At 70.0% G+C, this 56,938-nt stretch carries 49 protein-coding genes; 28 read left to right on the top strand and 21 right to left on the bottom strand.

All coding sequences use genetic code 11. The annotated features are described in order from the left end of the window. The coding region (locus Aph01nite_RS28550; protein ID WP_204044109.1) for a glycoside hydrolase family 62 protein at nucleotides 1–963 on the top strand (963 nt) is incomplete at its 5' end. 15 nt (nucleotides 964–978) lie between these two features. Here the strand turns inward: Aph01nite_RS28550 and Aph01nite_RS28555 are convergent. The 3 genes from Aph01nite_RS28555 to Aph01nite_RS28565 form a co-directional block, all read right to left on the bottom strand. Beyond that, nucleotides 979–1,137, bottom strand: a complete 159-nt coding sequence (locus Aph01nite_RS28555; RefSeq protein ID WP_204044110.1) for a hypothetical protein — start codon at nucleotides 1,135–1,137, stop codon at nucleotides 979–981. A 127-nt stretch (nucleotides 1,138–1,264) separates the two neighbouring features. Then, nucleotides 1,265–2,320 carry an ADP-ribosylglycohydrolase family protein gene (locus Aph01nite_RS28560; protein ID WP_204044111.1) on the bottom strand — a complete coding sequence of 352 codons (1,056 nt, stop codon included), beginning with the start codon at nucleotides 2,318–2,320 and terminating at the stop codon, nucleotides 1,265–1,267. Nucleotides 2,321–2,346: 26 nt separating this feature from the next. Next, a complete protein-coding gene (locus Aph01nite_RS28565; protein WP_204044112.1) occupies nucleotides 2,347–2,892 on the bottom strand; it encodes a TetR/AcrR family transcriptional regulator in 546 nt (181 codons plus the stop codon). A gap of 98 nt (nucleotides 2,893–2,990) precedes the next feature. Between Aph01nite_RS28565 and Aph01nite_RS28570 the strand changes: the two genes are divergently transcribed. Further along, the gene (locus Aph01nite_RS28570; protein ID WP_204044113.1) at nucleotides 2,991–3,830 is read left to right on the top strand and encodes an oxidoreductase; all 840 of its coding nucleotides are present in this window, start codon (nucleotides 2,991–2,993) and stop codon (nucleotides 3,828–3,830) included. A 323-nt stretch (nucleotides 3,831–4,153) separates the two neighbouring features. Further along, nucleotides 4,154–5,116, top strand: a complete 963-nt coding sequence (locus Aph01nite_RS28575) for an alpha/beta hydrolase (protein ID WP_204044114.1) — start codon at nucleotides 4,154–4,156, stop codon at nucleotides 5,114–5,116. 266 nt (nucleotides 5,117–5,382) lie between these two features. Here the strand turns inward: Aph01nite_RS28575 and fumC are convergent, their stop codons facing one another. Further along, on the bottom strand, nucleotides 5,383–6,882 hold the full coding sequence (gene fumC, locus Aph01nite_RS28580) for a class II fumarate hydratase (protein WP_204044115.1): 1,500 nt from the start codon (nucleotides 6,880–6,882) through the stop codon (nucleotides 5,383–5,385). Next, nucleotides 6,879–8,600, bottom strand: a complete 1,722-nt coding sequence (locus Aph01nite_RS28585; protein WP_239162049.1) for an NAD-dependent malic enzyme — start codon at nucleotides 8,598–8,600, stop codon at nucleotides 6,879–6,881. The genes fumC and Aph01nite_RS28585 overlap by 4 nt, the downstream gene beginning before the upstream one ends. A gap of 121 nt (nucleotides 8,601–8,721) precedes the next feature. Here Aph01nite_RS28585 and Aph01nite_RS28590 point away from each other — a divergent pair, with 121 nt between their 5' ends. Beyond that, a complete protein-coding gene (locus Aph01nite_RS28590; protein ID WP_204044116.1) occupies nucleotides 8,722–9,207 on the top strand; it encodes an MSMEG_6728 family protein in 486 nt (161 codons plus the stop codon). Here Aph01nite_RS28590 and Aph01nite_RS28595 read toward each other — a convergent pair. Beyond that, nucleotides 9,191–9,802, bottom strand: a complete 612-nt coding sequence (locus tag Aph01nite_RS28595) for a pyridoxamine 5'-phosphate oxidase family protein (RefSeq protein ID WP_204044117.1) — start codon at nucleotides 9,800–9,802, stop codon at nucleotides 9,191–9,193. The genes Aph01nite_RS28590 and Aph01nite_RS28595 overlap by 17 nt on opposite strands. A gap of 149 nt (nucleotides 9,803–9,951) precedes the next feature. Here Aph01nite_RS28595 and Aph01nite_RS28600 point away from each other — a divergent pair, with 149 nt between their 5' ends. Then, a complete protein-coding gene (locus Aph01nite_RS28600; RefSeq protein ID WP_204044118.1) occupies nucleotides 9,952–10,620 on the top strand; it encodes a YoaK family protein in 669 nt (222 codons plus the stop codon). On the opposite strand, the gene Aph01nite_RS28605 is transcribed toward Aph01nite_RS28600, so the two are convergent. Beyond that, complete coding sequence (locus Aph01nite_RS28605; RefSeq protein ID WP_204044119.1) at nucleotides 10,617–12,440, bottom strand: sigma-70 family RNA polymerase sigma factor; 1,824 nt, start codon at nucleotides 12,438–12,440, stop codon at nucleotides 10,617–10,619. The genes Aph01nite_RS28600 and Aph01nite_RS28605 overlap by 4 nt on opposite strands. A 207-nt stretch (nucleotides 12,441–12,647) precedes the next feature. Here Aph01nite_RS28605 and Aph01nite_RS42275 point away from each other — a divergent pair, with 207 nt between their 5' ends. From Aph01nite_RS42275 to Aph01nite_RS28635, 6 genes are all read left to right on the top strand, one after another. Beyond that, nucleotides 12,648–12,782, top strand: coding sequence for a hypothetical protein (locus tag Aph01nite_RS42275; RefSeq protein ID WP_275419306.1), 135 nt, complete (start codon nucleotides 12,648–12,650; stop codon nucleotides 12,780–12,782). Nucleotides 12,783–12,864: 82 nt separating this feature from the next. Further along, nucleotides 12,865–13,446: a DUF305 domain-containing protein gene (locus Aph01nite_RS28610; RefSeq protein WP_204044120.1), complete on the top strand. Its 582-nt coding sequence runs from the start codon at nucleotides 12,865–12,867 to the stop codon at nucleotides 13,444–13,446. After that, on the top strand, nucleotides 13,443–15,011 hold the full coding sequence (locus tag Aph01nite_RS28615; protein ID WP_204044121.1) for a ferredoxin reductase family protein: 1,569 nt from the start codon (nucleotides 13,443–13,445) through the stop codon (nucleotides 15,009–15,011). The genes Aph01nite_RS28610 and Aph01nite_RS28615 overlap by 4 nt, the downstream gene beginning before the upstream one ends. Before the next feature lie 215 nt (nucleotides 15,012–15,226). Beyond that, nucleotides 15,227–16,303, top strand: a complete 1,077-nt coding sequence (locus tag Aph01nite_RS28620) for a glycoside hydrolase family 19 protein (protein WP_239162050.1) — start codon at nucleotides 15,227–15,229, stop codon at nucleotides 16,301–16,303. A gap of 176 nt (nucleotides 16,304–16,479) precedes the next feature. Further along, a complete protein-coding gene (locus Aph01nite_RS28625) occupies nucleotides 16,480–17,337 on the top strand; it encodes a lytic polysaccharide monooxygenase auxiliary activity family 9 protein (RefSeq protein ID WP_239162051.1) in 858 nt (285 codons plus the stop codon). 66 nt (nucleotides 17,338–17,403) lie between these two features. Beyond that, nucleotides 17,404–17,943 carry a DUF305 domain-containing protein gene (locus Aph01nite_RS28635; protein ID WP_204044122.1) on the top strand — a complete coding sequence of 180 codons (540 nt, stop codon included), beginning with the start codon at nucleotides 17,404–17,406 and terminating at the stop codon, nucleotides 17,941–17,943. A gap of 6 nt (nucleotides 17,944–17,949) precedes the next feature. Here the strand turns inward: Aph01nite_RS28635 and Aph01nite_RS28640 are convergent, their stop codons facing one another. Continuing rightward, nucleotides 17,950–18,453 (bottom strand): VOC family protein, encoded by a 504-nt coding sequence (locus Aph01nite_RS28640; RefSeq protein ID WP_204044123.1) that lies wholly within the window; start codon nucleotides 18,451–18,453, stop codon nucleotides 17,950–17,952. Nucleotides 18,454–18,586: 133 nt separating this feature from the next. On the opposite strand from Aph01nite_RS28640, the gene Aph01nite_RS28645 reads away from it, so the two are divergent. Next, nucleotides 18,587–18,802 carry a hypothetical protein gene (locus tag Aph01nite_RS28645; protein WP_204044124.1) on the top strand — a complete coding sequence of 72 codons (216 nt, stop codon included), beginning with the start codon at nucleotides 18,587–18,589 and terminating at the stop codon, nucleotides 18,800–18,802. An 82-nt stretch (nucleotides 18,803–18,884) separates the two neighbouring features. Then, entirely contained in the window at nucleotides 18,885–22,457 is a 3,573-nt protein-coding gene (locus Aph01nite_RS28650; RefSeq protein ID WP_204044125.1) for an NACHT domain-containing protein, read from the top strand. Here the strand turns inward: Aph01nite_RS28650 and Aph01nite_RS28655 are convergent. Further along, complete coding sequence (locus tag Aph01nite_RS28655; protein WP_204044151.1) at nucleotides 22,454–23,620, bottom strand: ROK family transcriptional regulator; 1,167 nt, start codon at nucleotides 23,618–23,620, stop codon at nucleotides 22,454–22,456. The genes Aph01nite_RS28650 and Aph01nite_RS28655 overlap by 4 nt on opposite strands. 117 nt (nucleotides 23,621–23,737) lie before the next feature. On the opposite strand from Aph01nite_RS28655, the gene xylA reads away from it, so the two are divergent. The 5 genes from xylA to Aph01nite_RS28680 all read left to right on the top strand — a co-directional run bounded on the left by xylA (nucleotide 23,738) and on the right by Aph01nite_RS28680 (nucleotide 29,351). After that, a complete protein-coding gene (gene xylA, locus Aph01nite_RS28660) occupies nucleotides 23,738–24,880 on the top strand; it encodes a xylose isomerase (protein ID WP_204044126.1) in 1,143 nt (380 codons plus the stop codon). Continuing rightward, nucleotides 24,877–26,241, top strand: a complete 1,365-nt coding sequence (gene xylB / locus Aph01nite_RS28665) for a xylulokinase (protein ID WP_204044127.1) — start codon at nucleotides 24,877–24,879, stop codon at nucleotides 26,239–26,241. Before xylA ends, xylB begins: the two co-directional genes overlap by 4 nt. 141 nt (nucleotides 26,242–26,382) lie before the next feature. Further along, nucleotides 26,383–26,997, top strand: a complete 615-nt coding sequence (locus tag Aph01nite_RS28670) for a DUF998 domain-containing protein (protein WP_204044128.1) — start codon at nucleotides 26,383–26,385, stop codon at nucleotides 26,995–26,997. A gap of 90 nt (nucleotides 26,998–27,087) precedes the next feature. Next, nucleotides 27,088–28,962: a sensor histidine kinase gene (locus Aph01nite_RS28675; RefSeq protein WP_204044129.1), complete on the top strand. Its 1,875-nt coding sequence runs from the start codon at nucleotides 27,088–27,090 to the stop codon at nucleotides 28,960–28,962. After that, nucleotides 28,959–29,351: a DUF742 domain-containing protein gene (locus Aph01nite_RS28680; RefSeq protein WP_204044130.1), complete on the top strand. Its 393-nt coding sequence runs from the start codon at nucleotides 28,959–28,961 to the stop codon at nucleotides 29,349–29,351. The genes Aph01nite_RS28675 and Aph01nite_RS28680 overlap by 4 nt, the downstream gene beginning before the upstream one ends. Nucleotides 29,352–29,384: 33 nt before the next feature. Here Aph01nite_RS28680 and Aph01nite_RS28685 read toward each other — a convergent pair whose 3' ends face one another. After that, complete coding sequence (locus Aph01nite_RS28685) at nucleotides 29,385–30,659, bottom strand: sulfotransferase family protein (protein WP_204044131.1); 1,275 nt, start codon at nucleotides 30,657–30,659, stop codon at nucleotides 29,385–29,387. A gap of 153 nt (nucleotides 30,660–30,812) precedes the next feature. On the opposite strand from Aph01nite_RS28685, the gene Aph01nite_RS28690 reads away from it, so the two are divergent. Beyond that, complete coding sequence (locus Aph01nite_RS28690; protein ID WP_239162052.1) at nucleotides 30,813–31,400, top strand: GNAT family N-acetyltransferase; 588 nt, start codon at nucleotides 30,813–30,815, stop codon at nucleotides 31,398–31,400. Between the two features lie 32 nt (nucleotides 31,401–31,432). Here Aph01nite_RS28690 and Aph01nite_RS28695 read toward each other — a convergent pair whose 3' ends face one another. Genes Aph01nite_RS28695 through Aph01nite_RS28710 form a run of 4 tightly spaced genes read right to left on the bottom strand, consistent with a single transcriptional unit; the run spans nucleotide 31,433 to nucleotide 35,193 of the window. Next, complete coding sequence (locus Aph01nite_RS28695; protein WP_204044132.1) at nucleotides 31,433–32,008, bottom strand: GTP-binding protein; 576 nt, start codon at nucleotides 32,006–32,008, stop codon at nucleotides 31,433–31,435. Then, the gene (locus Aph01nite_RS28700) at nucleotides 31,989–32,357 is read right to left on the bottom strand and encodes a DUF742 domain-containing protein (protein WP_204044133.1); all 369 of its coding nucleotides are present in this window, start codon (nucleotides 32,355–32,357) and stop codon (nucleotides 31,989–31,991) included. The genes Aph01nite_RS28695 and Aph01nite_RS28700 overlap by 20 nt, the downstream gene beginning before the upstream one ends. After that, the gene (locus Aph01nite_RS28705; RefSeq protein WP_204044134.1) at nucleotides 32,354–32,758 is read right to left on the bottom strand and encodes a roadblock/LC7 domain-containing protein; all 405 of its coding nucleotides are present in this window, start codon (nucleotides 32,756–32,758) and stop codon (nucleotides 32,354–32,356) included. The genes Aph01nite_RS28700 and Aph01nite_RS28705 overlap by 4 nt, the downstream gene beginning before the upstream one ends. Then, entirely contained in the window at nucleotides 32,755–35,193 is a 2,439-nt protein-coding gene (locus tag Aph01nite_RS28710) for a sensor histidine kinase (RefSeq protein WP_204044135.1), read from the bottom strand. Before Aph01nite_RS28710 ends, Aph01nite_RS28705 begins: the two co-directional genes overlap by 4 nt. Nucleotides 35,194–35,379: 186 nt before the next feature. Between Aph01nite_RS28710 and Aph01nite_RS28715 the strand changes: the two genes are divergently transcribed. The 3 genes from Aph01nite_RS28715 (at nucleotide 35,380) to Aph01nite_RS28725 (ending at nucleotide 38,356) form a co-directional block, all read left to right on the top strand. Further along, nucleotides 35,380–36,177 carry an SDR family NAD(P)-dependent oxidoreductase gene (locus Aph01nite_RS28715; RefSeq protein WP_204044136.1) on the top strand — a complete coding sequence of 266 codons (798 nt, stop codon included), beginning with the start codon at nucleotides 35,380–35,382 and terminating at the stop codon, nucleotides 36,175–36,177. 342 nt (nucleotides 36,178–36,519) lie between these two features. Beyond that, complete coding sequence (locus Aph01nite_RS28720) at nucleotides 36,520–37,575, top strand: acyltransferase family protein (RefSeq protein ID WP_239162054.1); 1,056 nt, start codon at nucleotides 36,520–36,522, stop codon at nucleotides 37,573–37,575. A 133-nt stretch (nucleotides 37,576–37,708) separates the two neighbouring features. Beyond that, nucleotides 37,709–38,356, top strand: a complete 648-nt coding sequence (locus Aph01nite_RS28725) for a hypothetical protein (protein ID WP_204044137.1) — start codon at nucleotides 37,709–37,711, stop codon at nucleotides 38,354–38,356. Here Aph01nite_RS28725 and Aph01nite_RS28730 read toward each other — a convergent pair. Beyond that, nucleotides 38,353–40,419, bottom strand: coding sequence for a glycosyltransferase family protein (locus Aph01nite_RS28730; protein WP_204044138.1), 2,067 nt, complete (start codon nucleotides 40,417–40,419; stop codon nucleotides 38,353–38,355). The two genes, Aph01nite_RS28725 and Aph01nite_RS28730, sit on opposite strands and share 4 nt — an antisense overlap. Nucleotides 40,420–40,495: 76 nt before the next feature. Further along, on the bottom strand, nucleotides 40,496–41,635 hold the full coding sequence (gene wecB, locus Aph01nite_RS28735; protein ID WP_239162055.1) for a non-hydrolyzing UDP-N-acetylglucosamine 2-epimerase: 1,140 nt from the start codon (nucleotides 41,633–41,635) through the stop codon (nucleotides 40,496–40,498). Nucleotides 41,636–41,772: 137 nt separating this feature from the next. Between wecB and Aph01nite_RS28740 the strand changes: the two genes are divergently transcribed. The 5 genes from Aph01nite_RS28740 (at nucleotide 41,773) to Aph01nite_RS28760 (ending at nucleotide 48,417) form a co-directional block, all read left to right on the top strand. After that, the gene (locus Aph01nite_RS28740) at nucleotides 41,773–43,356 is read left to right on the top strand and encodes a glycosyltransferase family 4 protein (RefSeq protein ID WP_239162056.1); all 1,584 of its coding nucleotides are present in this window, start codon (nucleotides 41,773–41,775) and stop codon (nucleotides 43,354–43,356) included. A 102-nt stretch (nucleotides 43,357–43,458) separates the two neighbouring features. Next, nucleotides 43,459–44,721 (top strand): nucleotide sugar dehydrogenase, encoded by a 1,263-nt coding sequence (locus Aph01nite_RS28745; RefSeq protein WP_204044140.1) that lies wholly within the window; start codon nucleotides 43,459–43,461, stop codon nucleotides 44,719–44,721. Nucleotides 44,722–44,734: 13 nt separating this feature from the next. Next, complete coding sequence (locus Aph01nite_RS28750) at nucleotides 44,735–45,823, top strand: glycosyltransferase (protein WP_204044141.1); 1,089 nt, start codon at nucleotides 44,735–44,737, stop codon at nucleotides 45,821–45,823. Nucleotides 45,824–45,865: 42 nt separating this feature from the next. Beyond that, on the top strand, nucleotides 45,866–47,692 hold the full coding sequence (locus Aph01nite_RS28755; RefSeq protein ID WP_239162057.1) for a DUF4434 domain-containing protein: 1,827 nt from the start codon (nucleotides 45,866–45,868) through the stop codon (nucleotides 47,690–47,692). A gap of 68 nt (nucleotides 47,693–47,760) precedes the next feature. Beyond that, the gene (locus Aph01nite_RS28760; protein WP_204044142.1) at nucleotides 47,761–48,417 is read left to right on the top strand and encodes an NUDIX hydrolase; all 657 of its coding nucleotides are present in this window, start codon (nucleotides 47,761–47,763) and stop codon (nucleotides 48,415–48,417) included. A gap of 391 nt (nucleotides 48,418–48,808) precedes the next feature. On the opposite strand, the gene Aph01nite_RS28765 is transcribed toward Aph01nite_RS28760, so the two are convergent. Beyond that, entirely contained in the window at nucleotides 48,809–51,940 is a 3,132-nt protein-coding gene (locus tag Aph01nite_RS28765; protein WP_204044143.1) for an AfsR/SARP family transcriptional regulator, read from the bottom strand. A 233-nt stretch (nucleotides 51,941–52,173) separates the two neighbouring features. Between Aph01nite_RS28765 and Aph01nite_RS28770 the strand changes: the two genes are divergently transcribed. Next, a complete protein-coding gene (locus tag Aph01nite_RS28770) occupies nucleotides 52,174–52,818 on the top strand; it encodes a polysaccharide deacetylase family protein (protein ID WP_204044144.1) in 645 nt (214 codons plus the stop codon). Between the two features lie 3 nt (nucleotides 52,819–52,821). Here Aph01nite_RS28770 and Aph01nite_RS28775 read toward each other — a convergent pair whose 3' ends face one another. The 4 genes from Aph01nite_RS28775 to Aph01nite_RS28790 all read right to left on the bottom strand — a co-directional run bounded on the left by Aph01nite_RS28775 (nucleotide 52,822) and on the right by Aph01nite_RS28790 (nucleotide 56,828). Next, nucleotides 52,822–53,919 carry an acyltransferase family protein gene (locus Aph01nite_RS28775; protein ID WP_204044145.1) on the bottom strand — a complete coding sequence of 366 codons (1,098 nt, stop codon included), beginning with the start codon at nucleotides 53,917–53,919 and terminating at the stop codon, nucleotides 52,822–52,824. Nucleotides 53,920–54,018: 99 nt separating this feature from the next. Then, nucleotides 54,019–54,798 carry a phosphoribosyltransferase gene (locus Aph01nite_RS28780; RefSeq protein WP_204044146.1) on the bottom strand — a complete coding sequence of 260 codons (780 nt, stop codon included), beginning with the start codon at nucleotides 54,796–54,798 and terminating at the stop codon, nucleotides 54,019–54,021. After that, nucleotides 54,795–55,706, bottom strand: coding sequence for a DNA-processing protein DprA (locus Aph01nite_RS28785; protein WP_204044147.1), 912 nt, complete (start codon nucleotides 55,704–55,706; stop codon nucleotides 54,795–54,797). Before Aph01nite_RS28785 ends, Aph01nite_RS28780 begins: the two co-directional genes overlap by 4 nt. A gap of 468 nt (nucleotides 55,707–56,174) precedes the next feature. Next, nucleotides 56,175–56,828: a M15 family metallopeptidase gene (locus tag Aph01nite_RS28790; protein ID WP_204044148.1), complete on the bottom strand. Its 654-nt coding sequence runs from the start codon at nucleotides 56,826–56,828 to the stop codon at nucleotides 56,175–56,177. Nucleotides 56,829–56,938 lie beyond the last annotated feature (110 nt).

Below are 56,938 nucleotides of genomic sequence, written 5' to 3' on the forward strand. Positions count from 1 at the left end.
GGCGGCAACCCCAGCCCGACCCCGACTCCGACCCCGACCCCGACGCCGACCGGCACGTGCAACCTGCCCTCGACCTACCGGTGGACCTCCACCGGCGCGCTCGCGCAGCCGAGGTCGGGGTGGGTGTCGCTCAAGGACTTCACCGTCGCCCCCTACAACGGGCAGCAGCTCGTCTACGCCACCACACACGACACCGGGACGAGCTGGGGTTCGATGAACTTCGGCCTGTTCTCCACCTGGTCACAGATGGCCTCGGCCAGTCAGAACGCCATGTCCTCCGCCACCGTGGCGCCCTCGCTGTTCTACTTCGCCCCCCGCAACATCTGGGTGCTGGCCTACCAGTGGGGCGGACCCGCCTTCTCCTACCGCACCTCCAGCAACCCTGCTAACGCCAACGGCTGGTCCGCGCCGCAGACGCTGTTCTCGGGCAGCATCTCCAACTCCTCCACCGGGCCCATCGACCAGGCGCTCATCGGTGACAGCAGCAACATGTACCTGTTCTTCGCCGGCGACAACGGCCGCATCTACCGGGCCAGCATGCCCATCGGCAACTTCCCCGGCAGCTTCGGCAGCACCTCCACGGTGATCATGACCGACACGACCAACAACCTGTTCGAGGCCGTCCAGGTCTACAAACTCGCCAACCAGAACCGCTACCTCATGATCGTCGAGGCGATCGGCGCCCAGGGCCGCTACTTCCGCTCCTTCACCGCCACCAGCCTGGGCGGCTCCTGGACACCCCAGGCCGCGACCGAGAGCAACCCCTTCGCCGGCAAGGCCAACAGCGGCGCCACCTGGACCAACGACATCAGCCACGGCGAACTGCTGCGCACCAGCGCCGACCAGACCATGACCGTCGACCCCTGCAACCTGCAACTGCTCTACCAGGGACGCAGCCCCAGCTCCGGCGGCGACTACGGCCTCCTGCCCTACCGGCCGGGCCTGCTGACCCTCCAGCGCTGACGGCTTGACCCGATCTCAGGCATAACCGCCCTCGCGGAGGCTGCGCCCGGTCTCGACGATCACGTCGTCGGTCGGGCGCGGCCTCCAGCCGAGCACCCGGGTTGACGACGTCAGCTCCATCTCGCCCCGGTCGAACGCCCAGGCCGCCCGCTCGGCCAGCGTCTTGGACTTCACGTAGGGCGCGATGTCGGTCTCGACGTCGCTCCAGTCCTCCTCGGTCAGGCCGTTCCTCTGCGGGATCCCGAAGCTCCTGGTAGCCGAACCGGTGATCGCCCTCAGCTCCCGCGGCCGTCTGAGCTGATCAGAAGCCGGGATACTTCTCCGCCGAGAGGTGGCCGCCGCTCATCTTCGTGGTGAGGTCGTCGGCCATCTCCTCGATGACGTCCCTGCCTTCCAGATGCCGCAGCCATCGCCGCGGAAGAACCGCCTCCCCGTACTGAACGCCGAGGATGTTCCCGCACACGGCCCCCGTCGAGTCGCTGTCGCCGGAGTGGTTGACGGCCAGCAACAACGCCCTCTCCACGTCATCCCCGCACACGAGCGCACAGTAGATCGCGATCGCCAGCGCCTCCTCGGCGACCCAGGCGCCCCCGAGCGTCTCCACCGCCTCCGGCGAAGGTTCCCCCTTCCCCGCCAGTTCGACCGCCGCCCGTACCGCCGCCGTCGTCTCCTCGTGCCCGGCCTGCTCCCCAAGCAGCCCCAGCATGTCCTGTACGGCCTCCGCCAACTCCATCCCCTGCCCGAGCAGGCAGACAAGCGCCGCGAACGCCCCGGCCGCCAGATACCCGGTCGGATGCCCATGCGTGATCTGCGCACACTCCGCCGCGAACCCGAACGCCTGCCGCGGATCATCCGTCACCAGGCCGAAGGGTGCGGAACGCATGACGGTGCCACACCCCTTGGAGCCCGGATTGACTGGTCCGGGCGCCCCAGGCTCGGCCAGCGGACCCAGCTCGGTGTGCAGCCCGGACAGGCAGGTGTTGCCGGGCGCCCGACGCGAATACAGCCAGGCCTGCTCCCGAAGCCACCCGGTGCGGACCACGCCGTCCGCCGGTGGCGGCGACTGATGCCGCTGCGTGTCGAGCCACCGCAGGTACGCGTTCCGCATGACGGTGACCCCCGTCCCGCGGATCAGCCCTTCGACGGTGAACAGCGTCATCTGGGTGTCGTCGGTGATCAGGCCGAGCCGGCCACGCCAGTTGGCGGCGTAGTCCGTCAGCCCTTCCCGGCCGTGGTTGCGGCGGATGACCGCGAGGGAGTCGAACTCGATGGTCGCGCCCAGCGCGTCACCGATCGCGCCGCCGAGCAGGCAGCCCCGCACCCTGCTCCGTAAGTCGTCCGGAATGTCCGTGCCCATGATCCGACCGTAGCGAACAGGGCGGGCTAGCGTCCGCCCAAGCCGTTGAGGAGGGTGTCGACGACGAGGTCGGCCGCCTGCGGTGGGTCGAGGCCGGGGAAGCGGTGGGCGGCGGTGTCGACGAGGTGGTCGAGGGTGGCGCGGGCCCAGGCGACGGGGATGCCGGGGCGTAACAGGCCCTCGTCGGAGGCGCGTTGGACGAAGCGGTCGAGGCGGGCGCTCTGTTGTTCGCGGCGGGCGCTGGCGGCCGGGTCGGCGCGCATCATGCGGCGGGTGTCCACGGGCCACTGGCGGCTGACGGGGATGATGGTCTCCACGTAGCGGTGGAGTGCGACGGCGACCGGGGCCTCGACGAGTCTGGCCTCGTCGAGGACGCGCTCTGAGGAGTCCAGTTTCGCCTGGAAGACGGCCGCGAGCAGGGCCTCCCGGGTGGGGAAGCGCCGGTAGACGGTTCGGCGGTCCACGCCGGCTTCGGCGGCGATGGTGCTCATGCTGGTGGCCGGGTCTTCGGCCAGCAGGCGCGCCCCCGTACGCAGCACGGCGTCCAGGTTGCGTACGGCGTCGGCTCTCATGCTCCCCAGTGTGACATCTATCGGGTTGACATGCACGTTCGCGTGACATAAGGATAAATTAGTGTCACAACAGTGTGGCAGATAGGACAGGGGTCATCATGGCGAAGACATGGCTCATCACCGGGAGTTCACGGGGGCTGGGGCGCGCGCTGGCGGAGACCGCGCTTGAGCGCGGCAACCGGGTGGTCGCGACCGCCCGCCGGCCGGAACAACTCGACGACCTGGCTAGGAAGCACGGCGACCTCGTGCGCACCTTCGCGCTCGACGTCACCGACGCCCGGGCCGCGTCCGCCGCCGTACGGTTCGCGGTGGCGGAGTTCGGCGGGCTCGACGTGGTCGCGAACAACGCCGGTTACGCGAATTCGTCGCCCATCGAGGAGACGCCGGACGAGGACTTCCGCGCGCAGATCGAGGCCAACTTCTTCGGCGTCGTCAACGTCACGAAGGCCGCCCTGCCGGTGCTGCGCGCCCAGCGGGCGGGGCATATCGTGCAGTACTCCTCGATCGGTGGCCGGGTGGGCGGATCGCCGGGCCTGGCCGCGTACCAGGCCGCGAAGTTCGCCGTCGAAGGCTTCTCGGAGGTGCTCGGCAACGAGGTGCGTCCGCTGGGCATCAAGGTGATCATGGTGGAGCCGGGGGCGTTCCGTACCGACTGGGCGGGCTCGTCCATGCGCGTACCGGCGGTGGGGCCGGACTATGAGGAGACGGTCGGCGCCATGAACCGGCGGCGTGCCGGTTTCGACCGGTCGGCGCCGGGTGATCCGGTGCGGGCGGCGCGGGTCGTGCTGGACGTCGTGGACCTCGACGAGCCGCCGTTGCGGCTGCTGCTGGGTGCGGATGCGGTGGATTTGGCGGACAAATCGTCCCGTGCGCGGGCCGCGGAGGCGGAGCGCTGGGCGGAGCTGAGCCGTTCTACGGCTTTTCCGCCCGGCGAATAGTCGCCTTGCAAGTTTTCACGGACTTGCGCAAAGTTCTCTAGAGAACTTTGCACTTCCCTCTGAAAGGTTTTGCGGGGGATTCGGGTCGGCTCAACCACGCTCAAATCGTGGGAATCTCAGACCACTAGACAGTCAGGTTAACACTGAGTCAAATGCTGGGTCAACCCCACTCCTGGGGGACCACTCTCGGTGTTCCGAAACGATAGTCCAATCGGTTTCGCGTCGCCACTGAAAACAACAAGCGTCCCAATGTGGCCAGAATCCGCACGGTCTCGGGACTGTTCACTCTGGTCTGTCGATAGCGGACAAGCCAGGATGATCTCATGACCCGCAGGTGGCTCTGGGCAGTCGCGCTCCTGGCGGTCGCCGCTGTCGTGGCGGCCCTCGTGTGGCCCACGTCGTCCGATCCCGTCGATCAGTCCGCCGATCAGTCCGATCAGTCGGGGAACGTCCAGATCGAAGCCCCGGACGACCGCACGCGCGTGCTCACCGTGCGCTCGGCCGCGCTCGGCCGCCCCGCCAAGGCGACCGTGCTGCTTCCGCCGGGCTGGATGCCGGGATCAGGGCCGTGGCCGGTGCTGTACCTGCTCCACGGGTGCTGCCAGTCGTCCTCCAGCGGCGGATGGCTGGAGGACGACGGCACCGCCCGGATGACCGCCGGCGCCCCGGCGCTGATCGTGATCCCCGACGGCGGGCCGACCAGCTGGTACTCCGACTGGCTGGAAGGCCCCAAGTGGGAGACCTTCCACCTCAAGGAGCTGCGCGAGATCCTGGAGGAGGAGTTCGGCGCGGGCGACCGGCGCGCGATCGCCGGCCTGTCCATGGGCGGCCTCGGCGCGATGGGCTACGCCGCGCGCAACCCCGGCATGTTCCGGGCCGCCGCGTCCTATTCGGGCGTCCTCGACAGCCAGGCCCAGGCCGACGCGATCCTCGACATCACCAGGAACTGGGGCGAGGACCCCGCCAAGCTCTGGGGCCTGGACCCTTCCTCCCGGGTCTGGGACGACCACAACCCGGCCAAGCTCACCGACCGCCTGAAGGGAGTCCGGCTCTACGTCGCCTGCGGCGACGGCACTCCGGGCCCGCTCGACCCCGACGGCACCGGCGACGACAGCAGTGAACGTTTCCTGCTCGGCGAGGCCCAGACCTTCGTCCAGCGGGCGGAGCAGAGCGGCCTGGACGTCACCACCGACTTCTACGGTCCCGGCACGCACACCTGGCCCTACTGGAGCCGCGCGTTGGAGCGCTCGCTGCCCATGCTGATGGAGGCCCTCACCACCGAATGACACCCGAAATCACGCGACCTTGGCGGAACTGACCGTCCACGTGTTGCAGACCTCGGGCGACACCGCCTTGAAGACGGTGAAGCGCATCTCCTTGTCGCAGTACTCGGCGACCCCGCCGCCCCAGCGCCCCCGCAGTTGCGGCGGGGTTTGGTCAGGAGGCCGGGCAGCAGGAGGAGCCCGGATCAGCGGCGAATATTCATGGAAAGCCCCACGGTCCGAAGGTCATCATCTTCCGGGCGTTCCATTCGGTTCCACCGTGTGTCCGGCTACCGCCTCCTGCGGCCCAGCAGGCGGCGGGGCCGGCGTTGCGCGCCGTTGCCGGAGGTGGCCACGCCGGGGCGGGTGAGGTGCTCGGGGTTGACGACCTTGTCGTACAGGGGTTCGGGGACGCCGCAGTTGAGGGCGGCGTCCTTCAGGGTGAGGTTCTCCGCGAGCGCGCGGTGGGCGATCCTGGCCGCCCGGTCGTAGCCGATGACCGGGCTGAGCGCGGTCACCATCATGATCGAGCGTTCGACGTTCGACTTCAGCTTGGGCGAGTTGAGCTGGGCGCCTTCGATGAGGTACGTGCGGAAGTGGTCCATCATGTCGGCCAGCAGCCGGGCCGAGCGCAGCACGTTGTCGATGATGACCGGCCGGAACGCGTTGAGCTCGAAGTTGCCCTCCGCCCCGGCCATGGACACCGCGCTGTCGTTCCCGACCACCTGGACGGCGACCATCAGCATCGCCTCGGCCTGCGTCGGGTTGACCTTTCCCGGCATGATCGAGGAACCGGGCTCGTTGGACGGCAGGATCAGCTCGTGCAGCCCGGTCCGGGGGCCGGAGCCGAGCCAGCGCATGTCGTTGGCGAACTTGAACAGCGACACCGCGAGGGCGCGCAGCGCGGCGGACACGCGTACGAGCGGATCGCAGGAGGCCTGGGCCGCGAACTTGTTGGGCGCGCTGGTGAACGGCAGTCCGGTGAGGTCGGCGAGCTGCGCGGCGACCTCGTCGCCGAAGCCCGGCGGCGCGTTCAGGCCGGTGCCGACCGCGGTGCCGCCGATGGCCAGCCGGTACAGGCCGGTCATGGTCTGTTTGAGGTGGTCGGAGGCGTCGTCGAGCTGGGCGGCGTACCCCGACCACTCCTGGCCTACCGTGAGCGGAGTCGCGTCCTCCAGGTGGGTACGGCCGATCTTTACGGTGTTCGCCCACTCCCTGCTCCGGTCGGCGGTGGCGTCCCGCAGCCGTACCAGCGCCGGGAGCACCTGGCGTTCCATGGCCATGGTCGCCGCGATGTGCATGGCGGTGACGAAGGTGTCGTTGGACGACTGCCCCATGTTCACGTGGTCGTTCGGATGCACGGGGTCCTTGCTGCCGAGCCGCCCGCCGAGCAGCTGGATCGCCCGGTTGGAGATCACCTCGTTGACGTTCATGTTGGACTGCGTGCCGGAGCCGGTCTGCCAGACGTACAGGGGGAACTCGCTGTCCAGGTCGCCGCGGACGATCTCGTCGCAGACGTGGCAGATCAGGTCGGCCAGCCACTCCGGCAGGCGTCCGGCCCGCCCGTTCACGATCGCCGCGGCCTTCTTGACGTATCCGTACGCGTGGTAGACGGCCTTGGGCATGCGGTCCTCGCCGATGCTGAAGTGGATCAGCGAGCGCTGGGTCTGCGCGCCCCAGTAGTGGTCGGCCGGCACCTGGATCTCGCCGAGCGAGTCGCTCTCGGTCCGGGTGCCGTTCGCGCGCAGGCCGATCGGCAGGTCCCTGATCTGGGGCGCGCGGGTGCTCATCCCGACTCCCCCCGGATCGGCCGGTACCGAGGCTGCCACATCGCGTCCTGGACCTGCTGGACCGGGTCCTTCAGGTCCACGCGGGCCAGGTTCTCCGCGGCGGCCTGCCGGCAGACGGCCACCGCGACCGTGGCGGAGACCTCGCGCAGGTTCTCCACCTGCGGCAGCAGCGACGCGCCCGGGGTGGAGACGTCCACAAGACCGCCCACCGCGTCGGCCGCCGCGTGCAGCATGCCCTTGCTCACCTGCCGCGCGCGCGACACGACCGCGCCCAGTCCCAGACCCGGGTACAGCAGGGCGTTGTTGGCCTGGCCGATGACGTGCGTGACGCCGTGGCAGGTGATCGGGTTGATCGGCACGCCGGTCGCGATCAGGGCCCGGCCGTCGGTCCAGGTGATGAGGTCCTGCGGCATGGCCTCGATCCGGTCGGTCGGGTTGGAGATCGGGAAGATGATCGGCCGCTCCACGTTCGCCGCCATGGCCCGGACGATCTCCTCGGTGAACGCGCCGTGCGCGGTGGAGGTGCCGAGCAGCATCGTCGGCTTGACCCGGCGTACGACCTCGCCGAGGCGGATGCCGCCTTCGTCCCTGCGCCAGCCGGCCACCTCGGACGACGGCCGCGCGTACGGGACCTGGAAGTCCCGCAGATCGGACATGTCGTCGACGAGCAGGCCCTGCTTGTCGACCGGCCAGATCCGGCGTCCGGCCGTCTCGGGGTCGAGGCCGTCGCGCACCATGGCGTCGCGGAGCTGGTCGGCGATGCCGATGCCCGCCGTGCCCGCGCCGAAGACGACGACGCGCTGGTCGCGCATCGGGGTGCCGGTGACGCGGGTCGCGCCGAGCATGGCGGCCAGGACGATCGCGCCCGTGCCCTGCATGTCGTCGTTGAAGGTGGGCAGCCGCCCGGTGTACTTCTCCAGGATGCGGCGCGCGTTGGACGGGCCGAAGTCCTCCCAGTGCAGCATGGCGTTGGGGAACAGGCGGGTGGCCGTCGTCACGTACGCGTCGATGAAGTCGTCGTAGCGCCTGCCGCGCTTCCTGGAATGGCGTTCGCCCACGTAGAAGGGGTCGTTGAGGAGCCCTTCGTTGTCGGTGCCGACGTCCAGGGCGACCGGGATGACACGGCCGGGGTCGATCCCGGCGGCGGCCGTGTAGACGGTCAGCTTGCCGACGGCGATTCCGGCCGCGCCGCCGACCCCCCAGTCGCCGATGCCCAGGATCTCCTCGGCGTCGGAGGCGACGATCAGATCGACCTGGTCGGCCTCCAGGCCGAAGTTGCGGAAAGCCTGCTCGATGCCGTCCATGTCGTCGATGGACAGGTAGACGCCGCGCGGACGACGGTACTCCTGGCTGTAGTTCTTGATCGCCTGGGCGACCGTCGGGTCGTACACGATGGGGAGCATCTCCCGCAGGTGGTCGCTGAGCAGGCGGTAGAAGAGCACCTCGTTGCGGTCCTGCAGGCCGGTCAGGTACACGTTCTTCTGCAGGTCCGTCGGCTGCGCCAGATACTGGGCGTACGCGCGGGCGACCTGCTCGTCGATGGTCTCCACCACCGGCGGGATCAGCCCGTCGAGACCCAGCTCCTGCCGTTCCTCCAGGCTGAACGCCGTGTCCTTGTTGAGCAGCGGATTCTCCAGGACGGCCAAGCCGCCCTCCGAGGTCACATAGCCCTCGGCGGTCTCCTCGAAGGTCATGCTGGACCGTCTGTGGTGGGTCATCGACGCCTCCTCCCGCAGGTCCAGCCTCACTCGGGCCGCGCTGCGCGCACAACAAAGCCGCAACAAATATCCGTTTGCCGGACAAACCGGTCAGTCGATTGGGATCGGGAACATTCCGAAGATGCAGACCTTCCTGCCGTACCCCGACTTCGACGCCACGGCCCGCGTGCTCGACCCGCGCCGCCTCGGCAAACAGCGCGTCGAAGCCCTCCAGGTCCTGCGCGCCCTCACCGTGAGCGGGTACGGCTGGCGCCACCACCCCGCCCCGAAGATGTGGGCCGGCTACGAAGAAGCCCTCGTCCGGTACGGCCTGCAGATCTGCGCCGCCTGGTGCGCCCTCGACCGCGCCGACACCTGCTCCGCCACGATGCGCCGGGACCTCTCCTCCTCCTGCGCGATCACGAGGATCCGCTCCCAGCGCGCACTCGGAGAATCGGGCGACCTTCCCCCCTGGCTCGGCGACCCCGCCTTCCACCTGAGCCACCGTTCCGCCCTGCTCCGCAAGGACCCGCGCTTCTACCGCCCGCTGTTCGGCGACGAACCCGACGACCTCCCGTACGTCTGGCCGGACTCCGACAGGCTCCCCGGCGTCACCGGTCCGTCATAGCCGTCACATGCGCGGGCACGGCGAACCCGGTCGGCAGCACCGGATCGGTCACGGGCGCGCCCCACGCGGGCGCGACGGGCACCACGCCCGCCCAGAGCCCGAGTTCCGCGTCAGGCGTGTCACCGTCATCCGGCGGCCCGGTACGGATCTTCACCGACGCCTCGTCGAGCGAAAGCGCCAGCACACTCGTCGCCGCCAGTTCCTTCCGATTGGGACGGCGCGCGTAATCCCACTGACCGGGCGCGCACTGTTCAGTGATCACCCGCAGCGCGTCGAATTTCTCCTCGGGATCCGTGACCAGCCGGGGAACGCCGTAAATCATCGCGCTGCGGTAATTCATGCTGTGTTCCATGACCGAACGCGCGAGCACCAGCCCGTCCACGTGCGTGACCGTCACGCACACCGTCTGATCCGGCGAATTGACCAGGCTCCGGCTCGCCACCGACCCGTGGAAATACAGGGTCTCCTCGGTGGCCCCGTAATTCGTCGGGATCACCATGACGGTCCCGTCGACGTTCAGCCCGAGATGGCAGACGAATCCCGCCGCCAGCACGGCGTGCAGATCGGCGCGCACGACCCGGGCCCGCTCCTTCATCCGGCGAAGTCTCGTACGGTCGGTGACTCCCAGTTCCTGCGGTGTACTCACCCAGAGCCCTTCCGGCGGGGGGACGGCGTCGCGCTCAGGATAAGACGCCCCTGCCGGCTCCCGGTCGGCGGGTGACCTCCGTTGTTTGCCTCCGAGGCGTGGCCGGGCATCTGACCAGGGTGGATGTCGGCGGTCGTGACCTGCTGCCGCCCGCGATCCTGACGCTCACCGTGGTGAGCGGCCTGGTCGACGCGGTCAGCTTCCTGGGGCTCGGAAACGTGTTCACGTCGGCCATGACCGGCAACATCGTCCTCCTCGGCCTGGCCCTCGGCGGCGCCTCCGGCTTCGCGGTCGGCCCCCCGCTCGTGGCCGCCGTGGCGTACGTGGCCGGGGTCTTCGCTGGAGGCTTCATCGGCCGCACCGGACCCAGGTGGCTGCGGATCGCCCTGGCCGCCGAGACGCTGCTCCTGGCCGTCGCCGGTCTGCTGGGCTTCGCGAAGGTCTCCCCGTACGCGGTGATCGTGACCCTCGCCCTGGCCATGGGCATGCGCAACGTCACCACCCACCAGCTCGACGTGCCCGACCTCAAGAACACCACGGTGATGACCACCACGGTCACCACCATGATCATCAGCTTGCCGGTGGTCGGCGGGAGCCACCGCAACGTCTGGCGGCTGCTCGCCTCCGTGCTGGCCCTCGTCTGCGGCACGACCGTCGGCGCCTGGCTCGTCGACCACCACGGCATCGGCTGGCCCCTCCTGCTCTCCGCCGTCCCCATCGCCGTGCTGACCGCCCTCCTCTGGCGGTACGCGGACCCGCACGGCTAGCGGACGTTCTGGAACGCCTCCCCGGATCTGGTGGGGGTGCCGTCCTCGTGGAACAGGCCGCTGCCGGGTTTGCCAGCGGTGGCGGGGAGGCCGAACCAGGCGTAGCGGTGGACGTACGGGAGGGTGGAGAGCATGCGGGTGGAGGCGGTGAGGAAGGCGGCCTGTTCGGCGTCGGAGGCGTACGTGGAGTTGCCGTCGCTGAAGTCGATCAGGGCGTACTCGGTCAGCCAGATGGGCTTGCCGTACCGTTTGTGGACCGCCGCCAGGTACGACTTCAGGTGCGACACCGCCGGCTGGGTGCGGAAGTCGGAGCCGTACCAGTGGAGGGTGATGAAGTCGACGCGGTAGCCGCGCTCCTTGGCGCCCTTCATGAAACGGTCGAGCCAGCTGCCGGGGGTGTCGCCGCCGAAGGCCACGCCGGGGCTGCCGAGGATGCGGCCGGCCTTCATGAGCTTGGGCCAGTGGGAGAGGGCCTCCTCCACGGACATGTTGGCCTGGGAGGCCAGGTCGGGCTCGTTGAAGCTGAGCAGGTAGGGACCCGCGCTCCTGGCCTGGGCGAGGGCTCCGGGGTTGACGTTCTCGGCGGCTCTGATCATCGGGACGAACTGGGTGTTCGCCGGGGTGGTGATGCCGTCGTGGTGGCTGGCCCAGGTGTAGTACCAGCTCGTCTTGGACCGGGCGAGCCCCTGGCTGACGTTGGGGGCGTTCCAGACGGCCACGCCCTTCTTGCCGGACGGCGCGGCGGCGACGCTCGCCGGTGACTCCTCGGGCTTGGCCGCGATGACGCGGTCGAGCGTGGGGGACGACCGGGGCGAGGGCGAGAACGACGGGGGCGGCGCGGCGGAGGTGGTCACGGGGGCCGCCTGCGCGGGCGGCTTCTCCGGGGGCGGCATCACCTGGGTGACGACCAGGGTGCTGATCGCGATCGTGGCCACCCCGGCGGTCGCCGCGATGGCGGTCTTGCCGCGCGGGGTCAGCGTGTGGGCGAGGGTGTGGGAGACGGTCGCGTACTCGATCGGGGGCGGGGAGACGAGCATCGCGAAGCCGACCGGGATCGGGATGAGCGGCAGGCCGGCGAGCAGGCGGTCCAGGGGGATCAGCCCCCGGGTGTGGGGGGTGCAGTTGGAGCAGTCCCGGACGTGGCGGGCGAACCGTTTGCGCCAGAGCGGCGTCGGCACGCCGTCCCAGTCCCACATGAGGCCGCGCAGGTCGGCGCACCCGGCCGCGTTCCCCAGCGCCCGTACGACCATGTGCGCGGTCTGCACCTGGTCCTTCATGCGCTGGACCCGGACCGCGGCATGCCGTGCCGACAGTCCCAGCGCGCTCGCCAGGTCGGCCCGCCCCAGCTCGCCGGTCTCCTCCAGCCACCAGAGCGCCAGCAGGGCCCGGTCGTCGTTGTCCAGCCACCGGGTGGCCTCGGCGACCTCGCGCCGCTGGTCGGTCAGGCCGAGCTGGAGGATGGTGACCATCGCGAAGTCGGAGGCGGGATCCGGCAGCTCGGTCGCCGTGTCCAGGTCCGCCGTGCGGTGGTTCTCCGACCGCCGGTCCTGCTCGTGGTCGCGCACCTGCCGTACGGCGATCGCCACCAGCCACGACCGGTACGCGGACAGGTCGCGGAGCCCGGGCAGACCCCGCACGACCCGGATCAGGGTCTCCTGGACGACGTCGTCCACGTCCGTGTGGCCGTTGAGGGCGCGGCCCACGATGTTGTAGAGCAGCGGGAGCGAGTCGGCGACCAGGGCGTCCAGCGCCCGCTGGTCCCCGTTCCTGGCGGCCTCGATCAGCGCCGTGTCCGGCCCGCTTCTGAGTTGACTCGCCATCGGCCCCCGCTTCCCTCGGCTTCCCGTCCTACTACCGGAGACGCCCCCGAAGCAGGCCAGATAACAAAATTTCGGAATTTGTGTTGTCCGGCGTTGCCGGCGGGGTCTCCGAGTACAAGGGGCGACGGGCACATCCCACAGGCCCGCATCCCGCCACCCATCGCCCCCGACTCCTCATCGCCCTCGGACAAAGGACCTCATCCGTAAATGAGTGAGACCAGTATCAGAGTTTCCCGCCTCGCGGCGACCCCTCGGCCCGCGGCGGCCCGCGAGCGCTTCCACGCCTGGCCCGAGCGGGAGCGGGAGTGCCGCATCCTCCCGGGCCGTGAAGTGCGGTCCTGACGGCACCGCCTGATCAGTCCACCCCTCCCGGCGGGGTCCGGAGCGCTCCCGGGCCCCGCCTCACCCCATCGCTAGGTGCGCCATGAGACTGCCGGTCGTCGCAACATCCGCACTCGCCTGCCTACTGGTGACCGCCTGCTCCGGTGCCCGGGCGGCGGCGCCCCCACCCGCACCGCCGACGGCGGTCCAGTCCGCGGTCTCCGCGGAGCCCGGGAGCTACAACGCCACCGACGTCGCCTGGCTGCAACTGGTCATCCCGATGACCGAGCAGGCCCTCGATCTCATGGACACGACCGCCACGAAGACGTCCAACCCGCGCGTCGTCCAGCTGGCCGCGGATATCGCCGCCGACCACAGGACGCAGCTGACCCAACTGCGCGACCTGCTGCGCCGCAGCGGCAACGGCGAGACCGACATCCACGACGGCCACGACCTCCCCGGCATCGTCACCCCGGACGACCTGCTGCTCGTCACCAAGACCCGGGGCCCCGCCTTCGACCGCCTGTTCGCCCAGCACATCGGCGACTACCTCCGCCAGTCCGTCCTGGTGGCCAAGGGCGAGCAGGACTCCGGCGCAGACCCGGCCACCAAGTCCTTCGCCGCGAGCCTGTCGGCCGCCCGCAAGGCCCAGCTCGCCCGGCTCACCGGGAACGGCCCCGCATGACCGCGGTCTCCGGCCGCCGCCCGGCCTCGCGCCAGGTCAACGCCGAAGCCGCCGAAGCCACCGAAGCCGCCGAAGCTACCGTCGTGAGCGCGGCCGCCCGCAGGCGGCGCTCGGCCTCACGTGCCGTGCGCGCCGCTGCCGCCGACCCCGCCGTCGTGAGCGCGGCCGCCCGCAGGCGGCGCTCGGGCTCGCGCGCCGAAGCCGCCGGAGCCGCCGATGCCGCCGGAGCCGCTGCCGTCCGTCCGGCCGCCCGCAGGCGGCGCACCCCCCCGCCTCCCGTCCACGCCAACCCCACCGCCGTCCTGTTCGCGGTGTACGCCGGCGCGGTGGCCGCCACCGCGGGCCCCTGGCTGGACCTCTTCTCGGTCGACGGCGCCGCCGCCTGGTTCGCCTGGCTGGGCAGACTCTCCGGCCTGCTCGCCGGGTACGCCTGCGCCATCCTGCTCGGCCTGATGGCCCGGCTGCCCTTCCTCGACCGCGGCGTGGGCACCGACCGCCTGGCCCGCTGGCACGCCATGGGCGGACGCTGGACGATCATCCTGTCCGTCGTGCACATGGTCTGCGTCGTCGCCGCCCGCGCCGTCGAGTCCGGCCTGGCCGAGGCCACGATCCGCCTGCTGGCGGACGGCGAGGGGATCTGGGAGGCGACCCTCGGGCTCGTCCTGCTCATCGGCGTCGGCGTCGTGTCCGCCCGGGGCGTCCGGCGGCTGATGCGCTACGAGATCTGGCACTACCTGCACTTCTTCACCTACGTCGCGGTCTTCGCGGCGTTCTCCCACCAGCTCACCGGCCCCGACTTCGCCGGCGGCGGCCTGGCCTGGCTGCTCTGGGTGACGCTCTACCTCGCCGTCGCCGCCTCCCTCTTCTGGTGCCGCTTCCTCACCCCCGTACGGCGCGCGCTCCGCCACCGGCTGCGCATCACCGAGGTCCGGTGGGAGTCGCCGAGCGTCGTGTCGGTGTACCTGTCCGGGGCGTACCTGCACGAGCTGGGCGCCGAGCCGGGGCAGTTCTTCCGGTGGCGGTTCCTCGCGCCGGGCATGTGGTTCACGGCCAACCCGTACTCGCTGTCGGCGCCCGTCAATCCGCGCTATCTGCGCATCACCGTCAAGGCCGTCGGCGACCACAGCCGGGCGCTGGCACGGCTGCGGCCGGGCACCCGGGTCATGGCCGAAGGCCCGTACGGCGCGCTCACCGGCGCGCGGCGGCGCAGCGAGCAGGTCCTGCTGATCGCCGGCGGGGTGGGCATCAGTCCGCTGCGCACCCTCTTCGAGACGCTGCCCGGCAAGCTCACGCTCGTCTACATGGCCAGGAGCGAGGAGGACCTGGTCCTGCGCGAGGAGCTCGACGCGATCGCCGCCGGGCGCGGCGCCACCGTGTTCTACACCCTGGACGAGACCCGCGTGGTCCCGCTCACCGGCCGCGCGCTCCGCGTGCTGGTTCCCGGGCTGGCCGACCACGACGTCTACATCTGCGGGCCCACCGGCATGACGATGGCCGCCAGGAACGCCCTCCGACGTGCGGGAGTGCCCGGCCGCAGGATCCACCTCGAATGCTTCGACTTCTGAACAAGATCCTGACTCATGTTTCCTTAAGCCTCGCTTGAGCTTTAGTTAATGTCACAAACTAGTGAAGACCGCTAGGTTACGGAAATCGCAGGCCATCGCCCCTGGCAGCCACGATCTGCCGGTCCCGTCACCTGGGCGATGGTGTCGCACGACATTTCCGTACTTGACATGTGCCTTGACCTGCGCGAGGCCCTCCGCCGGAAAGGCGTGATTACGTGACGAAACAAAGGATCTTGGCGTGGTTCGCCGCCCTGCTGATGGCGGGCGCATTGGCGACGATCCTGCCAACCTCCCCGGCCAGCGCCGCCGCCTGCGCGGCCCCGTGGAGCGCCAGCCAGGTGTACTGGGGCGGGACGACGGTCTCCCACAACGGCCGCAACTGGCTCGCCAAGTGGTGGACCCAGAACGAGGCGCCCCCCGGCACCACGGGTGTCTGGGCCGACCAGGGTTCCTGTGGCGGCACCACCAACCCGCCCCCGGGCACCTGCAACCACCCCAACTGGCAGGCCGGCACCTGGTACCCGGCGGGCAGCATCGTCCGCTACACCAACGGCCAGTACTACGTCGCCGAGCATGACAACCCGGGCTACGACCCTATCATCAGCACCTGGTACTGGGACCCGTACACCTGCGGTGGCTCCACCCCGCCGCCCACAAACCCGCCGCCCTCGGGCGGGTTCGTCGTCTCCGAGGCTCAGTTCAACCAGATGTTCCCTGGCCGGAACTCGTTCTACACCTACAGCGGCCTGGTGGCGGCGCTCAGCGCGTACCCGGGATTCGCGAAGACCGGCAGCGACACGGTCCGCAGGCAGGAGGCGGCGGCGTTCCTGGCGAACGTGAGCCACGAGACCGGCGGCCTGGTGCACATCGTCGAGCAGAACACCGCGAACTACCCGCACTACTGCGACACCAGCCAGTCCTACGGCTGCCCGGCCGGGCAGGCCGCCTACTACGGGCGCGGCCCGATCCAGCTGAGCTGGAACTTCAACTACAAGGCGGCGGGTGACGCGCTCGGCCTCAACCTGCTGGGCAACCCCTGGCTGGTGCAGAACGACGCCGCCGTGGCGTGGAAGACCGCGCTCTGGTACTGGAACACCCAGAGCGGGCCCGGCACGATGACCCCGCACAACGCGATGGTCAACGGCGCCGGCTTCGGGCAGACCATCCGGAGCATCAACGGCAGCCTCGAATGCGACGGCCGCAACCCCGCCCAGGTGCAGAGCCGGGTCAGCAAGTACCAGAGCTTCGTCCAGATCCTGGGGACGACGCCCGGTGCCAACCTGAGCTGCTGAAGTCTCCCCTTGCGCCTTCCCGAAGGCTCAGGGATAGTCAATTCTTAGGAAGGTTTCCTTTTAGTAGAGCTGTAGCTGGCGGCGTCACCCCGCACGGCAAAAGCGAACCTTCGTCATCGGGCACGGCAACCCCCAGTGCCCGCGTACCCGGAAGACCTCCCAAGGAGGAAAGTCAGGTGTACTTACGAAACAGGGTGGCGTCCGCCGCCGTCGGTCTGCTGACCGGCACGATCCTGGTGGCCCTGCCGGCGACCCCGGCCAGCGCCCACGGCACGATGTCCAACCCCCCGAGCCGCGTCTACGTCTGCAAGAACGAAGGCCCGGAGAACCCCCAATCGAACGCGTGCAAGGCCGCCGTCGCCGCCGGCGGAACCCAGGCGTTCTACGACTGGAACGAGGTCTCGCTGCTGGAGGTCGGCGGCCAGCACCAGGCGTTCGTTCCCAACGGCAAGCTGTGCAGCGCCGGCCGTGACAAGTACCGCGGCCTCGACCTGGCCCGCTCCGACTGGCCGGCCACCAACTTCTCGTCGGGCCCGCGGACCATCACCTACCACGCCACGGCGCCCCACGCGAACAGCAACTTCTCCTTCTACATCACCCGCGCCGGGTGGAACCCCACGATGCCGTTGAACTGGTCGGACCTGGTGCACATCCAGACGTTCAACAACCAGAACCCGACCACCTTCACCAACTGGACGATCAACATCCCGCAGCGGACCGGTCGTCACATCCTGTACTCGATCTGGCAGCGCGTGGTCGGCAGCAACGAGGCCTTCTACACCTGCTCCGACGTCAACTTCGGCGGCAGCAACCCGCCCCCGACGACCCCGACCCCGACTCCCACCCCGCCGCCGCCCTCGCCGAGCCCGACGCCCAGCCAGCCGCCGGCCGGCGGAACCTGGGCCGCCGGCGTCTTCTACGCCGTGGGCGCGCAGGTCACCTACGCGGGCGTCCGTTACCAGTGCCTCCAGCAGCACACCTCGCTGACGGGCTGGGAACCGCCCAACGTGCCCGCCCTCTGGCGCAGGCTCTGAACAAGCGGTCCGCGCCCGGGTCCCGTACCCGGGCGCGGTCCCGCGCTCCCCTGAGCTGGAGGATTCATGAGGCGGTACGCCCTGCTCGCGGCCCTGCTCCTGACGGGTTGCGGCGCCGTTGAGACCCCGTCGGCCGTCAACGCGTCCGACGTGATGTTCCTGCAGATGATGGTCGCCCACAACCAACAGGGCGTCGGCCTCGCCAAACTCGCCGAAGGCCGGGACGTACGGCCCGAGGTGCGCACGCTGGCGGCGGCGATGGGCTCCACCCAGAGCACCGAGGTCCAGCGCATGTCCCGATGGCTGGTGGAGTGGGACCAGCCCCTGACGGCGGCGCCGGACGAGCACGCCCACCACGGCGGCATGCCGGAGACCACCAAGGCCGAACTGGCCCGCCTCCGCGACGCGCCCGACGCCGACTTCGAGAGCCGCCTGCTGAACACGATGATCGCCCACCAGGACGACGCCATCCAGCTGGCCCGGTACGAGACCGGCGGCGGCACGAACCCGGGCGCGCTGGAGCTAGCGCGCCAGATCGACGTGTCGCGCAAGGCGCAGATCGACTACATGCTCGGCCTGCTCGACAGTGCGCCCCGCAAGTCCTAGACCGCCTTAGACGGAGACTCCCACGCCGCCGCGGGTCTCCGCGCCGAAGCGCTCCTTCTCACGGGCGATGTTCAGCGGCTTGATCGCGGACTTGGCGTTGATGATGTCCTCGTCCAGGAGCGAGAGCGGCACCAGCCAGGAGACCTCGAACTCGAGGCCGTCGGGGTCCTTGGCGTACAGGGCCTTGGTGGTGGAGTGGTCGGAGGCGCCGACCAGCGAGCCCAGCTCGGTGAGCTTGGCGGCGACGCGCTCCAGCTCGGCGAGCGTGTCCACCTCCCAGGCCAGGTGGTACAGGCCCACGGAGGTACGGCCCGCGCCGGAGGCCGCCGCCTGGGCGCCGACCTGGAACAGGCCCAGGTCGTGGTCGTTGCTGGAGCCCTCCGCCTGGAGGAAGGCCGCGCCGGGGAACTCCATGACCACCCGGAAGCCGAGGGCCTCCCGGTAGAAGGCGACGCTGCGTTCGACGTCGCGGACGTAGAGCACGGCGTGGTTCAGACGCTGGACTGGCATGGTTCCTCCCAGGAATCTCCTCGGATCTCTTCAGCGATATCTCCGGCCGAAGTTGTTCCCGCCCCGGCGGAACCGGCGATCCCCGAAACTGTCGGTGGCGCGGCGTAGGGTAGCCGGCGGACCAGAGGGGGACATGATGATCATCGACCGGGCGGCGTACGACCGCGAGGCCAACCGCCTGCTTTTCCGGGTCGTGCACGAGGTGGCCGTCCGCCACGCCGGCCGCCCTTTCGACGAGGTCGTCCAGGTGTTACGCCGCGACCTGCCCGGTTCCCCGTCGCTGGCCGAGGAGGAGATCCGCCGCATCGCCGAGCAGATCAGCGTGGGCCGGGACCCGTCCGGGCTTTGACCCCTACAACGGCGGACATTTCGGTCAGACCGCAACAGGAGTCGTAATCCGGAGGTGATTTCACCTCGGCACGATCTACGGCGTGTCTCCGCTACGACGCAGAATCCTCCGCGCCGGCGCCGTGGTCGTCGCTGTTCTCCTGTTCGGTCTCGTCGTCTGGTTCGTGAACGGGACGATGGAGCAGAACGACCAGCGAGCCAGTGTGATCGCGATGCTGGTCTCGGTCGGCGCGCTGCTGCTGGCGCTGTATCCGATCCTGCGCGCGGCGCCGCCGGGAATCGAAGGGGTGGACTCGCGGCTGGTCGCCGACCACCTCGCGGCCGAACTGCTGCGGCAGTGGGAGGACGAGGCCCGCAGCCGTGACCTGATCGACTCCCCGGTCATCCGGCTCACCTGGGCGGCGGCTTCGGCCACGCTCACCGACGAGCCGGAACTGCCCCGGCGGGGCACGCGCCCGGTCCGCGTCCGCCTGGACGGTGGCCTCTCCGCCAGCCCGACCGAGCTGGCCGACCGTTTCCTCCAGCTGCCCGGCCGCCGGCTGGTCGTGCTGGGCGAGCCCGGGGCGGGCAAGAGCGTGCTGGCGTTGCTGCTCACCCTCGGCCTGCTGCGCCGCCGCGCCTCGGGAGCCGCGGTGCCGGTGCTCTTCCAGGCGGCGTCCTGGGACCCGTTCCGGGAGAACTTCGAGGACTGGATCATCCGCGTCCTGGCGAGCGACTACTACAACGGCCAGGAGCGCTTCGCCCGGGCGCTGGTCGTGCACCGGCTGATCATCCCGATCCTGGACGGCCTCGACGAGATCCCCGACAACCGGCGGGCCTTCGCGATCGGGGAACTCAACAAGATCGCGGTGACGGACCCCTTCATCGCCACGAGCCGGGTCCGCGAGTACGCCGACGTCGTCACCGAACTGGGGAAGCTGCGCAGCACCCCGGTGGTGGAGATCGCCTCCGTGGACCTGGACGACGCCATCGGCTACCTCACGGCCCTCCCGTGGCCGGCGGGGACCGACTGGGGTCCGGTCTGCGACCGCATGCGCGAGGACCCGGACAGCCCGCCGGCCCGGACGTTCTCCACCCCGCTCATGATCTCCCTCGCCCAGGACATCTACATGAAGGGCGGCGATCCCGGCGAACTCCTGGATTCGGCGAAGTTCCCGACCCGGCAGTCGGTGGAGGACGCGCTCCTGGATCGTGCCATTCCGGCCGCGTACCGTACGGCTCCGGGCGGGACGCCGGCGGAGCCGGAACGGTGGAACGGCGAGGACGCCGAACGCTGGCTGACCTTCCTGGCCACGTATCTGCAGGGCACGCACCGGCGCACGCTGGCCTGGTGGCGGATCTGCGGGGAGATCCACCGGAACACGACCGACTGGATCATCGTGCTGACCGTGGGGGCGGTCGTGACCGTGGCGAGCGTGTCGCTGGCCCGGTACTTCGGTCAGTCCGCGACGGGGTTCGGCGACACTCTCCTGGCCGATCTGATGTTCCCGGGGGCGCTGGTGCTGCTGGGCGTGACCTACCGGTGGGGTGCCACGATCTTCGTGGAGCCGTACCGGCTGGCGGGGAACCATCGGGCGCTTCCGGCGCTCGCCGGCCGGCTCATCGGCAGTTACGCGTCCTTCATGTGCGTGGGTTTCGTCCCCTTGATCGTCTTTCATCTGGTGATGAACAGCGAGCCGGACCGGGATCTGCTCCTCTTCGCCTGCGTGGGTTCCGCGTTGCTGATGACGGGCGCGCTGGCCCTGGCCGTCGGGGGGTGGACCACCGCGGCTCCGCCCCGGGTGGGCCACGCCGGGCCGAGCGCCTCGTTGCGCGACGACCTCGTCTCGACCCTGGTGTCCACGGTGGTGGCCGGATTGGTCGCCGTGGTGGTGGTCCGCGCGTTCGCCTTCGTGCAGCTGGTCATGACCGACCTGATCTGGGGCACGTTCGCCGGGCTGACCGGCCGCGAGATGCCCGAGTCGTGGTTCCTCGCGGTCGACTACGAGACCATCGTCAGCCGGCCCAACTCGCTGCTGCTGATCGGGACCGTTCTGATCGTCTTCCTGGCGCTCGTCGGCCGCGCCTCGCCCAAGTTCCTGACCACCCTGGTGATCCTCGCCTCCCGCAAGTCGGTGCCGTGGTCGCTCATGCCCTTCCTGGAGGACGCCCGGCGGCGTGGCCTGCTGCGGCGCAACGGCGGCTCGTACGAGTTCCGGCACGGCAAGCTCCAGGAGCGGCTGGCCACCCGCGACGCCGTACGCGCGGAGGAGGGTTCCGGGTCCCGGAGTTCGGTCGGCCGCCTCTCGGTGGTCGCGCTCCTCCTCGTGGTGCTCGCGGTGACGCCGATCGCGAACCGCGCCCGCTGCGCGGACACCTGGGACCTGGGCCTGGACGCCCGGCTCAAGCGGGTGCCATCGGCGGACGGGAGCATCTGCGTGGGCGTGCTGGCGGAGTCGGAGTGGGAGCGGCTCACCCTCCCGGAGGGCTCCGCCGCCGAAGACGTGGCCGACTACGAGGAGGTCTTCGACCTTCTGCGGAAGTCCAACGCCGAGGCCGGGCGCGCCCGCGAACGGTGGACCGCCGTCGTCAGGGGAAAGCTGAGCGTGCCCGGGGAGGCCGCGCGGACGGCGTTGCTGGAACGCCTGCGCGGGCTCGCGCTCGCGCAGCGGCGGTTGCTGGCCGCCGGGAGGCCCGTCGTGGTCGTGCTCGCCACCCAGGGCACCGGGGAGGAGGAGTCGGTCGATCTCAGTGCGCGGATCGCCGGGCTGGTGCGGGAGGACCCGCGCCTGATGGGGCTCGATCTCGGCCCCTTCACCCACCTGTCGAACGTCGAGGACCATTTCAGGGAACCGACCGCGCATTTCTACAGCCTGGACGGCGACGGCTCGCTCGTCAGGGACGCGGACTTCTCGGCGGGTTTCATCGCGGGCTCGGAGGTGTCCGCCCGGTTCTTCCAGGCGGAGTTCCCCGGCCGGGTCCCCGTCACCGTCATCGAGGACGACTACGCCGATCCCTACATCGGGCTCAACCGGAACGGCGACTTCGTCCAGGTGCCCTCCTCGGACGAGGGCGCGCGCCAGGTCTGCCGCTCCGGCCCGGCCCGGCCGCTGGCGTTCCAGGCGGAGTCGGACCAGGTGGCGGACTTCATGGAGGGGCTGCGGCGGCACTGCGCGGGGAAGTACCCGAGTGTCGTGGTGACCAACTCCAGCGCCGTCCCGCAGTTCGCCACGCTGGATTTCCCCGCCGGCCTCCGGGTCTTCTACCCGGTTCTGGCCAGCAGCAGGGCGTGGCGGGACTGCCGCACGGTGGGCTTCTTCCAGGAGTACGAGCGCCTCTTCGGGGCCGGGGACACCGTGTGCGCCCGTACGGCCGACGGCCAGGCGATGATCGCCCACGACCTGCTGACGCTCCAGGCGGACGTGGCCTTCCGGACGGGCGCGGGCGGCTACGACCCCGACCTCTTCCGCGGCGTGGACGCGAAGCGCCCGGTGGTCGGCGTCGCGGGACCGATGTACTACACCGACGAGGTCGACGAGTACGACCAGGAGCCCGACGTGCGCACGGTGCTCATGATGGAGGTGAACGGCACGACCTCCGGCGTACGGTTCGTCTGCGGTCCGCTGACGCCCGCGCCCGTGGTGACGCCGGCGCCCGAATGCGGGAAGAACTCCTAACTCGGCAGGAGGGCGGCCGGGTCGGCGATGACGCGTTCGATCACCTGGCCCGCCGCGCCCAGGGCCGCGGCCTCGAAGCCGAGGCGGGAGACGACCACCGGGGGCACGGAGACGCGCATCTGGCCGAGGCGTGATTGCAGGGTCTCGGTGACGACGGCGCCGATGTACGGAAATAGTGGGACGAAGACGCCGCCGAGGACGATGGTGTCGGGATCGACCAGGTTGACCGTGGAGGAGAGGGCGACGCCGAGGGCCCAGCCGGCCTCCCGGCAGGCGGTCACCGCGGCGGGGTCCTGCGCCTCGACCCGGGTGACCATCGTCATGAGGCCGACGGAGCCCGCCGCACCGGTGGAGCGGAGCAGGGCGTCCTGGCCGGCGTACTGCTCCAGGCAGCCGCGGCCGCCGCAGCGGCAGGGGGGACCGTCGGGGGAGACGACCACGTGGCCGAGCTCGCCCGCGAAGCCCCTCGCGCCGCGGAACAGGGAGCCGGCCACGACCAGGCCCGCGCCGATGCCGATCTCGCCCGAGACGTAGAGGAAGTCGGTCGGTCCCGCGCCGAACCAGAGCTCGGCCAGCGCGGCCAGGTTGGCCTCGTTCTCGACGTGCAGCGGCATGCCCAGGTCCAGCAGCGAGAGCACGGGCACGTCCCGCCAGCCGAGGTTGGGGGCGTTGTGCACGACGCCGCTCCCCAGATCCACCGGACCCGGTACGGCCAGCGCCCCCCCGACGATGCGCAGCCCGTTACCCACAGCTTCATCCACAGCCGAAAGGGCCAGATCCCTGAGCCTGGCGATGACATCCACAGGCTGTGCGGAACGGTTATCCACAGCCTGTGTACGGCGGAGCCGTACCGAGCGGGAGAGGTCGACCACGCGGACGGCCAGGTAGTCGACGTTGATCTCCAGCCCGAGCGCCGCGATCCCCGCGCCCCGGATGCGCACCTCGACGCCCGGCCGTCCCCGCTCGCCGCCGCGCACGACGCCCGTCTCCTCCACCAGGCCGGTCTCGATCAGGTCGGCCACCAGCTTGGAGACGGTGGTCTTGGTCAGTCCGGTCACCTCGGCCAGGGCGGCTCTGGTCAGCGAGCCGCGCGCGCTGACCTCCCGGAGCACCAGCGCCAGGTTGCGGGCCCGCATCGCGTCGTGCCGTACGGCCTGGGTCATCCACACCTCCGCGCACCTGTCAGAAAACTGATCAGTGAAATCCTAGACACGAGTACTTGACCCGCGCCGACTCACCACCGATATTTAGTCCACAACGTAGACTAATTGGAGGCGCCAATGTACACCCCCACTCCCGAGGACCGTTTCACGTTCGGGCTGTGGACGGTCGGCTGGCAGGCTCGGGACCCCTTCGGCGACGCGACCCGCGCCGCGCTCGACCCGGTGGAGAGTGTGCACCGGCTCGCTGAGCTGGGCGCTTACGGCGTGACCTTCCATGACGACGACCTGCTCGCGGTGGAGTCCGACCGGGCCACCGCGATCGAGAGCTTCAAGAAGGCGCTCGCCGAGACCGGCCTGAAGGTCCCGATGGCCACCACCAACCTGTTCACCCACCCGGTGTTCAAGGACGGCGGTTTCACCAGCAACGACCGCGAGGTCCGGCGGTACGCGATCCGCAAGGTCATCCGCAACATCGACCTGGCCGCCGAGCTCGGCGCCAAGACGTACGTGTGCTGGGGTGGCCGGGAGGGCGCGGAGTCCGAGGCGGCCAAGGACGTCCAGGCGGCCCTGGCCCGCTACAAGGAAGCGATGGACATCCTCTGCCAGTACGTCATCGACAAGGGCTACGACATCAGGTTCGCCCTGGAGCCCAAGCCGAACGAGCCCCGCGGTGACATCCTGCTGCCGACGATCGGCCACGCCCTCGCGCTGATCGGCGAGCTGGAGCACCCGGAGATGGTCGGCCTCAACCCCGAGGTCGGGCACGAGCAGATGGCCGGCATGAACTTCGCGCACGGCATCGCCCAGGCGCTCTGGCACGGCAAGCTCTTCCACATCGACCTCAACGGCCAGAACGGCATCAAGTACGACCAGGACCTGGTCTTCGGCCACGGCGACGTGAAGAACGCGTTCTTCCTGGTCGACCTGCTGGAGAACGGCGGCTACGACGGCCCCCGCCACTTCGACTACAAGCCGCTGCGCACCGAGGACTCCGAGGACGTCTGGGTGTCGGCCGCCGCCAACATGCGGACGTACCTGATCCTCAAGGACAAGGTGGCCAAGTTCCACGCCGACCCCGAGGTGCAGGAGGCCCGCGCGGCCAGCCTGGTCCCGGACCTGTCGCTGCCCACCCTGGGCGAGGGCGAGAGCCTCGACCAGCTGCTGGCCGAGCAGAGCGACCCGGAGGAGCTGGCCAAGCGCGGCTTCCACTTCACCCGCCTCAACCAGCTGGCCCTCGAGCACCTCATGGGCGTTCGATGACGCTGGTCGCGGGGGTCGACTCCTCGACCCAGAGCTGCAAGGTAGTGATCAGGGAGGCGGCCACCGGCGCACTCGTGCGCGAGGGCCGCGCGTCCCATCCCGACGGCACCGAGGTGCACCCCGATCACTGGTGGCAGGCTCTTCAGCAGGCGATCGACCAGGCGGGCGGCCTCGGGGACGTGGCCGCCGTCTCGGTCGCCGGGCAGCAGCACGGCATGGTCGTCCTGGACTCCGGCGGCGAGGTCGTGCGGCCCGCCCTGCTCTGGAACGACACCCGTTCCGCGCGGGCGGCCCAGGACCTGGTCGACGAGCTGGGCGGTCCGGAGAAGTGGTCGGAGGCGGTGGGCAGCGTGCCGGTCGCCTCGTTCACGGTGACCAAGCTGCGCTGGCTGGCCGAGCACGAGCCGGAGAACGCCAAGCGGGTGGCCAGGGTCTGCCTGCCGCACGACTGGCTGACCTGGAAGCTGGCCGGCAGCCCCGAGACGATCACCACCGATCGCGGGGACGCCTCCGGCACCGGGTACTGGTCTCCGGCTACGGGGACATACCGGACTGATCTGCTGGCGCTGGCGCTGGGGTCGAACCCGGCGCTGCCGCGGGTGCTCGGCCCGGCGGAGCAGGCCGGCCAGATCCCCGGCGGGGCGCTGCTGGCGCCCGGCACCGGCGACAACATGGCCGCCGCGCTCGGCGTCGGCGCGCGCCCCGGCGACGTGGTGGTCTCCATCGGCACGTCCGGTACGGCTTTCGCCGTCGCGGACCGCCCCGCGAACGACCCCTCCGGGGCGGTCGCCGGGTTCGCCGACGCCACCGGCAGGTACCTGCCGCTGGTGTGCACGCTGAACGCGGCCCGGGTGCTCGACGCCACGGCCAGGATCCTGGGCGTGGGTACGGACGAGTTCAGCGAGCTGGCCCTGTCGGCTCCGGCGGGCGCGGACGGGCTGGTGCTGGTGCCGTACCTGGAAGGGGAGCGCACGCCGAACCGGCCGGACGCGACCGGGTCGGTGCACGGGCTGCGGCTGGCCAACGCGACGCCCGCGCATCTGGCGCGGGCGGCCGTGGAGGGCATGCTGTGCGGCCTGGGCGACGCCCTGGACGCGCTCGGCATCACGCCGAACCGCATCCTGCTGATCGGCGGCGGAGCCCGCTCCGCGGCGGTGCGGCAGATCGCGCCGAGCGTCTTCGGCTGCTCGGTGCGGGTGCCCCCGCCCGGCGAGTACGTGGCCGACGGCGCGGCCCGGCAGGCGGCCTGGCTGCTGGCGGGCACCCCCGAACCGCCCGAGTGGGCGGCCGGGGAGACGGTCGGATACGAGGGGGAACCCACCCCCGGGCTGCGTGACCGTTACCACGCGGCGACCGGCTGACCTGGGATGACCGCGGTGGGGTGAGGCAAACCCCACCGCGGACCCTGAGGGAACCCTGATGCCGCCTCGGGGGTGGGCATCAGGGGTATATCGGTACTTAGCCGGATGGTTGCGGCAGGCGTTTCGCGGCACGCTTTTTGCATGGTCAAGAGGTTTGCTCCCCTGGTCGCCTGCGCGGGCGTGGTCGTCGCGCTGGCCGCGCTCGTCCCGGACCAGGTCGATCCGGTGAACACGACCATCAGCGCGGCGCTCGCCCACGGTGGGAGCACCCGCCTGGCGCTGGCCGCCCTCGGGCTGGCGGCCCTGGCGCTGTGGGCCGGGATGCGGGCCGGCAAGGCTCCGGTGGGCGGCTGGCCGGAGCGTCTGATCCTGGCCTGGGCGACGGCGATGGCCGCCGCGCCGTTCCTGCCGGAGATGGTCTGGCAGGTGCTGGCCTTCACCACGCTGCCGGCCGCGACCGCGCAACTGGTCGGCCGGTTCGCCGACGACGAGCGGTGGCGGGTGGTGGCCCGGCCGGTGGAGTGGCTGACCCTGGCCGCGGGCCTCGGGGTGGCCGCGCTGACCTACGTGGCGCTGCCGGGCGACGGCGTCATGATGGGGCTGGTGGAGCGCGCCCTGCTGGGCGTCGAGGTGGCCGTGCTGGCCGTGCTCGCGGCCCGCCTGGTCCACCTGAGCTGGGCACACATCCTCCCTAAGCTGCCCAGTCCGGCATTTCATAACATGTCTCGTAACATGTCTTTAACTAGATCCAAATAGCACGCAGCAAACTGCTACTCTCATCGGCTACGTACGGCCATTGAGGGTGCCATGACAGCAAGCAGGTCAGTCCGCTTCAAGATTTCTACGTTGCTGGTCATCCCACTGGTATCGCTGGTGGCGCTCTGGGGATTCGCCGCGACGATCACCACCAGTGAGTCTCTGAAGCTCCTGGACATCTCCACCCTGTATCAGGCGATCGGGGTGCCCGCCGACAAGCTGGCCCGCTCGGTCCAGCGGGAGCACCTGCTCTCCGCCGAGTACCTGGCCACCGGCTCCGCCGAGGCCCGGAGCCTCCTGGCCGACCAGCGCAGGATCGCCGACGACGACCGCCAGGAGCTGCGCAGCCGCTCCGGCGCGGACGACGCCCAGAACGCGATGTCCGCGCCGATGAAGGCCAGGTACAGCGACGTGATGGCCGCCGCGGACGAGCTGGACGACCTCCGCCAGGACGTGGACGCCCGCCGCATCGACCTGGTCACCCTGGGCCAGCGCTACTCCTGGCTGCCCACGGCCATGATCGCGCTGATCAACAGCATGACCCTGAGCAACAACGTCGAGCTCTACCAGCAGTCCCGCAGCCTGACCTCGATCGGCCTGGCCGAGGACCACATGACCAGGGAGATCGCGCTCGCCTCCGGGCTGCTGCTGGTCAACAGCCGCTGGGAGGAGTCCGAGCGGCGGGCCTTCACGCAGCTCGCGGCCAAGCGGGAGTTCCTGTTCGAGCAGGGCATGCTGGAGCTGGAGCCCGACCTGCGCGCCCCCTTCGAGAAGCTGCTCGTCTCGGACGCGTACCGGCAGTTCCAGCGCATGGAGTCGCGGATCGTCGGCGGAGCCATCGGCCCCGACCTCACCCACGCCGCCTGGCGGCAGGTCGCGCAGGACGTGGACAAGGCGTTCCGGGCGGCGATCGACGTCGGCGGCGAGGCCCTGGCCTTCCGCGGCGAGCCGGCGGCCATCGGCACGTTCGTCCGGGCCGGCGTGGCCGGCGTCCTGGGCCTCGTCGCGGTCATCCTGTCCCTGTTCGTCTCCTGGCGGGCCGCCGGGGCGATCTCCCGCGAGCTGGGCGGCCTCCGCTCCGCCGCCCAGGAACTCGCCGAGGTACGGCTCCCGCGCGTCGTGGAACGCCTCCGCCGCGGCGAGAAGGTGGACGTGGCCACCGAGGCCCCCGAACTGGAACCCCCGGGCACCACCGCCGAGGTCCGCGACGTGGCGTACGCTTTCAGCGCGGTGCAGCACACGGCCGTGGACGCCGCGGTCGACCAGGCGCGGCTGCGGGAGAGCGTCGGCCAGGCCCTGCGCAACCTCGCCCGCCGCAGCCAGGGGCTCCTGCAGCGCCAGCTCAAACTGCTCGACGCGATGCAGCGGCAGACCGAGGACTCCGCCGCGCTGGAGGATCTGTTCCGGTTGGACCATCTCACCACTCGGATGCGGCGGCACGCCGAAGGCCTGATCGTGCTGTCGGGGGGCACGCCGGGCCGTACCCACCGCAATCCCGTGCCGGTGGCCGAGACGCTGCAGGGCGCGGTCGCCGAGGTCGAGGACTACCCGCGCGTCCGGGTCTACCCGATGCCCGAGGTGGCGCTGAACGGGTCGGCGGTCACCGACCTCATCCACCTGTTCGCCGAGCTGCTGGAGAACGCCACCACGTACTCGCCGCCGCACACCGAGGTGTCGGTCCGGGGCGAGGCCGTGGCCAAGGGCTTCGCCGTCGAGGTGGAGGACCGCGGCCTGGGCCTGCCCGCCGCCGACATCGAGGCCATCAACCGGCGCCTGGCCAGCCCGCCCGAGTTCAACCTGGCCGACACCGACCGGCTGGGCCTCGTCGTGGTCGGCCGCCTGGCCACCCGCCACGGCGTCAAGGTCGAACTGCGCCCGTCGCCGTTCGGCGGGACCACCGCCATCGTGCTCATCCCCGCAGCCGTGCTGGCCCCCGAGGCCGTCCTGGAAGGGGCAGGCGCATGAGTCACTACGAGGAATGGGTCGACGACGGCCCCGTGGTCCGCTCGTACGCGCTGACCCGCGGCCGGGCCGCGACCTCGGCCCCGCTGGACCTGCTGTCCGTGGTGGCCGCGACCGGCGCCCTCATCCCGGCCAACGCCGACCTGGGCCGCGAGCACCGCCGCCTGCTGGAGCTCATCCCGCGCTCCCGCCAGGTGGCCGAGGTCGCCTCCGAGGCCGACCTCCCGCTCGGCGTGGTCCGCGTCCTGCTCGGCGACCTCCTCGACCACGGCCTCATCCTGGTACGGCCTCCGGCCGGCGGCGGCTACGTGCCCGGCGCCGACCAGTCCCCGGCCCCGCCCCCGTCCGAGAGCATCCTCCGCGAGGTGATCACCGGCCTGCGCGCGCTCTGACCGCGCTCTGACCGCGCTCTGACCGCGCGAGGGTCAGTGCCCCTCGCGGGGGACCGCGAAGTGGTCGTAGTAGAAGGTGAAACGTTCCCGGAGGGCGGGCACGCTGAGCCCGAAGTCGGCCGGCTCATAGGAGTGCACGCCGTGGCGTCCCCTGCGGTGGCGCGGGTACCAGACGGTCATCAGGCGTTCGGTCTCCTCGCTCAGCTCGGCGCCTGCGGCGGCGTAGATCCGCCGTACGGTGCCCATGGGGTCGGCGTTGAGCTGGGCGAAGTGCACGTCCACGAAGCGGCGGTCGACGGGGGAACGGTCCCGGATGGCGGCGCGGAGCAGGCGTTCGGTCTGCTCGGTGACGTAGTGGCCGATCAGGTGCGGGTTGGGGTGGCGGAAGTTCTGGCGGAAGGCGTACGACAACATCGCGGACAGGGCCAGGACGCTGCCGACGGGGTCGCGGTGGGTCTGCACGACCGTGCCGTCGGGGAAGGCCGCGGTGAGCGGGCCGAACTGGGCCAGGTGCTGCGAGGACCGCAGGAGCCAGCGTTCGCCCTCCGGGCGTCCCCACTGCATGGCCTGAAGGGTGCGGCGCAGGTACGCGTAGCCGGCGGTGTGGTCGGTCGCGGCGTGCCAGGGGAGGTAGCCGGGGAGCGGGCACATCTCCAGGAACGTGGCGGCGAAGCCCATCGCCAGCGGCATCGTCTCCTCGCAGGCGGACTCGTTCTCCAGCTCGAACATCTTGATCGTCTCCGGGCAGCTCCACTGGAGGAACGAGAGCATCCGGGCGCCCGCCTTGACGCGGGGATCGGGAGCCGGCACCGGCGTCGCCGGGGGGAGCGGGTTCACGCTCTCCCAGAACGGGATCCAGCGCGTCGCGGGATCGCGGGCCAGCAGCCGCTGGAGGAACGTGGCCCCGCTGCCCGGCAGCCCGGCGATCACGGTCGGCGGCGGCACCGGGCGCTCGAACACGTGCGGCCGGCGCCGGGCCAGGTCCTCCAGCCGCAGCCGGTGGCTGAGCGCCGACAGCAGCGCCGAATGGACGTTCCAGCGCCCCAGCGCGTGCATCTGGGCGTCTTCCTCGAGCGCGCGGCAGAGCAGCCCCAGCGGCTCGTCCAGCGGCGCGAGCCCGCCGAAGTCCCGCAGCCGGGTCCGCCGCCGCGCCTTCGCCTTCAGCGCCGCCGCGTCCAGCGGCCAGAGCACGCGCGCGAACGGCAGCCGCGACACCACCCGTAACGGGATCGGCAGCCGCGGATTCTGAAACGCCAGCGCACGCGCGGTCAGGTCGGCGCGCCGAGGCTGAGGGATGCCCTTCAGCATGCGAACTCCCGAATCCGGGAACCCCCGAAGTATCCGGCGAACCTCGGGAACCGTGAATCTCACCTATGCCGAGTGTCCCAGCGACACTCCGCTCTGACCAGGGCCGCCCAGTTCGCAAATATCTCGATATTTGATGATTCTGGGTGGGTTGATATGGCGGAGCGGCCGGGCGGCCCCTCACCTAAACTGCTGAACGTGAGTGTCGATCAAGTGCTGGCGTCCCGGGTCATGATCCGAACGATCACGGCGGCGGACGAGAAACGATTTCTCGAACTGGCCAACCTCAGCGTCGAACTCCACCGTCCATGGGTGGGACTGCCCCTCTCGCCGAGCGGCTTCGCCGATTATCTGGCCAAGTGTGACCAGGTCACGATGGTCGGCATGGTCGCCTGCCGGGCCGGGGACGGGGACCTGCTCGGCATGGTGAACATCAACGAAATAGTGCGCGGCCCCTATCAGCGGGCCAGCCTCGGATACGCCGTATTCCTGCCGTACGCGGGGCGGGGCTATATGTCGGCGAGTGTGGCCCTCGCGGCCCGTCACGCTTTCGAACGCCTGGACCTCAACCGGGTCGAGGCCGATATTCAACCGGCGAATGCCGCGTCACTGAAATTGATCAGGCGGCTGGGTTTCCGGAAGGAAGGCTTCTCGCCCGGATTCATCAAGATCGGCGATTCCTGGCGGGACCACGAACGCTGGGCGCTCACCCGCCAGATGGACCTGTCCGGCATCGGCGGCTGACGCCGTGAGCGGGAGACGACCGCTCACGGCGATCACCGCTGGCTGGCGGTCAGCGTCTTCAGGGCGTGTTCCACCAGGGTGACGAGCACGACCTTGGCCGAGGCCCGGCGGCGTACGTCGCAGAGCAGGACCGGGACCTCCGGGTCCAGGTCGAGGGCGATGCGGACGTCGTCCGGCTCGTACCGCTCGGCCCCGTCGAAGCAGTTGACCGCGACGATGAACGGGGTGCCGCGCTGCTCGAAGTAGTCGATCGAGGGGAAGCAGTCGGTCAGGCGGCGGGTGTCGGCGATGACGACCGCGCCCAGGGCGCCGTAGGAGAGCTCGTCCCACATGAACCAGAAACGTTCCTGGCCGGGCGTGCCGAACAGGTAGACGACCAGGCCCTCGCGAATGGTGATGCGGCCGAAGTCCATGGCGACGGTGGTCGTCGTCTTGGTCTCCACGCCACCCACGTCGTCCACGCCGACGCTGCGGTCGGAGAGCACCTCTTCGGTGCGCAGCGGCCTGATCTCGCTGATGGCTCCGACCAGTGTGGTCTTGCCGACGCCGAAGCCGCCGGCGACGAGGATCTTGAGTGCGACCGGCTCGTCAGAGGGCGCGAAGGCCATTGATCACTTCCTTGAGAATGCGCTCGCTGGGCAGCGGCGCGACCTGGGCGGGGGGCCGTACCCGGATCAGGCCTTGGTCCTGTAGGTCACCGAGGAGGACGCGGACGACGCCGAGGGCGAGATCCAGCTCGGACGCGATGTCCACGACCGAGGTGGCCCTGGCGGTGATGTCCAGGATGCGCCACTGCTCGGGACCGATGTCCGTGGGGTCCCGAGGCGTCTTCCCTACGGCCGTCACCATGGCGATCAGGTCCATGTCGTCGGCCGAGGAATGGGCCCGCCCGCGGGTCAGGGCGTAGGGGCGGACGATCGGCCCGGCCTCGTCGTCCAGCCACTCCGGCGGCGTCACGGTGAACGCCGGGGATTGGTGGATATGTGCTGCCCGACCCGCTTGACGAGCATGGCCATCTCGTACGCGATGTGGCCCACGTCGGCGTCAGAGGCGGCCAGCACGGCCAGGCAGGTGCCCTGCCCGGCCGCCGTGACAAAAAGGAAGGCGGCTTCCATCTCGACGATGGTCTGGCGCACCTCGCCACCCGCGAAATGTCGTCCCGCGCCCCTGGCCAGGCTCTGGAAACCGGCGGCCACGGCGGACAGGTGCTCGGCATCCTCGCGGGTGAGCCCTTGGGAGGCCCCGACGACCAGACCGTCGGTGGACAGGATCACCGCTTGGCGGACGGCGCCGACTCGGCTGATCAGGTCGTCCAGCAACCAGTTCAGCTCGCCGGATGCAGTCACTTTCCCGGTCATTCCTCACCCTTCTCGCCATTATTTGTCTCTGCGTAGTCTGCATCCTCACGGCCCCTCCGCGCTCCCTGCTGGAAGGCGGAGAACATGGCCCGTGCCTCCTCCGGCGTACGCTCCGGGGACGTGGGCGCGGACAGCGGCTGCGCGTGCTCCGGCTCGGTGGACTTCAGCTGGGGAGCGATGTGCGACTGGCGGACCCGGCGGGGGAGGCCCGCGTGGGTGCCGCTGGCGACCGACGAGCCGGGTTTCTGGGTGGAGGGCCCGGACGGGCCCGTCGGGCCCGAGGGCGCGGTTGAGGGCGCGCCCTGGGCCGGATCCTGCGGGCGGGAACGCCGCCGGGACGGCAGCGCGGGGGGTGCGCCGTTGGACTGCGCGGCCTGGGGCACCATCGACAGGGTCGTGTCGCTCCGGGGCGCCGGCGGCACCGGCTCCGTCCGCAGCGCTGCGGGCGTGAAGAACGGCGAGGTGTCCGGTCCTGCGCGCTCCGGGTCGTCCACGTCCGGCACCTCGCCGGTCGGCGGCATGACCGTGGCCTGGACGGTGGTCACCGCGGTCACCTTCGGCGCGGCGTGCGCTCCTCTGGAAGCCTGCGCGGGCGCCGGCGGGATCGCGGCGGGCGAGCCGTCCTCGGCCACCAGGGACCGGGGGACCAGCACGATGGCCGTGGTGCCGCCGTACGGGGAGGAGCGCAGGACGACGCCGATGCCGTACCGGGCGGCGAGCTGGCCGACGACGAACAGGCCGAGGCGGTCGGAGTCGGCCAGGTCGAACTCCGGCGGCACGGCCAGCTTCTCGTTGATCGCCTGGTACTCCTCGGGGGACAGGCCCAGGCCGCGGTCCTCCACCTCCAGCACCAGCCCGTTGGCGACCATCTCGGCGCGCACCTGCACCTTGGTCTGCGGCGGCGAGAAGACGGTGGCGTTCTCGATCAGCTCGGCCACCAGGTGGATCAGGTCGGCCACCGAGGCGCCGGCCACCGCGGACTCCGGCATCGGCAGCACGGTCACCCGGGTGAAGTCCTCCACCTCGGCGACGGCGGCCCGGACCACGTCGATGATCGGCACCGGCTTGCGCCAGGACCGGCCCGGGGCCGCCCCCGAGAGGATGATCAGGCCCTCGGCGTGGCGGCGCATGCGGGTGGTGAGGTGGTCCAGGCGGAACAGGTCCTCCAGCACCTCCGGCTCGGCGGCCCTGCGCTGCATGGAGTCGAGCAGGGTGAGCTGGCGGTGGAGCAGGCTCTGCTTGCGGCGGGCCAGGTTGAGGAAGACGTGGTTGACGCCGCGGCGCAGGTTGGCCTGGCCGACGGCGGCCTCGACCGCGGTGCGCTGCACCGAGCTGAACGCGTTCGCCACGTCCTCGACCTCGGTGGAGCCGCCCGCCACGATCGGCGGGGCCTCCGTCTCGATGTCGACGTCCTCGCCGCGCTTGAGGCGGTCCACGACGCGCGGGAGCCGTACGTCGGCGAGTTCCAGGGCGGCGTGGCGGAGCCCGGCGAGGTCGCGCACCAGGCGGCGGCCGAAGCGGACCGAGAAGATGATCGTGGCCACCACGGCGATGAGGCCGACGCCGCCGGCGACGGCGATCCTGGCCATGATCCCGGTGGCCACCGCGGTGGCGCTCTCGGTGAGCGCGGCCGAGGACCGGATCCGGGCGTCGTCCAGCCGGACGATGAGGCTGTCCACCGTGGACTTCCACTTGGCGGCCTCGGCCGGCAGCGGCCCGCCGGACCGCACCTGGTTGACGATCTGCCCTTCCAGCACCTGGAACTGGGTGAACAGGTCGGAGCTGAGCACCGCCTCGTACGGCGCGCGGTGGCCGCCCTCGAGCACCGGCAGGTTCTTCGCGTAGAGGAACTGCCGGGTGGCGACCCACTCGCTGAAGCTGTTGTGCTCCTCGGCGGTCAGCTTGCCTCTGGCCAGCGCGCCGCGGATCAGGCCGTCCTCTCTGGCGATCATCTCGTGCGCGTTGCCCATCGCCTGCATGGCGTTGGCCTGCTGGAAGATGCCCAGATCGGGGACGGAGACCATCCGGTCGTAGACCCGGAACAGCTCGTCCATGATCGCGTTGTACGCCTTGATCGCGTCCAGTCGCGTGGTGTTGCCCAGGGCGATCGAGTCACGGATGCGCGGCAGGGCCTCCAACTCGGTGAGGAGGCTGTCGAGGGGCGCGTGGAGTTCCTCGCTCATTGAGTCGCGCGTCTTCTGATCGCGGGCGGCCTTGTTGAAGGCGTCCACGGCGACGGTCGTCTTGGCCTGCATGGCGCTGAGCTCCGCCGAGCCCGTCTGCCCGTTGCTGAGCACGTCGGCGGAGAGTGCCCGCTCTTCCTGGATCCGCAGCCCGAGGTCTGTGGAGGTGACCCCGATCGTCTCGTACAGCGCGTTGGCCCGCAGAAGCGCGAGGCCGTCGCCGACGGTCAGATTGAGGACAAATCCCCACAAAGCACTCAGAGTCAGCAGAGGTAAGAGCAGCAACAAAAAGATCTTGAACCGAATCGACCGGTTTCTTGAACCCATGGCCACTCCTGCAGTGCGTGGAGGCTCGCGCCGCATTTGGGGGGAAATGCACCTCCGGAAGATCGCACAGGAGACTAGCACCGATACTGTTCTGGCGCAGTGGAGGAACTGATGATTACTGTGATTACCGGGGCAAGCGCGGGAATCGGCGCAGCTGCCGCCCTTGATCTGGCCAAAATGGGACACCAACTTGTCCTCGTGGGCCGCGACCGCGAACGGCTGACTTCGGTCGCCGAGCGTGCGGCGGCGGTTTCGGACAGTCACCCCAAGATCGTTATTACGGACTACGGCTCGTTCGCCTCGGTACGGCAGGCCGCCGACGAGATCCGCGAGCAGTACGACCGGATCGATGTGCTCGCCAACAACGCGGGGGTCATGACTCCGCGCCGCGAGACGACCTCGGACGGCCACGAGCTCATGATCCAGGTGAACCACCTGTCGCCGTTCCTGCTGACCAACCTGCTCCTGGACCGGGTGACCCGCGTGGTGACCACGGCCTCCCGCGCCGCGTACACCGCGAAGCTCGACATTTCGGATTTATCCCGAAATGGGAGGAAATGGAATGGTTGGTTGCAGTATGGGGATTCGAAGCAGGCGAACATCCTGTTCACCGTGGGGCTCGCCCAGCGTGGCACCCCCGCCACCTGCTTCCACCCGGGCGTCATCCGCACCGGATTCGCCGCGGGAACCTTCATGATGCGCCTGCTCACGCTGCCCGGCATGGCCGAACCCCCCGAGGCCGGGGCGGGCCGCCTGGTCCACCTCGCCACCTCCCAGGACGGGCTCGACCATCCCGGTCGCTACTTCAAGAAGAACGAGCCTCAGCGGCTCACCTCCGCGATGAGCGACCCGGCCCGCGCCGAGGCCCTGTGGGCCGCCAGCGCCGAAGCCACCGGCCTGACCGTCTGAATCGGCGTCCTTATATATAGGTCGGCATTGGAACGGTTGAGCACGCCGACCATTCCGGGCCAGGCGCCGGGATCTCGCCGTTATCCGGCGTCGTTCACGCAGGTGACGCGTCTCGCCGCGTCGGCGCCAAGAAGGTCGGTCCATCCCCTCGACGGGTGGGGCCTTGGAACGGTCTGACACCCACCGGCGCACGAGCGTCGTCTTCGGCGTGCCGCGTCGCCGCGCCCTCCGGCCCATGGTTGGCGTGGTGGGTTTGGCGTGGGGTCGGTTGTCGGGATGAGTTCGGCGGATGTTCGGGTGGTGTTGGCCGTGGGCTAGGAAGCGGCCGTTAGCCTCCGGCGCGTGACAGCGCCGTCTTCCGCCCGCCCCGAAGCGCCCGCGACCCCGACCGCTCCCGCACCGGCCCCGCCCGCCCCGGCGGCGAAGGAGCGCGATCCGTTCCTGGACAACGCCAAGTTCCTGGCCATCGTGATGGTGGTGGCCGGGCACCTGATCGAGGACCTGCGGGACGTGCAGGCCGCGCACGCCCTGTACTTCTTCGTGTACCTGTTCCACATGCCGCTCTTCATCGTCATCAGCGGCTACCTGTCACGAAATTTCCGGGCCCTGCGCGCCCGCAAGCTGATCACCAGCCTCGCCGTCCCGTACGTGATCTTCGAGCTGGCCTACTCCCTGCCCCGCTACTTCCTGTACGGCAAGCTGGAGATCACCCTCCTCGACCCGTACTTCCTGACGTGGTTCCTCATGTCGCTGTTCCTGTGGCGGCTGTCGACCCCGCTCTGGTTCCAGGTGCGGTGGCCGCTGGCGGTGGCGGTGGGGATCTCCCTGCTGTCCGGCATGAACCCGCTGCCGGACGAGCTGTCGATGAACCGGACGATGGGCCTGCTGCCGTTCTACGTCCTCGGCCTGATGCTCAAGCCGGAGCACTTCCAGCTGCTCAAGCGGAGGTGGGTCAGGATCACGGGGGCGGTGGTGCTGGTCGTGGGGCTGGGCGTCGCGTTCGCCGTGCACCGGGGGGTCAAGACCGAGTGGATCCGGTGGCGGCACGCCAACGGCCAGATCGGCGTGGACGACCTGACCGGGAGTGCCATCCGGCTGGCCCTGCTCGTGGTGGGGGCGCTCCTGGTGGCCGCGTTCCTGGCGGTGACCACCTCGCGGCGGACCTGGTTCACGGCTCTGGGCGCGGTCACGATCTACGCGTATCTGCTGCACGGATTCGCGGTGAAAGTCATCGAACGATTCCACGATTATCTGGTCAATCCGCTCGGAGTGGCGCTGATGCTCGTGGTCGCGGTGGGACTCACCGCCGTACTCTGCACGCCATTCGTGCGAAAACTCACGCGCTGGGCCGTGGAGCCGGACATGTCGTGGGCATTCAACCGGAGAGCGCGCCCCTGACCCCGCACCTGGCTGGGCATTCCCGATTGCCGGCGTAACTGTCGGCCGGGCGGAATACTCTGTTCGGCGTCGCCGAATTCGAGGGGTTCCGTAAATGCGGAAAATACGCGATGTCGTATTAGCGGGCGTATGGATGTGCGTTGTTCTGGGCTGTTCTCCGCCGCCGGTTTCGTCACCGGCCCCGCAGGCGGAAAGCCGGGGCGCCGGGGGCCTGACCGAACTGCTGCTCACCCACGTCGACGGCATGCGCCGGGTGTACGGCCCCGAAGCGGGCGCCTACGGGCAGCTGCACGCCACCAGGGCCGGCCTCCAGGCGTTGGGCGCGGCCAGGCTGGACAAACCCGAGTGCCGCTCCTCCGGCCAGCTGGACGCCCGCGCGGTGGCCGGCGCCCCCGGAGCGGTCGTCTCCTTCGCCACTCCCTCGGCGACCGCCTCGGGCCCGGCCCGTACGGTCACCCAGGCGGTCGTGGCGGCCGACTGGTTCCCCGGGCCGCCCCCGGCCGCCTGCGCGCGCTACACGGCCACCGTGGGCCGCGAGCGGATCGCGTACGTGACAACGCCCGTCACGGCGCCCGTCACGGCGCCCGGCTGGGGCCAGGACGCCCAGGGCTTCCTCACGGCCGCGGCGGGCGGCGGGCGGCACACGACCATCGGCTCGGTCGTCGTGCGCTACCGGGGCGTCGTGATGAGCCTGCTGGTGGTCGGCGCCACCGTGAAGCAGGCGGACGTCGTCCGGCAGACCGATCTCGCGCTGGCCGGCCTCCGCCGCGTGATGGTTTAGATCATCACGTGCTGTTCGGGGTGGCCGACGAAGCTGAACTGCGCGTTGCGGGTCAGCTTGTAGTCGGCCGCCTGCCAGGTGTGCGCCGTGGCGTCCGAGCCGCGCATGTAGACGAAGTTGAACCGGTCCGCCGAGTAGATGCGGATGCCGTCCTCCTTCAGCCGCCGGACCAGCCGGGTGTCCTCGCCCGCGTTGACCGGTTCGAACGGGATCGAGCGGAGCAGGTCGGCCTTGGCCAGGATGGTGGCGCCCTGCACCAGGTGGGCGTAGCGGTGCTCCAGGCCGGGCAGCCGGTAGACCGTCGTGTTCGTGTCCGGGAAGTACGTGTAGTGCGCGCCCTTGCCGACCATCTCCGCCTCGGAGTAGTCGAACGAGCGGACCAGGTCGGAGAGGTAGTGCTCGCCGTACAGGTTGTCGTCGTCCATCTTGGCGATGAGCTCGCCCTCGGCGTGCGCGATGCCGTGGTTGAGCACCTCGCCGAGCGTGAAGGCCGGGGGCGCGGTGAGCACCTTCACGGCCGGGATGCCGGCGGCCAGCGCCTTGTCCCTGACCACGCCCGGGTCCTCGGACAGGCCGTGCAGCACCAGCACGAGTTCGAGGTTGCGGTGCCGCTGCCGGGCGACCTGGCTGATCGCGTGCTCCAGCTGCCCGGCCCGGTTGGTGGGCAGCACCACCGAGATCGAGTACGACCGCGGCGCGACCGGACGCCCGAGCGCCCGCAGGATCTGGTCGACCCGGTGCGAGAACAGGTGCTTGTCGAACACCTCACGCATGGCCAGGTGACCCTGCCGGGCCCGCAGCTCCGGACTGTTGATCAGGTACAGCGCCCGGTTGTACGCCTCCTCCTGCGAGTGCGCCACCGGGATGAGCTCGCCGAACGTCTCCTCGATCGCTCGGGACCACCCCGACAGCACGGTCGTGGCGGAGGCCGACAGCTCGAACACCCGCCGCGCGCACATGGTCGGTGAGTCGATCACCGAGTTCACGTTCAGGAAGACCTTGTACATCTTGTACGCGGCCAGCATCTGCTCGTACGGCAATTCGCCCACGATGTGCGGCCGGTACTCCTCCGGCCAGGCGTACTTGTCGGCGACCGTGCCATTGCGGGCGAAAATGTGCAGCCCGAGCTCGCGGGCCGGCGCGAGAATCGTCTCCATCTGCTCGCGGCGTTCGGGGTGTTTGTCGCGGAAATACATGCCGCCGAAGACGATGTCGTACATGCGGCCCTGCTTGGTCTGGATCGGATTGTGAATCCGGGGCTGGGCCGCGAACTGCAACACATCCACCCGATCATGTCCCAATATTTCGCGATATTTGGGGATCATGTCGCCGTCACACGTGTACACGTGGTCGAACAGCTTCGCGGTGTCGATGAAGAAGTCGAAGTTCGGCGGGTCCTCCTTGTTCCAGAAGACCGAGGGGATGCCCTCCCGCTTGCACCAGGCGAGCAGATCCCGGAGCTCCTGCTTCGGGGCGTTCGTCCCGGTCATCTGGTAACGCCAGCGGCCCTGGTTGCCGTGCCACGCCGACTCGCAGAACAGCAGGTCGGGCCGCTCCTCCGCGAAGATCTCCGGCCAGTCGGTGAGCCCGAACTCGATCTGGTTCCACTCGTACCGGAAGGCCATCCGGGAGAAGTCGTCCAGGATCACCGCCACCTTGAGGTCCGGGCGGTTCATCACGCCTTCCGGCCACTGCAGGGTGGGGATCCTGACCTCGGGGCCCTTCAGCTCGGCCTGCGCCGCCGCCTCCACCACCGAGATGGGCGCCTTCGGGCTCTTGCGCCCCTTCATGGCCTTGGACAGGTCCCGCGGGAGCCGTACGAACTTGGCGGGCTTGGCGGCTCCCGTGAGGGCCTGGGCGACCCGGAACGGCCGCTGGGTCTGGGTGGCCTTGAGCTTCCAGATGGCGTACTCGGCGCGCGCCTCCTGAGTCGCCAGCTTCTTCTCCAGCTCGCGGATGCGCTGCTCGTAGCGCTCGACGACCTTGCGCTCCTCGGGCAGCCAGTTCACCGGCCCCAGCCGCTGGAACCGCGGCTCGTCGAAGGTCTCGTCGCTCTCAGCCATGCCTCAGCCCTTGCTTGGTCGTCCGGATCAGTCATGCTACGGCCGAAGCCGTGGTCATTTGGGGGTTTTGTACGACTTAGCCCACTGTTCCCCTGGCGGCCGGAGAAAGGTTCTCACCGCGCAACCACGCTGCGACCACGCGCGCGATCCGCAGGCCGGACTTGCCGTCCCAGAGCGGCGGCAGCTCCTCGCTCGGCGTCGCGGCGCCCTCGGCCAGCGCCACCGCGGCGGCGGCCGGCAGCTGCGCCGGGGTCACCAGCCGGTTGGTCCCGTGGGTGACGGTGATCGGCCGCTCGGTGTTCGGCCGGATCGTCAGGCAGGGCACGCCCAGCATGGTCGTCTCCTCCTGCACGCCGCCGGAGTCGGTCAGCACCAGCGCCGCCCCCCGGACCAGGGACAGGAACTCCACGTAGCCGAGCGGCTCGACGATCTTCAGGTTGGGTCCGTCCACCAGGCCGGCCTCGGCCAGGCGCTGCCGGCCGCGCGGGTGCAGCGGCACGACCACCGGCAGCTGCTCGGCCACCCCGAGCACGGCGTCCACCAGCTCCTTGGCAGAGGCGGGATCGTCCACGTTCGCGGGGCGGTGCAACGTTCCCACCGCGTACCGGCCGGAGAGTCCGAGCCGTTCCTGGACGGGGGCGGGGTCCAGCTTCGGCAGCGCCGAGAAAAGGCTGTCGATCATCGGGTTGCCGACCAGGTGCGCCTTGCCGGCGGGCACGCCCTCGTGCGCCAGGTGGGAGAGCGCGTCCGGCGAGGTGCAGAACAGGATGTCGGCCAGCGCGTCCACGACGATGCGGTTGACCTCCTCCGGCATGCCCCGGTCGAAGGAGCGCAGGCCCGCCTCCACGTGCGCGGTCGGCACGCCGAGCTTGGCGCAGACCAGGATCGCGGCCAGCGTGGAGTTCACGTCGCCGTAGACGATCACCAGGCCGGGCTGCTCGCGCAGCACGACCTCCTCCAGGCCGGTCAGCAGCGCGGCGGTCTGCTGCGCGTGCGAGCCGGAGCCGACGGCCAGGTTGGCGAGCGGCTCGGGCAGGTTCAGGTCGACGAAGAAGACATCGGACATGAGGGCGTCGTAGTGCTGCCCGGTGTGGATGATGCCCTGCCGCACCCCCAGCTCGGCCAGACCGGATACGACTGGCGCGGCCTTCACGAAGTTGGGCCGGGCGCCCAGAACGTGCAGGACGAGCGTGTCGCTAAGCCGTGAATCCCTCAATGACCTTGCCTTTCTTCTGGGACTGGGGCAAACGTTGCCTATGGTACGGTCACGCCGTGGTAAGCGAGCCCAATAAGCCAACGAAGGTGTCTGCGAAGACGGCGAGGGCCGGGGTCGGCGGACTTTTGCGGGGTTTTGTGAAGAATCCCGTCATCGTGTCGCGCGTCGTGGTGGGCAAGGTCAAGTCGGATCCCATGCGCGTGGCCCAGGCCGCCGCCGACGCGATGCCCGCCCGGATGCGCCCGCTGGTGGGCCGGGTGGCCTGGCCGGTCGCCCGGTACGCGCGCGTCACGATCCGGAAGATCGTCCGCCGGATGGCCGACGGACCGCTCGAAGCGGCCAAGGTGCACTGGGAGGCCGGGCGGATCAGCAAGGCCGTCGAGGTGCTGCGACCGCACACCCGCTGGCCGTTCATCCGCCGCAGGATCGCCTACTACGAGGGCGAACTGGCCGCGATCGGCAAGGACCCGATCCCGCCCAAGGCCAAGGTCATCATGGGTGACCGGGTGCCGGGCCGGGTGCTGCACATGGTGACCAACGCGCTGCCGTACACGCAGGCGGGGTACACGGTGCGGACGCACCGGATCGTCACCGCGCAGAAGGCGGCGGGGCTCGATCCGCACGTGGTGACCAGCTGGGGCTGGCCCATGCTCCAGGGCCACACCGACGCCACGCCGTACGAGGAGATCGACGAGATCCCCTACCGGCGGCTGCTGCCCAGCGGCGAGGTGCCGTTCGAGAGCCGCGGCCGGATGATCCGCGGCGCCGCGGACGTGACCGAACTGGTCCGGCAACTGCGCCCGCAGGTCCTGCACGCCGCCACCGACCACCGCAACGGCTCGGTGGCCCTGGCCGTGCGGGAGCGTACGAACACCCCGTTCGTCTACGAGGTGCGCGGCTTCCTGGAGGAGACCTGGACCTCCCGGGACCCCAAGCGCATCGGCAGCGAGCGCCACCTGCTCCAGAAGGAGCGGGAGGCGCACATCATGCGCTCCGCGGACGCGGTGGTCACCCTCGCCGAGACCATGGTCACCGAGATCGTCGACCGCGGCGTGCCCCGCGATCGCATCTACCTGGCCCCCAACGCGGTGGACGACAGCCTGCTCACCGCCTCCTACGACGGCCACTCCCTGCGCCGCGAGTACGGCATCCGCGACGACGAGATCGTGGTCGGCTCGGTGTCCAGCATCGTCGCGTACGAGGGCTTCGCCACCCTGCTGAGCGCCGCCGCGCTGCTGAAGGCCCAGGGCGCGCCGGTCCGGGTGCTCATCGTCGGCGACGGCGCCGAGCGGCCCGCGCTGCTCCAGCAGGTGGACAAGCTCGGCATCGGCGACGTCTGCCTGCTGCCGGGCCGGGTCGGCCCCGAGGAGGCCCTCCAGGCCCAGGCGGCCATCGACATCTTCGTCTGCCCCCGGGACGATCTGCGCGTCTGCCGGCTGGTGACCCCGCTCAAGCCGGTCGAGGCGATGGCGCTGGGCAAGCCGGTCGTGCTGAGCGACCTGCCGGCCCTGGCTGAGCTGGTCGGATCCGACGGCGCCGGGTTGCTGGTGAAGCCGGAGAGCCCGGAGGAACTGGCCAAGGCCATCGCCGAGCTGAGGGACGACCCGGAGCGCCGCCGCAAGATGGGCGAGGCCGGACGGGCAGAAGTTGCCGCGAAAAGGACATGGAGCAGCCTCGCAAAGACCTATCGTGAAATTTACGAATCGATCGCCAGCAAGTGAGTTCCACCGAAGACGCCGGATGTGGTGCATCAGGCATCCTTGGTGCCGAGTTGAGATAGCCTTTGCGACCATGAAGTGTTGTTCCCGCTCCCAGGTCTCATCGTGACCCGCTTCGATCTAACGATCATTGGATTGGGCTACGTGGGCATGCCGCTGGCCAAGGAGGCCACCGCGGCCGGCTTGACCGTTGCCGGGCTCGACGTGGACCCCGCCAAAGTGGACGCGCTCAACGCTGGCAGGTCGTACATCGACGACCTGACCGACGCGGACCTCGACGCCATGCTCGGCAACGGCTTCACGGCCACGCTGGACCCGTCGGTGCTCGCCGAGTCGTCGACGATCGTGATCTGCGTGCCGACGCCGCTGGATGAGGACCACCGCCCGGACCTGTCCGCCGTCGAGGGGGCCACCGCGACCGTGGCCGCGCAGCTGCGGCCGGGCACGCTGGTGGTCCTGGAGTCGACCACCTGGCCGGGCACCACCGACGAGGTGGCGCGGCCGATCCTGGAGAAGTCGGGCCTGGTCGCCGGGACCGACTTCCACCTGGCGTTCTCGCCGGAGCGGATCGACCCGGGCAACACCAAGTACGGGCTGCGCAACACGCCCAAGGTGGTCGGCGGCTTCACCCCCGCCTGCCGCGAGCGGGCCGAGACCTTCTACTCGCAGTTCATCGAGCGGGTCGTGCCGGTCAGCGGCACCCGCGAGGCCGAGATGGCCAAGCTGCTGGAGAACACCTACCGGCACGTCAACATCGCGCTCGTGAACGAGATGGCGATCTTCTGCGACGAGCTCGGGGTGAACCTCTGGGAGGCCATCGAGGCGGCGGCCACCAAGCCCTTCGGGTTCCAGAAGTTCCTGCCGGGTCCCGGTGTGGGCGGGCACTGCATCCCGGTGGACCCGTCGTACCTGTCGTACACGGTGCGCAAGCTCGGGTACCCGTTCCGGTTCGTGGAGCTGGCGCAGGAGATCAACGAGCGCATGCCGTCGTACGTGGTGGCGCGGGTGCAGCGGTTGCTGAACCGGCACCGCAAGCCGGTCAACGGGTCGAAGGTGCTGCTGCTCGGCGTGACGTACAAGCCGGACATCGCGGACGAGCGGGAGACGCCGGCGATACCGGTCGCGGAGGCGCTGCTCGAACTCGGCGCCGAGCTCACGTTCTGCGATCCGCACGTGCGCCAGTGGTCGGTGGAGGGCCGGCCGATCCCGCGCCAGGAGGACCTGGCCGAGGCCATCGTGGCCGCGGACGTGACGGTGCTGCTTCAGCAGCACGCCGCGTTCGACCTGGACCTGATCGAGCGCCAGGGCAGCCTCGTGCTCGACACTCGTGGCGTGCTCGCCACGAGCGAACGCGTCGAGCGGCTGTAGGGAGGCCTGACGCGTGCACGTGCTCGTCATGACGGTGGTGCATCACCCCGAGGACGCCCGGATCCTGCACCGGCAGATCCGGGCTCTCGTCGACGCCGGTCATGAGGTCACGTACGCGGCGCCGTACACGGCGCGCGGAGTCGTCCCCCGGTCCTGGGTGACCGGCGTCGATCTGCCCAGGGCGGCGGAGCGGCGCAGGGTCACGGCCGTACGGGCCGCCCGGCGGTTGTTCAAGAGCATGCGCGGCAAGGTCGACCTGTGCCTGATTCACGACCCGGAACTGCTCTTCGCGGTGGCCGGCGTGCGCAACCGGCCGCCGGTCGTCTGGGACGTGCACGAGGACACCCCGGCCACTCTGTCGCTGAAGCCGTGGCTGCCCGCGTTCCTGCGGCCCCCGACCCGCTTCCTGGCCCGCCTCCTGGAGGGTACGGCGGAGCGCCACCTGCACCTGCTGCTGGCCGAGACCGCGTACGCGGGCCGGTTCCGGCAGGCCCACCTGGTCGTCCCGAACGAGACCTGGGTGCCCGACAACGTCAGCGCCCCCGGCGACGACCGCGTCGTCTACCTGGGCTGGCTGTCGGAGGCGCGCGGCGTGCGCGAGGCCGTCGAGGTGGCCCGCCTGCTGCGCCCGCACCGCGTGGCCGTCGAACTCATCGGGTACGCAGACCCGCAGACTCGCCCGGTGCTCGCCCACGCGGTCGAGGAGGGCGTGCTGGAGTGGCGCGACTTCATGCCCAACGACGAGGCGCTCAAGCGGCTGGACGGCGCGCTGGCAGGCCTCTCGCTGCTGCACGACGAGCCCAACTACCGGCACTCCATGCCCACCAAGATCGTGGAGTACATGGCCCACGGCATACCGGTGATCACGACGCCGTCGCCGCGGGCGGTCGAGCTGGTGGAGCGTTACCAGAGCGGCATGGTCGTGCCCTGGCAGGATCCGCAGGCGGTCGCCAAGGCGGTGCTGTCGCTGCGGGACAACACCGAGGAGCGCCGGGGTGCGGGCGCGCGTGGCTACGCCGCCGCCCGAGCCAACCACCACTGGCCGAACTCCGCGCGCCGCTTCGTCGCCCAGCTCGAAGCGTGGGCGGGCGTCAGGCCATAGAGTCCGTACAAGCCTTAGTCATATAAGCCGAATACTTCAGGGGTGACGGTTTTGCGCTGGCTGGCTCTGATCTTGGGGGTGGCGATTCTCGGCGGGGTCGCGTCCGTCGTGCTCGCACTCAACGAGCCCGGCTCCCGTACCGCGAACGTGGGTAACAGCGCGCCGTCCTCGCCCAAGCCGAGTGAGTCGGTGAAGTCGAACGAGTTCACCGATCCGTGTGGAACGTTCGACACCAATGTGACGACTCCGTACTCCATCACGGGCTACTGGATCGTGCCGACCGCCGACCGCTGCAACTGGCGGCGGCAGTTAGAGGCGATCCACCACGTGGGCGGGGACACGGTGGTCCGGCTGGGCTTCGGACTCTCGCCCCGGCAGCTCGACCCCGAGGGCCAGGTCCTCGACCAGGTCACCGCCGAGGGCAAGGACCCGCTCCCCGACAAGCGGTACGCCGTCTGCGTCGAGAACGGCGTCCCCTGCGCCAAGGCCGCCGAGAACGACCTCAAGGCCGCCAACCCCGACAACCGCGTCAGCTGGAACTTCGTCTACCGCACCGACGAGCAGTACGGGAATGGCGTGTTCCGCTGCCCGGCCATGGAACGCAAGATCGTCGTCGGCGAGAAGGTGTTCTACCGCCTGATCGCCTCCGAGGACGGCTCCGACGACGCCACCTGCGACTTCACCTCCAAGGGCCGCGCTTACCACGTCATCATCGTGTCCGCCGGCACCACCGACAGCCTCACCGAACTGCTCGACCTGGGCGACCGGTTCGGCATCCAGGTCTTCCCCGCGCTGCCGCTCGCCCCGCGCGACCCCACCGGCACGACCAGGGCCAACCCCCGGCACGTGGGCACGCTCACCACGCTGACCCGGCGCATCCTCCAGGACTACGGCGACCGGCACGCCAACCGCAAGTCGCTCGGCGGGGTGTACCAGCCGTTCGAATTACAGATCCGGGACTGGGCCGAGCCGGAGAACGTGCCGACGCTGCAGGTGTACGCCGAGCAGCACCGCATCGTGGAGCAGGAACTGCCCGGCAAGCCCATCCTGGTGAGTCCGTACCTGGACGCGCGCAAGCGCGTGGCGTACACCTCCACCCCGAAGCAGGTGGCGAGCGGGTTCAAGGCGCTGGCCAGGACCGGGGTCGGGATCATCGCCCCGCAGGACAGCCGGGGCACCGGCAAGGTCGGCCTGTTCTGGCCGAACTGGAAGAACAAGCCGGTGGACGAACGGCTCAAGCCCGTCGTCGGTGAGAGCACCTACAACACCGCCTACTACGGCGGCACCCGCGACTACTACCGCGAGATGTCCGAGGCCAGGAAGGAACTCCTGGACGAGGGCGTCGAGGTGCAGCTCTGGGCCAACGTGGAGTCCTTCGAGCCGTCGGCCACCGAGCGGTGCGGCACGCAGGGGTCGCGGGGGCGTACCGACAAGCCGCGCATGGACACGGCGGTGACGCTGGCCGGGCCGTACGTGTCGAAGATCATTTCTTATATGTGGACGGACTTCTACACCTGCGGCTCGCCGTCGCTGTCGGAGGAGATCGCGCGCGACTGGGACCGGCCGGTGGCGATCCAGGCGGTACGGGAGAAGCGCCAGATCCAGGACGGCCTGGAGATCCGGGGCTACCACGTCCAGGACGCCAAGATCACCTTAAGCTGGTCCGGACTGGACACCCCCCGCGTGGTGGACGCCTCCACCGTCGGCTGGTACGACGGCACGCCGATGCCGGACCTGCCGGAGAGCGTCGGTCGCGTCTGGATCCCGGTGGACTGGGAGTCCATTCCGCAGGACACCTGGGTCCGGGTGGAGGTGACCTCGGCCGACGGGCGCAAGGCGGCCGAGCCGGTGTACTACCGCCACGAGTGACCTCCCCCCGCCTGCCGGAGGAGCGCTCTGGCTCCCTGGTGATCCACTCACCGTGTAACGTGCCTGACATGGTCCCGCGTATTCCCGTCAGCGTGGATCTCGTTGTGCTCACCGTGCGGTTTCAGCAGTTGAGTGCGCTGGTGTGGCGGCGGGATCGGCCCCCTTACGACGACCTGTGGGCGTTGTCGGGTGGGTTCATCCAGCTGGAGGAGGATCTGCCCGCCGCGGCGGCCCGGGTGCTGGCCGAACGGGCGGGGCTGCCCGGGGCTCCCGTGCACTTGGAGCAACTCCAGACGTACGGGTATCCGGATCGGGATCCGCGGCAGCGTGTGGTGAGCGTCGCCTACCTCGGGCTCGCGCCCGACCTGCCGGCCTCGACCGAGGCCCACATGAGCTGGCAGCCTGTCGCCTCGCTGACCGCCATGGCCTTCGACCACCGCCGCATCGTCCTGGACGGGATCGAACGCGCCCGCGCCAAGCTCGAGTACACCTCGCTCGGCGCCGCCTTCTGCCCCGCGGAGTTCACCGTCGCCGAACTCCGCCGCGTGTACGAAATCGTGTGGGGGCGTCCCCTCGACCCGCGCAACTTCCACCGCAAGGTCACCAAGACCGAGGGCTTCCTCATCCCCACCGGCCGCACCACCACCCGCGACGGCGGCCGGCCCGCCATGCTCTACCGCCGCGGCCCCGCCGTCCTCCTCCACCCCCCAATGCTCCGCATCTAACCGTTGTTGCCTTCGTCTCGGCTGATCGGGGTCCGTGACTTCGCACTCGCGGTGGTTCTCCCACCCCCCTTTGTTGAGTTGGCGCTCTGCCCCTCTTTCGGCGCTCGCTGGCATGCCCGGCATTGCCTGCGGTGGTTCTCCCACCCACCCCCCTTCTGCTTGCGGGCTCGGCCCGCGCCTACGGAGGTCGCTCGCCGTGTGGCGGCTCGTCCGGCACGTGCCGCGCAGCGGCGAACAGGGTGGGCGGGTGGGGACAACCACGGCCAGCGCGTGCACGGAAACCCCCACCGGAACCACTGCCGGGCAGGGTTGGTCGACCCGGCGGTGGCGAAGGGTGGGCGGGTGGGACGACCACCGCAACGGCGAAAGCGGAGCCCGGTGTCCAGCGGAGTCAGGGGTTGTCGAGAAGTTCGGTGTGTTCGCGGGAGCCGTACTTCTGGAAGATTTCCAGGGCGGTGGTGAGGGTGGATTGGGCGGTGGGGTCGGATTGGAGGGATTGGAGGCGGGCGACGTCGCGGAGGGTACGGGCGCGGAAGAGGGGGAGGTCCAGTTCGTCCCAGAGGTGGATGGACTGGTCGAAACAGGTGGCGGCTTGGGGGAGGCGGCCTTCGGCGAGGTGGAGTTCGCCGAGGGTGCGGAGGGTGAGGGCGGAGCCGAAGCGGTCGGCGGAGCGGCGGGAGACGGCGAGGGCGTTTTCGAGCTGGGCGAGCAGGCCGTCGAACTTGCCCTGGCGGAAGCGGGCTTTGGCCCAGGCCTGGACGCCGAAGGCTTCGAAGAGTTCGTCGCCGACCTCGCGGAAGATGGCCAGAGACTGGGCGGCGAGGTCTTCGGCCCGGGTGAGTTCGCCCATGGCGCGGTGGACCAGGGAGAGGCTGCGCAGGCTGAGGGCTTCGCCGCGGCGGCTGCCCGCCTTCCGGTAGGCGGCGAGGGATTCGGCGAGATCCTCCTGGGCGGGGGTGTAGTCGCCGAGTTCGAGGTGCACGGAGCCGCGTAGCCGGGTGATCTGCCCGATGGCGGCGTCGTCGCCCATGGCGAGGGCGGAGGTCCTGGCCGCGTCCAGGTAGTCGAGGGCTTCGGCGAAGCTGCCCTGCTCCCGGCAGGACGCCCCGAGCGAGGCCAGCGCGGAGGTCTCCCCCTGCGCGTCGCCGACCTCCCGGAACATGACCAGCGCCCGGACCAGGCACTCGCGGGCTTCGGCGAACCGGTCCTGGGCGTACTTGAGCTCGCCGAGTTCGGCCAGCAGGCGGGCTTCGCCGTGTTTGTTCCCGGCCCGCCGGGCGGCGGCGAGCGCGGCGTCGTGGGTGCGCGTCCATGCCTGGAGCCGGTTGTGCACCACGAAGACGGACCCGCACAGCGCGGAGGCGAGTTCCCCGGCCAGCTCGTCCAGGTCCATCGCGGCGGCCACTTCGACGCCGACGACCAGGCTGTCCTGCTCGGCCTCGAACCAGGCGCGCGGGTCGGCGAGCACCCGCGCCGCCAGCCCGGGATCGGCCTCGATGGCGTGCGGGTACTCCTCCCGCAAGTGGATCGACCCGGAGGGTGCGGCCAACGTGATCTGCTGGATCAGCCACAGCCATCGTCCGAGCACACGCCGTACCGCTCCCAGACGTTCTTCTGAGGGTTCCTCGGATTCGGCGCGTTCCCTGGCGAAGATCCGTACCAGGTCGTGGATGCGGTAGCGCAGTTCGCCGAGGCCGTCGGTGCCGGTGTGTTCGACGAGTTGGGCGTCGACGAGGCCCTCGATGAGGTCTTCGGCCTCGTGGCGGGAGAGGCCGAGGAGTGCTCCCACCGTGGCCGCACAGAAGCCCGGCAAACCGAGCAGGCCGAGGAGGCGCAGGCCGCGCTGGGCCTCGACGGGCAGCGCGCGGTAGCTGAGCTCGATGCCGGCACGCACTTCCTGGTCGCCGACGGCGAGCTCGTCCAGGCGGCGCAGCTCGCTGGTGAGCCGCTCGGCCATGAGGTCCAGCGACCAGGCACGGCGGGACATGAGTTTGGCGCCCGCGATCCTGATGGCGAGCGGCAGGTGGCCGCAGAGGGCGACGATCCGCCGCGCGGGCTCCTGCTCGCGTCCGACCCGGTCGGTGCCGACGATCCTGGTCAGCAACTCGACGCCTTCGTCCGGGCTGAGTACGGCAAGCTCGGTGAACGTGGCTCCGGCCAGCCCCGACAGCCGGTTGCGCGAAGTGATGAGGACGGCGGGACCGGGGGTTCCGGGAAGCAGCGGCCGTACCTGGCGTTCGTCGGCGGCGTCGTCGAGGACGATGAGCACGCGCCGCCCCGCGAGCAGGGACCGATAGCGGGCGGCGCGTTCCTCACGGCCGGTGGGCAGGTTGACGGGGTCGGCGCCGAGTTCGCGCAGCAGCCGGCCGAGCACCTCTTCCGGCGTGGCCGGGGCGTCGGACATGCCGCGCAGTTCCACGTGGATCTGCCCGTCGGGGAACTCCCGCGCCAACCGATGCCCGACATGCCCGGCAAGCGCGGACTTGCCGCTTCCGCCCTGCCCGGAGACGACGGCCACCGGCACCGACGAACTCCCTGTCCGCGGCACGAGCAGCTCGGCCAGGAGTTCGACCTCGTTCCGCCGTCCGGTGAAGTCCGGGGGCTCCGGCGGCAGTTGGGCCAGCACGTGGCCGGGGCGCGGAGTCTCCGCCCGCTCTTCGCCGGGGGGCACGTAGCGCAGGTCCGCAGTCCCGAGGCGGGGGTCGTGCACGCCGTACCAGACGTCTTGGGGGCCGAGTCGTGCCTCCTGGGGGCGGGTTCGCGCGGCGCCGCTCCAGCCGAGGGCGGAGTCGTCGGCGCGGAGGACGGCTTCGTGGACGGCGCGCAGTTCCGAGCCCGGTTCGATGCCGAGTTCCTCCACGAGCAGGTCGCGTCCGCGCTGGAAGACGGCCAGGGCCTCGGCCTGCATGCCCAGCCGGTAGAGGGCGATCATGAGCTGGCCGCGGAGCCGTTCCCGGGTGGGATGGTCGCCGACGAGCGAGCGGAGCTCGGCCACGATCTCGGATTCGGCGTTGCGGGCCAGATCGACGGTGACGCGCTCCTCGACGGCCGACAGGCGCATCTCCTCCAGACGGGTGGCCTCGGCGCGCAACGCCTCCCCGAGCCCCCCGAGCGCCTCACCCCGCCACAGCCCGAGCGCCGCCGAGAACAACTCGCTCGCGCCTTCCAGATCACCCGCGGCCGCCTGCCGCCGCCCATCCGCGACGAACACCTCGAACTGGGCGGAGTCCACCTCTCCCGGCCGCGTACGGACGACGTATCCCGGCGCCCGCGTCTCGATCACCTCACCGCGCCCGGCGGCGAGGAGTTCCTTGCGCAGCGCGGAGACGTACGTCTGGATGAGCGCGGGAGCGCTGCCCGGCGGCGCGGTCGGCCACAGGACGTCGATGAGCCGCTCCACGGAGACGACCCTGCCGGGCTCCAGCAGCAGAGCGGCCAGCAGCGTGCGCGGCTTCGGGCCCCCCAGGTGCAGGCTGCGCACCCCGTCCCACACCTCGACGGGCCCTAATATTCGAAACTCCACCGTCACTCCCAGCAGTGGGGACGTGAGGACAGGAACCGGCGCGGTATGGATACAACCGCACCGATGTCGCTGGATGCAAGGAAATACCGAAAAGATCGTCGAGACGACGACTTAAGTGCTCGCCGATAAGATTCGGCAGCATGTGGTTGAAGGTTAAAGATGTCAGAGTTTCCCGTACGGTCCGGACCGGCTTAGCCGCGGCGTGCGCGTCCCTGGCCCTGGCAGGGCTGATCATGCCTCCGGCGACGGCGCAGGCGGCGAAGCCGTACTGCCAGAAGTACAAGTGCATCGCGCTGACATTCGACGACGGGCCGTGGCCGTACACGCCGGAGCTGCTGGACACGCTCAAGAAGTACAAGGCCAATGCCACGTTCTTCGTACTCGGCAGGAAGGTGGCCAACCGTCCGGAGATGATGCAGCGCATGGTCAAGGAAGGGCACGAGGTCGGGAACCACACCTGGGACCACCCGAACCTGACCGAGCTCTCCGACGAGGAGATCGTCGCCGAGATCACCAGCACGCAGGAGGTGATCCACGACACCATCGGGCTGTGGCCGACCATGATGCGCCCGCCGTCGGGGGCCACGAACGCGCGGGTGGGGGCGCGGATGGCCGAACTGGGGCTGCCGCAGATCCTGTGGACCGGTTCCACGCTCGACTGGCAGGCCAGGAACAAGAAGATCATCACGGCTCGTACGCTCAAGCTGGCCAAGCGGAACGGGGTGATCCTGCTGCACGACATCGTCCCCGAGACGGTGAAGGCCATGCCGACCGTGCTGAGCACCCTCAAGAAGAAGGGCTACAAGTTCGTGACCGTCTCGACCCTGCTCGGCGACCGCAAGCTCGCGCCGGGTGAGGTCTGGCCGAAGAAGAAATGAACTTTACGTGTCGGCGCGCAGCGAGCGGGCCAGCGCGGACTTGAGCCGGGGCTGGAGCGGGACCTCGACCAGGCGGTAGACCAGCCAGGCGACCCCCAGCACGGCCACCAGCACCAGCGGCAGCGTCACCCGGTTCCCCAGAACCGGGTGCAGCCACTGGATCAGCAGGAACCCGACATGGTGGTGGAACAGGTACAGCGGGTACGTGAGCGCGCCCAGCACCGTGAACCACTTCCAGTCGACGCCCTCGAACTTGCCCAGCGCCACCAGGCTCATCACCAGGAAGATGAGCGAGACCACGCCGACCACCAGCGCGGTGCCCGCCGCCTCCCCGAACCGGGCCAGCGCGGGGGGACGCTCGCCGAGCAGCTGGATGAGGCCCATGATCCAGCCGACGACCACGAACAGCCAGGGTAGCAGCGAGCCGCCGAAGCGGTAGATCAGGAACAGCGCCATGCCCGCGATGAAGTACGGCGCGCTGAACTGCACCAGAGCCACCTTGAGCAGGCTGATGTCCAGGCGCTCGCCGACCAGGAGCAGGAACACCCACCCGGCCATGAAGCCGAGGCAGCGCCGGTACGTGATGCCCACCGCGGCGAAGCAGCCGATCATCACGTAGAAGACGAGCTCCTGCCAGAGGGTCCAGTAGACGATCTCCAGGTCGCGGATGCGCATACCGTGCTGGAACATGGTCAGATTGGCCAGGAGCTCCGGCAGCGTCGGGCGATGGTCGGTGATCCATCCGGCCAGGGCGATGCCGCCGAGGATGATGACGCTCGCCCAGTACGCGGGGTAGAGGCGGGCGATCCGCGAGGCGGCGAACTCGCCGGTGCTGCGGCCCCAGGCGCTCATGAGGATCACGAAGCCGCTGATCATGAAGAAGAGGCGGACACCGTAGACGCCGAACATGGTGACGGCGCTGAGTTCTGGGAAAGCGTTGGGAGTGCCCCAGGCGCGGGTCTCCCCGAAGTGGAACAGCACCACCGCGAGAGCCGCCACGAACCGCAACAGGTCGAGCACCCGAAGCCGCTGCTGAACAGGGGGTTCAACGGCGGCGGGTTCTCCGATGGCCGCCGAAGACGGAGGCGCCGAGATCAGCACAGGGGCGAATATATCCTGAGAAATCACTGGGAGATCAGCTATATGACCGATTCTCCGGATTGGCGGGACCCCGGGGGATTCTCCATCCTTCTGATCAGGTCAGGGCGTTGTCGGGGCAGGACATAATCCTTCGGTCCAGGGACAGATGCGAGGGTTGAAGTCGCTGGTGAGGTGGGTTCGGATGAAGTCCTGGTTGGTGCCGTACCCGGGATTGATCCAACGGGCGGCGACCATGATGGAGACCTTGCCCGCGCCGGCCGTCCGGAGCGCGAGGGCCGCGGACTGTGCGTGACCGCCTTGCGTCCAGGTGTCGTCCATGAGAAGGACATGCGAGCCCGGCGGCAGAGTGGCGGCAGCTTGGAAGTGCTCCACGCTGAGCATCCGCGGATTGGACGCCTGCTGCGCGGCTCGCAGGGGAACCTCGAGACCTCGCGCGGCGCGGGAAGCGAATCTGCGGAAGGGGTGTTCGCCCTGCTTGGCGGGAAGCGAAGGGACGAACGACCAGTGAGTGAAGGGTCGGCCCACGATTCGCTCAGCGCAGCCGGAGTGGAGGGATCCGCCTAGAAACATGAGCGCGGCCAGGACAACCTGGTGCTGCTCTTGCGGGGTCTGGCCTTTGTACAGGCGCATGAGGTATCCGGATTGAGTCCCTCCGAACACGTAGGTGAGGGCACAGACCAGGTCGGCGACACCGGGAGTTCTGCGGTGCCCCCAGCAGGGGCCGCAGAACATGGCGCCGTCGCTGGGAGTCGTACAGACGGCGCACGTCACACCGGACCGGCGTACGGGGTTGCGCAGATAGCCACCCGCCTGTGACACGAGTGCCGCAACGACCGCGTCGAGCACCTCGCGGGTCGGCGGGGCGTTCGGCGAGGTCAAGCCATGACCAGCTTGTGCAGGGTGCCGCCGGCGTCGCGGTAGATGCGGACAAGCTCGTCCACGATGGCCATGACCTCGCTGATCCCCGAGGCCACGTGGACGCCAGGGCGTCCGACGAGCGCCTGCGCCCACTGATTGCCGTTCACCACCAGGTCAGTGAGGATCACCGGTCGGCCGTGCTCGACAGCCAGCCGGGCCTGGGTTCGCGCCCCGCTCGTCTCTCCGGCCTCCACCACGACGGTGGCGATGCCGTACCCGGACATGGTGGCGTTCCGCATCAGGTACGTGTGCTTTTGCGGCGGCGCGTCCGGCCAGAACTGCGACAGCAGCAGCCCCTTCTCCGCGATCTCCTGGTGGAGGGTGCGGTTCGCGGCCGGGTACACCTTGTTGATGCCGGTCGCGATGACCCCGACGGTGCGTCCACCGGCGTCCAAGGCGGAGCGGTGCGCGGCCGTGTCGATACCGAGAGCCAGCCCCGACACGACGGTGACGCCGCGCGCGACGAGTTCCCGCGCCACATTCGTCGCGATCTTGATTCCCTGCCTGGAGGCGGCGCGGGAACCGACGACGGAGACTCCGACATCATTCGGTCGGAGGGATCCTCGATAGAACAGCACCGGCGGGGCCTGATGCACTCCGCGAAGTCTTTCCGGATAGTCGGCGTCGAGCACAGTCAGGAACTCGGTGCCCTCGCTGGTCCAGCGCGCGATCTCTTTGGCAGCGGCCTGGACAGGATGCGGGAGGCCGGGAGGGGCGATCAGCGCCGCTGGCTCAAGCCGCTCCCACACCTGGGTCGCACTACCCGTCTCCAGGACCTCGGCCGTGATCTCGGCCCAGCTCACACCCTGCGGGCGGGCGCGCAGCAGCGCGATGAGCGCAGCGCGTTCCTCAGAGCTGGTCGCCGTCATGAGCCCAGAATACGAGAGCATCCCTCCGCGCTCTACGCCCACCTCAAAAATATCGAACACCAGTTCGATTTGGTCTGATTTGTGGGCTGGGGTGGGTGTCCCACCGTGTGCCGCCGCGCGGCGGCTTGTCCAGCTGCTGCGTCCCGGTTTGACCCTTCCCGGCTTCTGGCTACGCGTCGCGGTTGCGGTGGTTGTCCCGCCCGCCCACCCTGTTTGCCGCTGCGCGGCGCTCGCCGAAGGGCGCCACGCGGCGGGGCACCACGCTAAGCGCGGCCCGAGGGCAGTCGGGGCGGGCGGAGCCCGCGAGCAATCAAGGGGTGGGTGGGTGGGAGAACTACCGCAGGCTATGCCGGGCATACCGGCGAGTGCCGGAAGAGGGGCAGAGCGCCAGCTCGACAAAGGGTGGAAGGGTGGGTGGGAGATCCCCGGTAACCCGCCGCGGAGCGGTACTACCTGGAAGGCAAGGGGTTAGGGCCATTCCAAGGGGGAGTAGAGGGCTGATTGGGCGCCGGACAGGGTTGCCCAGTAGCGGTCGCCGTAGGACCAGTGCCACCACTCGGTCGGGTAGTTGACGAGGCCGGCGGAGCTCAGGGCGGTGGCGAGGATGGTGCGGTTGGAGCGGGCGGAGGGGGAGAGGCCGGGGGCGTTGGTGTAGCAGGCGTTGGCGCTTTCTTCGGGGCTGGCGTTGACCTCGGTGCCCATCGGGAGTTCGCGCCCTTCGGAGGTGCAGAGCGTGAGGTCGATGGCGCCGCCGCAGACGTGAGGCCCGACAGCGGGTGGGGCGAGGGACCGGGAGGCTTGGACGTACAGGTGTTCTTCGGACCACTCGGGATTGGCGGCGCGCAGCTCGGCCGCGTACTCGTCGAAGTAGCGGATCTGGAGGGACAGCGGACGGTAGCCCTCGACCACCAGGAATCGGAGCCCTCCGGGCAGGCGTTTCTGCGCGGTCGCCACTCGTTCGGCTACGCCGAGGCGAATCCGGGTGTACGCCCCTTCCGCGTCGGCCAGCCGCTCGTCGATCCGCACCCCGGGTATCTCGCGCAGATCGACCAGTGGCTCGCCGCACTCCTCCACCGGCACCGCCGCGACTCTCGGGTCGGACATCAGAATGATCTCTTGCATGGTTCCGTCTCCGTAACGGGGAATAGCCGGTGAGCGTCGAGGAGTCGACGCCCACCGGCGGGGATGAGCCGGGATGGTTCGGATCTAGCAGTCAGGGATCACGACTCCGC

The organism is Acrocarpospora phusangensis (assembly GCF_016862995.1).
In the GTDB taxonomy this organism is placed as follows: Bacteria; Actinomycetota; Actinomycetes; order Streptosporangiales; family Streptosporangiaceae; genus Acrocarpospora; species Acrocarpospora phusangensis.

Coding starts and splice junctions, on each gene's coding strand:
- xylA (WP_204044126.1), top strand. CDS start 23,738: ATGTACACCCCCACTCCCGAGGACCGTTTCACGTTCGGGCTGTGGACG.
- Aph01nite_RS28570 (WP_204044113.1), top strand. CDS start 2,991: ATGGCGAAGACATGGCTCATCACCGGGAGTTCACGGGGGCTGGGGCGC.
- Aph01nite_RS28695 (WP_204044132.1), bottom strand. CDS start 32,008: ATGGCCTTCGCGCCCTCTGACGAGCCGGTCGCACTCAAGATCCTCGTC.
- Aph01nite_RS28640 (WP_204044123.1), bottom strand. CDS start 18,453: ATGCCAGTCCAGCGTCTGAACCACGCCGTGCTCTACGTCCGCGACGTC.
- Aph01nite_RS28645 (WP_204044124.1), top strand. CDS start 18,587: ATGATGATCATCGACCGGGCGGCGTACGACCGCGAGGCCAACCGCCTG.
- Aph01nite_RS28575 (WP_204044114.1), top strand. CDS start 4,154: ATGACCCGCAGGTGGCTCTGGGCAGTCGCGCTCCTGGCGGTCGCCGCT.
- fumC (WP_204044115.1), bottom strand. CDS start 6,882: ATGAGCACCCGCGCGCCCCAGATCAGGGACCTGCCGATCGGCCTGCGC.
- Aph01nite_RS28685 (WP_204044131.1), bottom strand. CDS start 30,659: ATGCTGAAGGGCATCCCTCAGCCTCGGCGCGCCGACCTGACCGCGCGT.
- Aph01nite_RS42275 (WP_275419306.1), top strand. CDS start 12,648: ATGAGTGAGACCAGTATCAGAGTTTCCCGCCTCGCGGCGACCCCTCGG.
- Aph01nite_RS28770 (WP_204044144.1), top strand. CDS start 52,174: ATGCCTCCGGCGACGGCGCAGGCGGCGAAGCCGTACTGCCAGAAGTAC.
- Aph01nite_RS28725 (WP_204044137.1), top strand. CDS start 37,709: ATGTGCGTTGTTCTGGGCTGTTCTCCGCCGCCGGTTTCGTCACCGGCC.
- Aph01nite_RS28560 (WP_204044111.1), bottom strand. CDS start 2,320: ATGGGCACGGACATTCCGGACGACTTACGGAGCAGGGTGCGGGGCTGC.
- Aph01nite_RS28785 (WP_204044147.1), bottom strand. CDS start 55,706: ATGACGGCGACCAGCTCTGAGGAACGCGCTGCGCTCATCGCGCTGCTG.
- Aph01nite_RS28670 (WP_204044128.1), top strand. CDS start 26,383: ATGGTCAAGAGGTTTGCTCCCCTGGTCGCCTGCGCGGGCGTGGTCGTC.
- Aph01nite_RS28615 (WP_204044121.1), top strand. CDS start 13,443: ATGACCGCGGTCTCCGGCCGCCGCCCGGCCTCGCGCCAGGTCAACGCC.
- Aph01nite_RS28715 (WP_204044136.1), top strand. CDS start 35,380: ATGATTACTGTGATTACCGGGGCAAGCGCGGGAATCGGCGCAGCTGCC.
- Aph01nite_RS28590 (WP_204044116.1), top strand. CDS start 8,722: ATGCAGACCTTCCTGCCGTACCCCGACTTCGACGCCACGGCCCGCGTG.
- Aph01nite_RS28595 (WP_204044117.1), bottom strand. CDS start 9,802: ATGAAGGAGCGGGCCCGGGTCGTGCGCGCCGATCTGCACGCCGTGCTG.
- Aph01nite_RS28680 (WP_204044130.1), top strand. CDS start 28,959: ATGAGTCACTACGAGGAATGGGTCGACGACGGCCCCGTGGTCCGCTCG.
- Aph01nite_RS28635 (WP_204044122.1), top strand. CDS start 17,404: ATGAGGCGGTACGCCCTGCTCGCGGCCCTGCTCCTGACGGGTTGCGGC.
- Aph01nite_RS28790 (WP_204044148.1), bottom strand. CDS start 56,828: ATGCAAGAGATCATTCTGATGTCCGACCCGAGAGTCGCGGCGGTGCCG.
- Aph01nite_RS28690 (WP_239162052.1), top strand. CDS start 30,813: ATGGCGGAGCGGCCGGGCGGCCCCTCACCTAAACTGCTGAACGTGAGT.
- Aph01nite_RS28760 (WP_204044142.1), top strand. CDS start 47,761: ATGGTCCCGCGTATTCCCGTCAGCGTGGATCTCGTTGTGCTCACCGTG.
- Aph01nite_RS28730 (WP_204044138.1), bottom strand. CDS start 40,419: ATGGCTGAGAGCGACGAGACCTTCGACGAGCCGCGGTTCCAGCGGCTG.
- Aph01nite_RS28655 (WP_204044151.1), bottom strand. CDS start 23,620: ATGACCCAGGCCGTACGGCACGACGCGATGCGGGCCCGCAACCTGGCG.
- Aph01nite_RS28705 (WP_204044134.1), bottom strand. CDS start 32,758: ATGACCGGGAAAGTGACTGCATCCGGCGAGCTGAACTGGTTGCTGGAC.
- Aph01nite_RS28605 (WP_204044119.1), bottom strand. CDS start 12,440: ATGGCGAGTCAACTCAGAAGCGGGCCGGACACGGCGCTGATCGAGGCC.
- Aph01nite_RS28565 (WP_204044112.1), bottom strand. CDS start 2,892: ATGAGAGCCGACGCCGTACGCAACCTGGACGCCGTGCTGCGTACGGGG.
- Aph01nite_RS28610 (WP_204044120.1), top strand. CDS start 12,865: ATGAGACTGCCGGTCGTCGCAACATCCGCACTCGCCTGCCTACTGGTG.
- xylB (WP_204044127.1), top strand. CDS start 24,877: ATGACGCTGGTCGCGGGGGTCGACTCCTCGACCCAGAGCTGCAAGGTA.
- Aph01nite_RS28585 (WP_239162049.1), bottom strand. CDS start 8,600: ATGACCCACCACAGACGGTCCAGCATGACCTTCGAGGAGACCGCCGAG.